Source organism: Acidimicrobiales bacterium (assembly GCA_035512495.1).
GTDB lineage: Bacteria > Actinomycetota > Acidimicrobiia > Acidimicrobiales > CADCSY01 > DATKDW01.
Window position 1 is genome coordinate 1 of the sequence record DATKDW010000054.1, and the last position, 51,525, is coordinate 51,525.

54 protein-coding genes and 1 tRNA gene are annotated in these 51,525 nt (G+C 72.4%); 34 read left to right on the plus strand and 21 right to left on the minus strand.

Annotation, left to right across the window (positions count from 1 at the left end; genetic code table 11):
* Positions 1-557: 557 nt before the first annotated feature.
* Positions 558-932 carry a PspC domain-containing protein gene (locus VMN58_07585; GenBank protein ID HUF33053.1) on the minus strand — a complete coding sequence of 125 codons (375 nt, stop codon included), beginning with the start codon at positions 930-932 and terminating at the stop codon, positions 558-560.
* The gene (locus tag VMN58_07590; protein HUF33054.1) at positions 929-1,378 is read right to left on the minus strand and encodes a PadR family transcriptional regulator; all 450 of its coding nucleotides are present in this window, start codon (positions 1,376-1,378) and stop codon (positions 929-931) included. The genes VMN58_07585 and VMN58_07590 overlap by 4 nt, the downstream gene beginning before the upstream one ends.
* A gap of 144 nt (positions 1,379-1,522) precedes the next feature.
* Between VMN58_07590 and VMN58_07595 the strand changes: the two genes are divergently transcribed.
* Together VMN58_07595 and VMN58_07600 are read left to right on the plus strand one after the other, a co-directional pair.
* Positions 1,523-1,825, plus strand: coding sequence for a hypothetical protein (locus VMN58_07595; GenBank protein HUF33055.1), 303 nt, complete (start codon positions 1,523-1,525; stop codon positions 1,823-1,825).
* Entirely contained in the window at positions 1,822-2,601 is a 780-nt protein-coding gene (locus tag VMN58_07600; GenBank protein ID HUF33056.1) for a class I SAM-dependent methyltransferase, read from the plus strand. The genes VMN58_07595 and VMN58_07600 overlap by 4 nt, the downstream gene beginning before the upstream one ends.
* 25 nt (positions 2,602-2,626) lie before the next feature.
* Here VMN58_07600 and VMN58_07605 read toward each other — a convergent pair whose 3' ends face one another.
* Positions 2,627-3,193 carry a hypothetical protein gene (locus tag VMN58_07605; GenBank protein HUF33057.1) on the minus strand — a complete coding sequence of 189 codons (567 nt, stop codon included), beginning with the start codon at positions 3,191-3,193 and terminating at the stop codon, positions 2,627-2,629.
* 211 nt (positions 3,194-3,404) lie between these two features.
* On the opposite strand from VMN58_07605, the gene VMN58_07610 reads away from it, so the two are divergent.
* On the plus strand, positions 3,405-4,274 hold the full coding sequence (locus VMN58_07610) for a hypothetical protein (GenBank protein HUF33058.1): 870 nt from the start codon (positions 3,405-3,407) through the stop codon (positions 4,272-4,274).
* Positions 4,275-4,396: 122 nt separating this feature from the next.
* A complete protein-coding gene (locus tag VMN58_07615; GenBank protein ID HUF33059.1) occupies positions 4,397-4,693 on the plus strand; it encodes a thiamine-binding protein in 297 nt (98 codons plus the stop codon).
* A 16-nt stretch (positions 4,694-4,709) separates the two neighbouring features.
* Here the strand turns inward: VMN58_07615 and VMN58_07620 are convergent, their stop codons facing one another.
* Positions 4,710-5,705: a D-2-hydroxyacid dehydrogenase gene (locus VMN58_07620; GenBank protein ID HUF33060.1), complete on the minus strand. Its 996-nt coding sequence runs from the start codon at positions 5,703-5,705 to the stop codon at positions 4,710-4,712.
* Positions 5,706-5,780: 75 nt separating this feature from the next.
* On the opposite strand from VMN58_07620, the gene VMN58_07625 reads away from it, so the two are divergent.
* Positions 5,781-5,856, plus strand: a tRNA-Glu gene (locus VMN58_07625).
* Positions 5,857-6,004: 148 nt separating this feature from the next.
* Here VMN58_07625 and kaiC read toward each other — a convergent pair.
* Entirely contained in the window at positions 6,005-7,486 is a 1,482-nt protein-coding gene (gene kaiC, locus VMN58_07630; protein ID HUF33061.1) for a circadian clock protein KaiC, read from the minus strand.
* Between the two features lie 46 nt (positions 7,487-7,532).
* Entirely contained in the window at positions 7,533-8,789 is a 1,257-nt protein-coding gene (locus VMN58_07635; protein HUF33062.1) for a diguanylate cyclase, read from the minus strand.
* A gap of 355 nt (positions 8,790-9,144) precedes the next feature.
* Between VMN58_07635 and VMN58_07640 the strand changes: the two genes are divergently transcribed.
* From VMN58_07640 to VMN58_07650, 3 genes are all read left to right on the plus strand, one after another.
* Positions 9,145-10,452, plus strand: coding sequence for a class I SAM-dependent rRNA methyltransferase (locus VMN58_07640; GenBank protein HUF33063.1), 1,308 nt, complete (start codon positions 9,145-9,147; stop codon positions 10,450-10,452).
* 294 nt (positions 10,453-10,746) lie between these two features.
* The gene (locus VMN58_07645) at positions 10,747-11,934 is read left to right on the plus strand and encodes a helix-turn-helix domain-containing protein (GenBank protein ID HUF33064.1); all 1,188 of its coding nucleotides are present in this window, start codon (positions 10,747-10,749) and stop codon (positions 11,932-11,934) included.
* 108 nt (positions 11,935-12,042) lie between these two features.
* The gene (locus VMN58_07650; GenBank protein HUF33065.1) at positions 12,043-13,413 is read left to right on the plus strand and encodes an HTTM domain-containing protein; all 1,371 of its coding nucleotides are present in this window, start codon (positions 12,043-12,045) and stop codon (positions 13,411-13,413) included.
* A 25-nt stretch (positions 13,414-13,438) separates the two neighbouring features.
* On the opposite strand, the gene VMN58_07655 is transcribed toward VMN58_07650, so the two are convergent.
* On the minus strand, positions 13,439-13,732 hold the full coding sequence (locus VMN58_07655) for a WhiB family transcriptional regulator (GenBank protein ID HUF33066.1): 294 nt from the start codon (positions 13,730-13,732) through the stop codon (positions 13,439-13,441).
* Positions 13,733-13,919: 187 nt separating this feature from the next.
* Here VMN58_07655 and VMN58_07660 point away from each other — a divergent pair, with 187 nt between their 5' ends.
* Positions 13,920-15,890, plus strand: a complete 1,971-nt coding sequence (locus VMN58_07660) for an ATP-dependent DNA helicase (GenBank protein HUF33067.1) — start codon at positions 13,920-13,922, stop codon at positions 15,888-15,890.
* 20 nt (positions 15,891-15,910) lie between these two features.
* Here the strand turns inward: VMN58_07660 and VMN58_07665 are convergent, their stop codons facing one another.
* Complete coding sequence (locus VMN58_07665; protein ID HUF33068.1) at positions 15,911-17,260, minus strand: PhoH family protein; 1,350 nt, start codon at positions 17,258-17,260, stop codon at positions 15,911-15,913.
* 215 nt (positions 17,261-17,475) lie between these two features.
* Between VMN58_07665 and VMN58_07670 the strand changes: the two genes are divergently transcribed.
* Complete coding sequence (locus VMN58_07670; GenBank protein ID HUF33069.1) at positions 17,476-18,111, plus strand: peroxiredoxin; 636 nt, start codon at positions 17,476-17,478, stop codon at positions 18,109-18,111.
* Here VMN58_07670 and VMN58_07675 read toward each other — a convergent pair.
* The gene (locus VMN58_07675; GenBank protein ID HUF33070.1) at positions 18,108-18,998 is read right to left on the minus strand and encodes a prolipoprotein diacylglyceryl transferase family protein; all 891 of its coding nucleotides are present in this window, start codon (positions 18,996-18,998) and stop codon (positions 18,108-18,110) included. The genes VMN58_07670 and VMN58_07675 overlap by 4 nt on opposite strands.
* Positions 18,999-19,090: 92 nt before the next feature.
* Between VMN58_07675 and VMN58_07680 the strand changes: the two genes are divergently transcribed.
* From VMN58_07680 to VMN58_07690, 3 genes are read left to right on the plus strand one after another with little or no spacing between them, the layout of a single operon-like run.
* Positions 19,091-19,540 carry a PH domain-containing protein gene (locus tag VMN58_07680; GenBank protein HUF33071.1) on the plus strand — a complete coding sequence of 150 codons (450 nt, stop codon included), beginning with the start codon at positions 19,091-19,093 and terminating at the stop codon, positions 19,538-19,540.
* Positions 19,524-21,035 carry a PH domain-containing protein gene (locus VMN58_07685; GenBank protein HUF33072.1) on the plus strand — a complete coding sequence of 504 codons (1,512 nt, stop codon included), beginning with the start codon at positions 19,524-19,526 and terminating at the stop codon, positions 21,033-21,035. Before VMN58_07680 ends, VMN58_07685 begins: the two co-directional genes overlap by 17 nt.
* A gap of 11 nt (positions 21,036-21,046) precedes the next feature.
* Positions 21,047-21,226 carry a hypothetical protein gene (locus VMN58_07690; GenBank protein HUF33073.1) on the plus strand — a complete coding sequence of 60 codons (180 nt, stop codon included), beginning with the start codon at positions 21,047-21,049 and terminating at the stop codon, positions 21,224-21,226.
* 32 nt (positions 21,227-21,258) lie between these two features.
* Here the strand turns inward: VMN58_07690 and VMN58_07695 are convergent, their stop codons facing one another.
* Positions 21,259-21,489: a hypothetical protein gene (locus VMN58_07695; GenBank protein ID HUF33074.1), complete on the minus strand. Its 231-nt coding sequence runs from the start codon at positions 21,487-21,489 to the stop codon at positions 21,259-21,261.
* Here VMN58_07695 and VMN58_07700 point away from each other — a divergent pair.
* Positions 21,473-22,138, plus strand: coding sequence for an HU family DNA-binding protein (locus VMN58_07700; protein HUF33075.1), 666 nt, complete (start codon positions 21,473-21,475; stop codon positions 22,136-22,138). The genes VMN58_07695 and VMN58_07700 overlap by 17 nt on opposite strands.
* A gap of 187 nt (positions 22,139-22,325) precedes the next feature.
* Here the strand turns inward: VMN58_07700 and VMN58_07705 are convergent, their stop codons facing one another.
* Positions 22,326-23,051: a PIG-L deacetylase family protein gene (locus tag VMN58_07705; GenBank protein ID HUF33076.1), complete on the minus strand. Its 726-nt coding sequence runs from the start codon at positions 23,049-23,051 to the stop codon at positions 22,326-22,328.
* Complete coding sequence (cofC, locus tag VMN58_07710) at positions 23,042-23,689, minus strand: 2-phospho-L-lactate guanylyltransferase (GenBank protein ID HUF33077.1); 648 nt, start codon at positions 23,687-23,689, stop codon at positions 23,042-23,044. Before cofC ends, VMN58_07705 begins: the two co-directional genes overlap by 10 nt.
* Positions 23,690-23,748: 59 nt before the next feature.
* On the opposite strand from cofC, the gene VMN58_07715 reads away from it, so the two are divergent.
* Genes VMN58_07715 through VMN58_07725 form a run of 3 tightly spaced genes read left to right on the plus strand, consistent with a single transcriptional unit; the run spans position 23,749 to position 28,168 of the window.
* Positions 23,749-24,756 (plus strand): NAD(P)H-dependent glycerol-3-phosphate dehydrogenase, encoded by a 1,008-nt coding sequence (locus VMN58_07715; GenBank protein HUF33078.1) that lies wholly within the window; start codon positions 23,749-23,751, stop codon positions 24,754-24,756.
* Between the two features lie 2 nt (positions 24,757-24,758).
* Positions 24,759-27,110 carry a hypothetical protein gene (locus VMN58_07720; GenBank protein HUF33079.1) on the plus strand — a complete coding sequence of 784 codons (2,352 nt, stop codon included), beginning with the start codon at positions 24,759-24,761 and terminating at the stop codon, positions 27,108-27,110.
* A 38-nt stretch (positions 27,111-27,148) separates the two neighbouring features.
* Entirely contained in the window at positions 27,149-28,168 is a 1,020-nt protein-coding gene (locus tag VMN58_07725) for a C69 family dipeptidase (protein ID HUF33080.1), read from the plus strand.
* 19 nt (positions 28,169-28,187) lie between these two features.
* Here the strand turns inward: VMN58_07725 and VMN58_07730 are convergent, their stop codons facing one another.
* The gene (locus tag VMN58_07730) at positions 28,188-29,678 is read right to left on the minus strand and encodes a wax ester/triacylglycerol synthase family O-acyltransferase (protein ID HUF33081.1); all 1,491 of its coding nucleotides are present in this window, start codon (positions 29,676-29,678) and stop codon (positions 28,188-28,190) included.
* 75 nt (positions 29,679-29,753) lie between these two features.
* Between VMN58_07730 and VMN58_07735 the strand changes: the two genes are divergently transcribed.
* Positions 29,754-30,047: a GYD domain-containing protein gene (locus VMN58_07735; GenBank protein HUF33082.1), complete on the plus strand. Its 294-nt coding sequence runs from the start codon at positions 29,754-29,756 to the stop codon at positions 30,045-30,047.
* A 43-nt stretch (positions 30,048-30,090) separates the two neighbouring features.
* Here the strand turns inward: VMN58_07735 and VMN58_07740 are convergent, their stop codons facing one another.
* Positions 30,091-30,294 (minus strand): hypothetical protein, encoded by a 204-nt coding sequence (locus VMN58_07740; protein HUF33083.1) that lies wholly within the window; start codon positions 30,292-30,294, stop codon positions 30,091-30,093.
* Positions 30,295-30,472: 178 nt separating this feature from the next.
* On the opposite strand from VMN58_07740, the gene VMN58_07745 reads away from it, so the two are divergent.
* Positions 30,473-31,168, plus strand: a complete 696-nt coding sequence (locus VMN58_07745; protein HUF33084.1) for a ribonuclease HII — start codon at positions 30,473-30,475, stop codon at positions 31,166-31,168.
* 132 nt (positions 31,169-31,300) lie between these two features.
* Here the strand turns inward: VMN58_07745 and VMN58_07750 are convergent, their stop codons facing one another.
* The 4 genes from VMN58_07750 to VMN58_07765 form a co-directional block, all read right to left on the minus strand.
* Positions 31,301-32,665, minus strand: coding sequence for an FAD-binding oxidoreductase (locus VMN58_07750; GenBank protein HUF33085.1), 1,365 nt, complete (start codon positions 32,663-32,665; stop codon positions 31,301-31,303).
* 77 nt (positions 32,666-32,742) lie between these two features.
* Positions 32,743-33,000 (minus strand): hypothetical protein, encoded by a 258-nt coding sequence (locus VMN58_07755; GenBank protein HUF33086.1) that lies wholly within the window; start codon positions 32,998-33,000, stop codon positions 32,743-32,745.
* A 30-nt stretch (positions 33,001-33,030) separates the two neighbouring features.
* The gene (locus tag VMN58_07760) at positions 33,031-34,116 is read right to left on the minus strand and encodes an alpha-hydroxy acid oxidase (GenBank protein ID HUF33087.1); all 1,086 of its coding nucleotides are present in this window, start codon (positions 34,114-34,116) and stop codon (positions 33,031-33,033) included.
* Positions 34,113-34,985 carry an arginine deiminase-related protein gene (locus VMN58_07765; protein HUF33088.1) on the minus strand — a complete coding sequence of 291 codons (873 nt, stop codon included), beginning with the start codon at positions 34,983-34,985 and terminating at the stop codon, positions 34,113-34,115. The genes VMN58_07760 and VMN58_07765 overlap by 4 nt, the downstream gene beginning before the upstream one ends.
* A 67-nt stretch (positions 34,986-35,052) precedes the next feature.
* Here VMN58_07765 and VMN58_07770 point away from each other — a divergent pair, with 67 nt between their 5' ends.
* The 9 genes from VMN58_07770 (at position 35,053) to VMN58_07810 (ending at position 45,244) form a co-directional block, all read left to right on the plus strand.
* Complete coding sequence (locus VMN58_07770) at positions 35,053-35,391, plus strand: hypothetical protein (protein HUF33089.1); 339 nt, start codon at positions 35,053-35,055, stop codon at positions 35,389-35,391.
* A gap of 69 nt (positions 35,392-35,460) precedes the next feature.
* On the plus strand, positions 35,461-36,705 hold the full coding sequence (locus VMN58_07775) for a Glu/Leu/Phe/Val dehydrogenase (GenBank protein ID HUF33090.1): 1,245 nt from the start codon (positions 35,461-35,463) through the stop codon (positions 36,703-36,705).
* Between the two features lie 10 nt (positions 36,706-36,715).
* Positions 36,716-39,388 (plus strand): GNAT family N-acetyltransferase, encoded by a 2,673-nt coding sequence (locus VMN58_07780; GenBank protein HUF33091.1) that lies wholly within the window; start codon positions 36,716-36,718, stop codon positions 39,386-39,388.
* A 64-nt stretch (positions 39,389-39,452) separates the two neighbouring features.
* A complete protein-coding gene (locus VMN58_07785; GenBank protein ID HUF33092.1) occupies positions 39,453-40,184 on the plus strand; it encodes a hypothetical protein in 732 nt (243 codons plus the stop codon).
* Between the two features lies 1 nt (position 40,185).
* On the plus strand, positions 40,186-41,586 hold the full coding sequence (locus VMN58_07790) for a hypothetical protein (GenBank protein HUF33093.1): 1,401 nt from the start codon (positions 40,186-40,188) through the stop codon (positions 41,584-41,586).
* A gap of 41 nt (positions 41,587-41,627) precedes the next feature.
* Positions 41,628-42,125 carry an NUDIX hydrolase gene (locus VMN58_07795; GenBank protein HUF33094.1) on the plus strand — a complete coding sequence of 166 codons (498 nt, stop codon included), beginning with the start codon at positions 41,628-41,630 and terminating at the stop codon, positions 42,123-42,125.
* Between the two features lie 28 nt (positions 42,126-42,153).
* Entirely contained in the window at positions 42,154-43,206 is a 1,053-nt protein-coding gene (gene rsgA, locus VMN58_07800) for a ribosome small subunit-dependent GTPase A (protein ID HUF33095.1), read from the plus strand.
* Positions 43,207-43,273: 67 nt separating this feature from the next.
* The gene (locus tag VMN58_07805; GenBank protein ID HUF33096.1) at positions 43,274-43,771 is read left to right on the plus strand and encodes a DUF4395 domain-containing protein; all 498 of its coding nucleotides are present in this window, start codon (positions 43,274-43,276) and stop codon (positions 43,769-43,771) included.
* 51 nt (positions 43,772-43,822) lie between these two features.
* Complete coding sequence (locus VMN58_07810; GenBank protein ID HUF33097.1) at positions 43,823-45,244, plus strand: NAD(P)-binding protein; 1,422 nt, start codon at positions 43,823-43,825, stop codon at positions 45,242-45,244.
* On the opposite strand, the gene VMN58_07815 is transcribed toward VMN58_07810, so the two are convergent.
* Both VMN58_07815 and VMN58_07820 read right to left on the minus strand, forming a co-directional pair.
* Positions 45,211-45,627 (minus strand): PIN domain nuclease, encoded by a 417-nt coding sequence (locus VMN58_07815; GenBank protein ID HUF33098.1) that lies wholly within the window; start codon positions 45,625-45,627, stop codon positions 45,211-45,213. The two genes, VMN58_07810 and VMN58_07815, sit on opposite strands and share 34 nt — an antisense overlap.
* The gene (locus VMN58_07820; protein HUF33099.1) at positions 45,618-45,824 is read right to left on the minus strand and encodes a type II toxin-antitoxin system VapB family antitoxin; all 207 of its coding nucleotides are present in this window, start codon (positions 45,822-45,824) and stop codon (positions 45,618-45,620) included. The genes VMN58_07815 and VMN58_07820 overlap by 10 nt, the downstream gene beginning before the upstream one ends.
* A gap of 134 nt (positions 45,825-45,958) precedes the next feature.
* On the opposite strand from VMN58_07820, the gene VMN58_07825 reads away from it, so the two are divergent.
* Complete coding sequence (locus VMN58_07825) at positions 45,959-46,843, plus strand: alpha/beta hydrolase (GenBank protein ID HUF33100.1); 885 nt, start codon at positions 45,959-45,961, stop codon at positions 46,841-46,843.
* The gene (locus tag VMN58_07830) at positions 46,840-47,484 is read left to right on the plus strand and encodes a hypothetical protein (GenBank protein HUF33101.1); all 645 of its coding nucleotides are present in this window, start codon (positions 46,840-46,842) and stop codon (positions 47,482-47,484) included. Before VMN58_07825 ends, VMN58_07830 begins: the two co-directional genes overlap by 4 nt.
* Positions 47,485-47,656: 172 nt before the next feature.
* On the opposite strand, the gene VMN58_07835 is transcribed toward VMN58_07830, so the two are convergent.
* Positions 47,657-48,115 carry a flavodoxin gene (locus VMN58_07835; protein HUF33102.1) on the minus strand — a complete coding sequence of 153 codons (459 nt, stop codon included), beginning with the start codon at positions 48,113-48,115 and terminating at the stop codon, positions 47,657-47,659.
* Positions 48,116-48,177: 62 nt separating this feature from the next.
* Between VMN58_07835 and VMN58_07840 the strand changes: the two genes are divergently transcribed.
* The 4 genes from VMN58_07840 to VMN58_07855 form a co-directional block, all read left to right on the plus strand.
* Positions 48,178-48,849, plus strand: coding sequence for an HAD family phosphatase (locus VMN58_07840; protein ID HUF33103.1), 672 nt, complete (start codon positions 48,178-48,180; stop codon positions 48,847-48,849).
* A 22-nt stretch (positions 48,850-48,871) separates the two neighbouring features.
* Entirely contained in the window at positions 48,872-49,510 is a 639-nt protein-coding gene (locus tag VMN58_07845) for a hypothetical protein (GenBank protein ID HUF33104.1), read from the plus strand.
* 69 nt (positions 49,511-49,579) lie between these two features.
* Positions 49,580-49,975 carry an Hsp20/alpha crystallin family protein gene (locus VMN58_07850; protein ID HUF33105.1) on the plus strand — a complete coding sequence of 132 codons (396 nt, stop codon included), beginning with the start codon at positions 49,580-49,582 and terminating at the stop codon, positions 49,973-49,975.
* Positions 49,976-50,023: 48 nt separating this feature from the next.
* Positions 50,024-51,525, plus strand: a 1,502-nt coding sequence (locus VMN58_07855) for a PHP domain-containing protein (protein HUF33106.1), incomplete at its 3' end; no start/stop codon positions are given.

The window sequence follows — 51,525 nt, forward strand, 5'->3', positions numbered from 1 at the left end:
ACCGTGACGCCCCCGCGAGCTTAGGGTGCCGCCATGCGAACCGAGGGACCGGCTGGCCCCGCACGTGAGCCCGTGTTTGATCGGCCGGTGTGGAGGGACTGGTTGCTTTGGTTCGGAGTCATCATGGCGGCGCTCTCCGCCTACGGGAGTGTCAGGGACCCCTACTTGGGTGAGGGGGCCGGCTTTGCTCAGGCCATCGACTTCTCGTGGCGGTTTGCCGTCACCTTCCTCATCGTTGGCTACCTGCCGGCTGCCTTCCGCCGAGGATCGAGAGAGCGGAAGGCAGCCGAGGGGCGGCGCGGTTGAGCGCCCCCCACCCGGTGCCGACCCCGAGGCGCCTCGTGGTCACACGGTGGTCACGGACTCACCCGGACAACCTCGGACGACACATCGTGGGGACGGGGGCGAGAGGCCGGAACCCCGGACGGTTACAGCGTTCTGCGGACCGGGCGACCTAGGGCGGACGGGCGCCGTCGGGGTTCGAGTCCTCCCCCCCCGAGCCACATCTTCGCCGTTAGCACCCGAGTCATGGGCGTCCTTGCGGTCCGACGGCTCGGCTACAGGATCAGCCAGACGAGGGGCCAGAGGAGCACGAGGAAGTACAGCACGGAGAGGAGCAGGAGGGGCGTGCGTTGCGCTGACGGCGCTGCCCTCCCGGGGGGCGCGCCTTCGGCTGGCATCAGTGCCCAGAGCGTGAGGTACGCGACGCCGACAACACCTGCGGAGACGAGGAGCCCGAGTGCCGCGAGCAGCCGGATGAAGCGGACGTCGGCCTCGAAGTGGTTGGCGATGCCTGCGCAGACACCCGCGACGGTCCCGTTGGCGGTGTCGCGCGCAGGCAGGCGGGGCGCTCGGGTTGCTCGCTCGTGCTGTTCTCGCAGCTCGGCCTCGCGGGCTGCTGCTTCATCAAAGGCCTCGTGAGAGCTGGTCATGAGCGGCTGGTCTCCTTTGTGGCTGCGTGCTCGAGGCGTCCCAGAGCAGTCGTGAGGACCCGTTCGATCGTGGTTCGCTGCACGTGGCCGGCGAGTGCGCGCACGGCTTCGGTGAAGCGGACGAGTGTGGCGTCCAGGTCCTGATCCTGGGTGCGCACGCCGGTACGGAGCTCGAGCCGGGCGAGTTGGTCCTGGCGGTCCTCGAGGGCTTCTTTGCCGAGCGGGGTGAGGTGGTAGACGGTGCGCCGCTCGTGCGCTTCCCCGGCGATGAGGCCGGCCTCTTCCAGGGCGGCGACCGCCGGGTACACCGTCCCCGTTGAGGGCTCATAGGCGTCACCGAAGAGGTCATCGAGCGCGCCGAGCATCTGGTAGGCGTGCATGGGCTGACGGGTCAACAACGCCATGATGACCAGCGGCAGCTCGCCGTGTCGGAAGAACCGGGTCATGCCCCCTCCTGCGAATCCACTGCGAACATACTGCGAAACTACTGCGAACGGCAAGCAAGGTCGGCACGAGAAGGTGCCGCTGCTGGGGATCGGTCCTGGCGTCGGAACGGCTTTGTGGGTCCCGGACCTGGCATCATGGCGGCGATGGTGGGACCTACCGAGGCGAGAGATGCGCGCAAGGCTGCGCGATGGGCTGTTGCGTTCCTCTTCGCAACGCCGTTCTTTCTGCTGGGGCTGTGGTGGTGCCTGGCGGTGGTGGTGCAGGTTGCCATAGTCGGCGGGCCGCGGGACGGGAGCCTTGCCCAGCTACTGATCCTGTCTGCATTCGCGATCCCGGGCCTCGTGATGTTGTCCATCTGGACGTTCGTCGGCGTGAAGGCGGTTCGCCTCGCCTGGCGGAAGCCAGATGAGCCTCATCAGGCGAGATTCGTTTCTCCTGCGGGGTGACGCCAGCGGACAAGCGGCTGTCGTTCAACGAAGTCCCGGACATCTACGACGAGATCCGTCCCTCGTATCCCGTCGCGTTGTTCGACGTCCTGTTCGAGAGGCTCCCGTCGTCGCCAACGATCGTGGAGGTCGGTCCCGGAACTGGCCAGGCAACCAAGGATCTTCTTGCTCGGGGAGCGTCGGTCCATGCCGTGGAGATCGGCCCAGAGACGGCTGCGAAGCTCCGACGAACGCTGCCCTCGACCCGGCTTCAGGTGAGCGTGGGCGACTTCGAGCAGATTGAGCTGCCGGCATCGAGCGCCGACGCGCTGTTCTCCGCCACGGCCTATCACTGGATCTCTTCGCCGGCGCAGACGGACCGCCCGGCCTTCCTGCTGCGACCTGGAGGAGTCGTTGCGATCGTCGATCTGATCCAGGTGACCTCTGCTGTGGACCAGGGCTTCTTCGACGCCGCCACGCCGATCTACGAACGATGCGGAGAGGGGCACCGTGGCCCACCTGCCCCGGGTCGCGACGCTGTGGATCCGCAAATGCGCAACGTCCTGGAAGATGACGGGCGCTTCCACCAGGTCGCTGTGCACCGTTGGGATTGGGATCAGACGTACACCGCAGCCGAGTACCGGAAGCTCATGCTCTCGTACTCGGGGACGCAGATGATGGCCCCATCACAGCGGCTGGGCCTGCTCGACGACATGGAAGCGTTGATCGACCAGGAGTTCGGCGGGCAGATCACCCGGCCCCTCGTCGCGACCCTCACGACCGCCGCGCTGTCCTGAACTGGCGGGCTGGGGCGGCGGACCTTCATCCTTCCGTCGAGGAGGGCATGTTGGGTGTGGTCGGACCGAGATCGGTCGTCGGCGGGCGGTCGATGGTCGGCGGTGCGGAGAAGCGAGGATTTACGGCTCCGAGAGCGACGAGCCCGCAAAGCACGCAAACAAGGAATGCGACGACAGCGTGCACGCCGACGGCCGGTGGATCCCAATGTCGGAGCCGTACCACCGTGGCCATGGCGACGGCGGAGACCGGTGGACCTGCCAACCAGAACCAGATCACGATGAATGTCGCACCTTCGTCCGGATCGAACGTGACCGCGGTGGCCAACAAACCCGCACCGATGGACACCAATGATCCAGCCACGCCGGTCAAGACCGACCAGCCCAAGTCCCTGACGGCCAGAGCACCGGATCCGCCCTCGACGGTCCTGCTCTCTCCTCGGGTGGACCTCAGCGTGCCGGAGCGCCGGCCGACCAGCTTGATCAGCACGAACGCAGCGAGAGCGAGGATCGCAAACCAGATGAGCACGGCGTCCATCGTCACATGCGGCAGGCTGTACCTGTGCCAGCCGGACTCGACGGACTCGTCTCGCACGCGCTCGCTGGCCACGGTACCGAGACGGGTGGCGCACCTACGAAGACACCGTGGGGCCGGCGTCCGCTGCCACCGTGGTCGTCGACAACAACGATTTCGGAGGTCCAGAGCTCCTGAAGATGGCCTGATCGCGGTCACCCTCTCGGGGGTGGTCGCGTAGCGTCTGGCGGATGGAGCTGTTGCCTGCCTCAGCTCCGACGACTGATCAGCAGTGGTCGTGATCCTTGGCGTGGACGTGCCCCCAGACCTCGTGGAGCTCTGGTGTGGCTGGCTCGCGCCCGACCCCCAACCCTTCATCGTCGGTACGGATGCGCGGTGGCAAGAGCTCGAGGGGGACAGCGGTGTCATCACCCCTGAGCTCCGAGACACGTTCCGGCTCTGGGCCGTGGCCCCTGGGTCGCAGCTGCTCTGGCTGTCGGATGAACGGTTCCATGGGCTCCCGAAGCCTGTTCGGGCCTCACTCGTACGGGAGCAGGTGACCCGACGAAGCGGCAACCCTCCAGGAGTCGGCGGTGTCCCGTCCGTCCGCGGGTGGCGTGACCTGCTCGACCCGACCGCGCTCCGGCGAGAAGCAGACGGCCACCGCTTCGTCTGGTGGCCCGGTCTCGTCGCGACGGACCCGATCGGGATCCTCGATCGCCTCCTGTCCGCCGATCGGCTCCCGAGCCGGCACGCAGAGGTCTCCAACTCGGTCTGGCGGCGCTGCGAAGACATCCTCCCGAACGCGCAGGCGGTGGCCGGCACATGGCCGCAGGGCAGCAGCTCGTGCTGCTTCAGCACCGTGATGACGGCTGCAGGTAGCGACGACAGTGGTGCATGCGACAGCGTCGAGCCCTTCGGGGAGTGGCTCGACTCCGCGTGCCGAAAGGGCGGCAATCTGAGTGATGCAGGCACGGTCCTCGTTTGGCGCGACCGAGACGGCCTGCCGGTACATGCCGCGGTCGCCATCGGCGAAGGCTGGGGTCTGGAGAAGCCATCCCAGGAATGGCACTCCCCACACGCCGTCGCAACGATCTCCGACATCATCCGCACGACTCGGCTCCCAGGACAACGGCTGGAGAAGCACACGATCCTCCCCTGATCTTCGTCAGCCGCCTGGAAGCGGCCCCGAGCCACGAGCTGGATGCGTTGACGCACGGCGTCGGCCTCTACGGTGACGCGCAACAGCAAGGGACATCATGGTGGCCGCGGAGAGGAGCCAACGTGATCACCGAGATCCATTGCCTGCCCCGGCCGACGGGCACCGACGAGGAGCGTTACGCCTACGTCCACGCTGCCATCGCGGTGATCGAAGCGTCGGGCCTCACCTTCGAGGTGGGCGCGCTCGGCACCACGGTCGAGGGCGAGCCCGACGAGGTGTGGCCCCTGCTGCGGCGGGTGCACGACGCGTGCCTGGCGGCTGGCGCCGACAGCGTCATCACGGTGATCAAGGTGGCGCAGTGGGCCGTCCCCGAGGGCGCGCCCTCGATCGCCAGCCTCACCGACCGGTACCGGGGCTGACGGTGGCCGACCCCCCTCAGTCGGGCAGGTCGCCCTCGGTGACCTCGTGGTGGAGGGGGCGTCCATCCCGGTAGCGGGCCAGGTTGTCGAGGAACAGCTCGGCCAACCGGGCATGTCGGCCGGTGCCGCCGGCCGCGTTGTGGGGGGTGAGGACGACCGAGGGATGGCCCCAGAGCGGGCTGTCGTCGGGGAGCGGCTCGGTGGCGGTGACGTCGAGCACCGCGACCTCCGGGACGCCCCGGTCGAGAGCCTCCAGCAGCGCCTCCTCGTCGACTAGCGAGCCACGCCCGACGTTGACGAGCACCGACGCCCTCTTCATGGCGTCGAGGAAGCCGGCGTCGACCATGCGCTCGGTGTCCGGGGTCGCGGGTGCGCTGAGGACGACCACGTCGGCACGGGGGAGTGCTGCGGTCACCGCGTCGGGCCCGACCATCTCGTCGACGGGCTCGTCGCCACTGGGGCGGCGGCGGACGCCGATGACCTGTGCGCCGAAGGCTCGGGCTCGTTCGGCCACCGCTCCACCGATGGCTCCCACCCCGATCACCAGCCAGGTGGTGCCGTGGACCTCCCGGAAGTCGTGGCGCCGCCACTCCCGCTCGGCCTGGGCGGCCCGCCAGCGATGGTCCTGCTGGTAGTGGGCGAGCACGGATCGCAGGACGTGCTCGGCGATGGGGATGTGGGTGACGTGGGCGTTGGTGAGCCGCACACCACGTCGCACCACCTCGGCGAAGACGGGTGCGTCGACCCCGGCAGCGGGTGACTGCAGCCAAGACATCGACTCGCACCGCCGCAGGAAGCCGAAGAACGGCCGCAGGGGTGCGCCCTCGTCGAAGAGGTCGGCGGTGGCCCACACCACCTCCGGTGCGGCGTCGTCCCACTCGACGCTGACCCCCTCGGGGCCTGCGACGATGCTGCCGTCGTCGAGCATCCGCAGCGGTCGGGCGTCGGGCGCGACCCGCGCCAGCCCGTCGCCGAAGCGTCGCCACGCCGTCTCGGTCAGGAGCACGTCCATGGGCCGACCCTACGGCGCCGGCCGAATCTGGGAGGTGGCGTGCCCTCTGGTATCGTCGTCGTTCGCCTAGCGCACGGCCCGTTCGTCTAGGGGCCTAGGACACCACCCTCTCAAGGTGGAGACACGGGTTCGAATCCCGTACGGGCTGCCACGAAGTGATCCCGAAGTACCGGGTGAGCTCTTCCCGAAATACCGAGAGCCCGGCCACCCGGCCGGGCTCTCTGCGTTCCGGTGCTGGTGCCTCGCGAGCGAGGGGCTGTTCATGCAGCTGTCGCCGGCCCGCGTCTTGACCGGACAGGTCAGGCGTCGGAGGTCGCGGTGTCGGCCGCGCCCGGTCCGCTCGGGTCTGCGATCAGCGGCTGGCCGGCAAGGATGCCCGTCGCGGCCGGGGGCGGGGCGCCCATCCTCAAGCCGTGATCGGTGATGGTGAACTCCAGAATGGCCTTGGAGTGGTCCGACCCGCGCAGCTTCAGGATGGAGATCCCGCGACGCAGCTCGCCGAACAGCTCCATGTAGCGCAGCAGGATGATCATGTCGAGCAGCGTCGAGGCCTCGACTCCGCTGGCGGAGGGCCCGCCCAGCAGCGAGGGCGTCGTCGTCGTCATCAGCGAGGTGATCCCTCTCGCCCTCAGGGCCGAGGTGAGGCCGAGCAAGAACTCGTGGAAGACCAGCTCGGAGGACGCCCGCTGGACGCCGGAGATGCTGTCGACCACGACCCGGGTGGGCTGGAACTCGTCGACGACTCGCAGGATCTGGATGAGGTGGGTGGGGGCTGGTGCCGACTCCGGGTACTGGCAGAGCAGGCGGATCCGGCCGTCGGCCTGCAGCGCGTCGAGGTCGTGGCCCCAACCTCGGGCGTTGCGGGTCAGCTGCTGGGCGCTCTCCTCGAAGTTGATCATGAGGCAGCGGCCGTCGTCGTCGGTGGCCGCGGCGGCGAACTCCATTGCCAGCAACGACTTCCCAGTACCCGTTGGGCCGGAGACCAGGATGACCGAGTCCTTCATGGCACCTCCATGGCACATGTCGTCGACATCGGGGTTGCCGAGGCTGATCCGGGTGTCCGAGCACGGATGCGTCAGCTCCAGCTCCGCGAGGGAGGCGATGACGACACCTTCACCCGGCCGGATCGCGTACGGGAACTCGCCGGTGAGGTGTGGAGTGCCCCTGAGCTTGAGCGCCTCCACGGTCCTGCGCCGGACCCCGTTCTCGAGGGTGTTCCGCAGGATGAGGACGTTGTCGGCCACGAACTCCTCGACATCGAGGCGCGCTGCATCGGCGTGGTCGCGCTCCGCGGTCACGACGGCGGTCACGTCCAGCTGCTCGAGGCTCCTCACGAGCCGATGGACCTCGGCTCGGACGCGGGGCTGGTTCCCCACCCGTGTCAGCAGGTTGGTGATCGAGTCCACCACCACGCGCTTGGCCCCGACCCGGTTCACGGCGTTGGCGATCCGCGTGATCAGCAAGCTGAAGTCCACGTCCTCGCTGATCACGAGCTCCCGGTCGTCGCTCGGTGAGAGGTCGAGGAACGCCCACGTGCCGGCGGCCTCCCAGCAGGCGATGTCCCAGCCGAGGCTGGCCATGAAGCGGCGGGTCTTCGCGGGCTGCTCGTCGAGCGTGACGAAGACGCCCGCCTCGGCGAAGTCGCGGATCCCGACGGCCAGGAACTGCGATGCCAGGACGGACTTGCCGGTGCCAGCGGCCCCCGTCAGCAGGGTGACCTCACCCTCCGGCAGGCCGCCGGCGCAGATGTTGTCCAGCCCGCGGATGCCGCTCGGCAGCATCGGCAGCGCACCCGGGAGAGGCTGCGGGGCGGCTGTCGCTGTCGGGTCAGACATCGGAGGTACCGGGCAGGCCGAGAGCCTCGGCGAGCTGACTGGTGGCGGACAGGTCGCCGATGACTCTCAGGACGGGCGGGGGCTGGGTCCGGATGAGCGTGGGTGTCACCAGGATGCGTGCGGCGTCGGCCTCGTCGAGGGCCTCGAGGACGTCAACGGAGGTGATGGCGTACGCGCCGGCGGGCAGGAGCTCCGCGCAGAAGCGGTCGAGGTTCGACTTGGCGGCCGCGGAGACCGCGGTGGTTCCCGACACGTACAGCGTGAACTGGTACTCCGCGGTCACAGCACTCCCTACCTTTCCAGCAGTCATCCGTAGCCGTGGCGATGGGTCAGCTGGGGTCCGTGACGGCTGGGCGAGCCGCTCCTTCTCCGCAACGGGCCGGGGGCGGCGCTTGTGCAGGTACATCTGCTCGTCGGCTGCATCCAGCAGGTGCTCGACAGTCGTGCCCGAACCGTCGGCGATGACGAAGCCGGTGCTCAGACCGATGGTGCAGGCCTCGCCGCTCACGAGGAACGGCTCGCGGAAGGAGGCCTCGATCCGAGCCGTGAGCTCCGTGGCGGCGGCGCGGTCGATCCCTTCGCAGAGCAGCACGAACTCGTCCCCGCCGACACGGGCGACCGAGTCTGCGGGGCGCAGCACCGAACGGAGGCGACGGCCCGCCTCGATGAGGACCAGGTCACCTGCGGCGTGGCCCCAACGGTCGTTGACAGCCTTGAAGTCGTCAAGGTCGGCCCCGAACAGGGCCACCGAGCCGGGCCGGCGAGCGAGTCGGTCGAGAGCCACGCGCAGGCGGTCCTCGAGCAGGAACCGGTTGGGAAGACCGGTCAGCTGGTCATGGGTGGCCAGGTCGACGAGAGCGACGTCAGCGTGATGCCGGTCGGTGACGTCCCGGAGCAGGGCGAGCAGGCAGGGCCGCCCCTCCCACTCGGTGTCGACGACCCGCAGCTCGGCATACGCCAAGTGCCCTCCGGGTCGGACCAGCTCCACCTCCGACACCGCCCCGGCCAGCACGGCGAAGCCGACCTCGGCGCCGATCAGCTCGGCTTGCGAGCGCCGCAGCATCCCGACGGCGGCGGTGTTGGCGAAGCGGACCACACCGTGCTCGTCCAAGACCAGCATGCCGTCGCTGCTGCGCTGCACGAGGGCGACGAAGGCTGCATCGCTGGCCGCCAGCCGGTTCCGGAGGGCGAGCACCTCGTCGCGCAGGTCGATGATGCTGTTCTCAGCGGCTGTCGTCGTCGGGCGCACGGTCGGCCAGCAGACAGAGAGCCTGGGTCATGTCGCTTCTCCAAGGCTCGATTGGATCAGATGTCAACCATGACACGGCTTGCTCGTTGCGTGAAGATCACGGGCGATGCTTGTGACCTCTGGCCCTGACCGAAAGGTCCAAACGTGCAGAGATCGCCCCGCACAGGGTGCCCGATTGCCGCCTGGGTGCCGGGCGGCAGTCGCGGCTATCTGGCGTTATACGGGTGATCGGTGCGGTCGGCGGCCTGTCAACGGTTGCAACCGATGTGATGCGCCATGATGGAGGCGCAGAGAAGTTGATGGCACCGCCGGGCCTGCGTCGTGCCGATGCCCGCGGCCGTAGCGTGGGTCCGTGATGAGCGAGGTCCTCCGCCGACTGGCCCCGCCGGCCGACCGTCGCGTGGCGGTGCGGGTCACCGACGACGCCAAGCGTCAGGTCCGTGGCGGCCACCCGTGGGTCTTCGAGGCATCGATCACCTCTGTCACCGGCGAGGGGCAGGCCGGGGACCTGGCGGTCGTCTTCGACGCCGAGCGACGCTTCCAGGCGATCGGGCTCTACGACCCCACCTCGCCCATTCGCGTGCGGGTGCTCCACCACGGGGCCCCCGAGCCCATCACCGAGGCGTGGTGGCGGCAGCGGTTCCAAGACGCCCTCGACCGTCGCGCGCCGCTGGCGGCGTCGGCCGAGACCACCGGCTACCGGTGCGTGCACGGTGAGAACGACGGGCTCCCCGGCCTGGTGGTCGACCGCTACGGCAGCACCCTCGTCGTCAAGCTGTACTCGGTGGCCTGGATCCCCCACCTGCCGATGGTGGTGCGGTTGCTCGATGAGCTGCTCGGGCCGGACCTGGTGGTCCTGCGCCTCAGCCGGGTGGTGCAGCGGCTTGGCGGCGACGACCTCGCCGACGGCACCGTGGTGCTCGGCGACCCGCCTGGTGGGCCGGTGGTGTTCCGGGAGAACGGCCTCGAGGTCGAGGCCGACGTGGTCGCCGGCCAGAAGACCGGGTACTTCCTCGACCAGCGGGACAACCGCCGCCTCGTGGGCGCGATGGCCGGTGGTGGGCGGGTGCTCGACGTCTTCGCCTGCACGGGGGGCTTCTCGCTCGCCGCCGCGGCCGGAGGCGCCCGCCACGTCGTCAGCGTGGACCTGAGCGCACCGGCCCTGGCGGTGGCGCGGCGCAACCTGGCCCGCAACCACGACCGCCCGACGGTGGCGGCCTGTCGCCACGAGACGGTCGTCGGTGACGCCTTCGAGGTGATGGCCGACCTGGCGGCCGACGGCGAGCGCTTCGACGTGGTGGTCGTCGACCCACCGTCGTTCGCCCAGAACCAGGCGAGCGTGCCCGGGGCGATGCGGGCCTACGCACGCCTCACCGACCTGGCGGTACGCCTGGTCGACGACAGTGGTCTCTTGGTGCAGGCCTCGTGTTCGAGCCGGGTTGTGGCCGACGACCTCTTCCCGGCCATCCACCGTGCCGCCGCCGGCGCCGGCCGGCGGCTGGACGAGATCCGGCGCACCGGGCACCCCCTCGATCACCCCGTCGGTTTCCGGCACGGCGCCTACCTCAAGGCGCTCTACGCCCGGGTCGAGCGTCTGACGGGGTCCGGGGCGGCCGGTGAGTCGACCGGGAGAAACCCATCGAAAGCGACGAAGAGCCCCTAGACGGTTGCCGGCATCCGTGCGTACGATCCAAGAGCGGTCAAGAGACGGCCGTCGGTGTGGGGGCAGAGGGGAGCCCGACGTGCTGAACGATCAGGAACGTGCGGACCTCCGGCAGGCGCTGGAGGAGATCGACGTCGAAGAAGAACAGCGGCGGGCGGCGGAGGCCAAGTGGCGGTCTGAGGCCCTACATCGCTCGCGACGGCGCGGCGCGAACCAGCGGAGCGGGCCTCTGCGCATGCGTTGACCGATTCGCCAGATCCTCAAGTCCGGGCCGGTTCCGGCCGATTGAGACCCATGGAGCTCGCCCCGGTGACCGACGTCGCCAGCACGCCGCCTGCCCGCATTGGCTGGCACCTCCAGCGTGCGCGAGAGGCAGTAGGGCTGTCGGTCGACGACGCCAGCGCCAGCACCGGCCTGACCGTGGCGACCATCACCGATCTCGAGCACGGCCGACGGCTGCTCTCGGTGGCCGATCACGACCGCCTGGCTACGGCCTACGGCGTCGAGGGCAGCGCCCTGATCCCACCCCGGACCCCCGTGGTGGTCGACGAGGCCGCCCGCGTGATCCGCCTGGGCGAGCGCGAAGCAGACCTCGGCGACGAGGCCGACGTCCTGGCCTCGTACCTCTCCCTGGTGTACGACGTGCGCGGCGCCCAGCCGGGCAAGCGTATCCCTCTCCGGGACGAGGACATCGACGCCCTTGCGGCCGTGGTCGGTGACGATCCCGACCAGATCGAGGACCGTCTCATCGAGCTGATGGGCTGCACCCGCGACGAGGCGCGGAGCCTTCGTGCCCTGCTCCTGCGACGCCGGGTGATCGGCTCGGCCGCCGCTCTGGTGCTCGGCGTGAGCGGAGTGGCCGCCTTGGCGGCGCAGCTCGGTTCCGGGAGCGATGCTCCCGCCCCGTCGGAGCCGGCCACATCGGCGGCCGCCCCGTCGCCTGCGGCGGCACCCCCCGCCGGCGAGCTCTCCCGCATCCAGGATGCTCCCGTCGCGGAGCTCGGTCCTTCTGCGCCTGAGCTCTCGGCGCCGGCGCCTCAGGCGCCTGGTCCAGCCTCAGCCCCCGCGGCGCCGGCGCCCGCGCCGGTCGCCTCGGTCGACGGCCCCGAGCCAACGGAGCTGGCGCCGCCCACGCAGATCGAGCGCGAGCTGCCCCCGCCCCGCTTCGAAGACGAGCCCCTCCCGCCGATCGACCTCGACCCGGACCTCGGTGATGGCACGGTGACCGGCCCGGGCCCGGAGACCGGGGTCGTCCCCATCGACGAAGTGACCGAGACGGACCCCGTGGACGAGGTTCCTGTGGACGAGGTTCCCGAGGATGAGGTCCCGGTGGACAAGGTTCCGCAGGACCTGGTTCCGCCGGACACAGTTCCGCAGGACCTGGTTCCGCCGGACACGGTTCCGCAGGGCAAGGGTCCGCCGGACACAGTTCCGCAGGGCAAGGGTCCCGAGGTCAAGGGTCCCGAGGTCAAGGGGGCCTGAGCGCGGCGCAGCCGCCGTCCGAGGACGGCGGCCGAGTCGTTGCTGCGGGCTGGGGGTCAGCCGTCGGTGTCGCCTCCGTCGGTGCCCGGCGGCTCCTACGATCGTTGCGTGCCCGTCGCGCCCGGCCGCCTCGCACCCCGCCTCCACGAGGCAGCGACCCGACCCGTCAGCTCGGCTTCGGTGGCGTTCCTGCGCATGGCGTTCGGCGTGGGGATGGTCGTCAACACCCTGCTCTACCTGCCTGTCCTGGTGCGGGACTACTACGTCGACACGTCGTTCCACTTCTCGTACGGCCCGCTCACGTTCGTCCAGCCGCTCCCCGGCGCCGGCATGTACCTCGTGTACGTCGCCATGGGCATCACCGGCGTGCTCATCGCCCTGGGCCGTTGGTACCGGTGGGCGGCCGCGGCGTTCTTCGTCCTCACCACCTACGTCTTCCTGATCGACTCGACGTTCTTCCAGAACCACGAGTACCTGATCTCGCTCCTCGCCCTGCTGCTGGCGGTGCTGCCCGGGATCGACGGGCGATGGTCGCTCGATGTCGAGCGGCACCCCGAGCGGCGACGGTCGACCGTGCCGGCGTGGGTGGTGTGGCTGCTCCGCTTCCAGGTGGGTGTGCCGTACTTCTTCGGTGGCATCGCCAAGCTGAACGGCGACTGGTTGCGGGGCGAACCGCTCCGGGCGTGGCTGGCGAGCCGCACCGACATCGGGTGGCTCAACGGGCTGCTGACCAACGACGGCGTGGTCTGGTTCATGGCCCACGGGTCCCTGGTGCTCGACCTGGTGGTGGTGTGGCTGCTCCTCCACCGGCGCACCAGGGTGCCGGCCTACGTCGTGGTGACCGGGTTCCACCTGCTCAACGTCTGGCTCTTCGGGCTGTTCATCTTCCCGTGGCTGATGATCGCGGCGACCACGATATTCTTCGACCCCTCCTGGCCGGAGCGCGCCCTCGCCCGCTGGCGGTCGCCCGCGGCGGAGGCGCCCCCCCGGCCAGAGCCGGCCGCCGGGGGCCGGGTTCGACGGCTGTCGCCGCTGCTGGTCGGCGCCCTCGGGCTCTGGGTCGCGCTCCAGGTGCTGCTTCCCCTGCGCCACCTGACCGTGGCGGGCTCACCGAGCTGGACGGAGGAGCACCACCGCTTCTCATGGCACATGAAGCTGCGTGACAAGCGAGGCGACGTCACCTACGTGGTGACCGCCGCCGACGGGCGCACGTGGCGCGTCGACCCGGCCGAGCAGCTGAGTCCCAAGCAGGCGTATCGCCTGTCGGGCCACCCGGAGCGCCTCGTGCACTTCGCCCGCCACCTCTCTGCCCAGCACGGCGGCGCCGAGGTTCGGGCTGAGACGTCGGTGTCGCTCAACGGGCGACGCCCGCAGCCGATCGTGGACCCGACGGTCGACCTGGCCTCGCAACCGGTGCTGTGGTGGGGCCCGGCGGACTGGATCCTGCCGCTCGAGGAGCCCCTGCGCCGGTCGGACTAGCGACGGAGAGGCGGCAGGAGGAGCGTCAGGCCTGCAGGGCGACGGCGCCGCGGCGGCCGTGTCGGCGGGCCTCGGTGCGCTGGTCGTCGTTCTCGCCGCCCCAGAAGCCTTGCTCGCGGTGCTCGCGGGCGTAGTCCCGACAGTCGGGGAGCACGTCGCAGGACATGCAGATGGCACGGGCGACGGCCTCGCGGGCCTCTCGCGCTTCTGCTTGCTCCCCATGGGGGGCGAAGAAGGTGTCGGTCTGGCCTTTGCAGGCAGCGGCGTTGAGCCAGTCCTGCTGGGTCCAACGGGGCTTGAGGAACACGACTTCTGCCATGGTTGCCACCTTCATGGTCCCCGCCCACCTCGCGGACCGGATCGTTTTGCTCGACGGATGTTCTCTGACCGTTCACAATCTTCGCCGACGGACCCCCATCTTCCTAACAAATCTTTCCGATGGGATACATCGCGATGAGAGATGGGCGCTCCAATCGACCGCGCTGGCGCGGCGGTAGGGTCCGGAGGTGGACGACCAGGCGGCACCGGACGTTCGCCGGGCCCTGGCCGCGGTCACCGCCGCCCTGCCGGCGGGCGAGGAGCGCCCGGGCCAGGTCGAGATGGCCGTCGCCGTCGCCGGGGCCATCGCCAGCGGCGAGCACCTGCTCGTCCAGGCGGGCACCGGCACCGGCAAGACGATCGCCTACCTGGTGCCCGCCATCCTGTCGGGTCGCACGGTGGTGGTCGCCACGGCCACCAAGGCGCTCCAGGAGCAGCTGATCGGGCGCGACCTCCCGCACCTGCGCTCGACCATCGGGGTGCCCTTCGAGGCCGCTCTCCTCAAGGGGCGATCCAACTACCTGTGCCGGGCGGCGCTCGCCGACGCCAGCGCTGCCGGCGCCCAGGGTGCGCTCGTCGACGACGGCGCCGTCGCACTCGACGCAGGCCGGCTCGCCGAGGTCGTGGCCTGGTCGGTCACCACTCCCACCGGCGACCGCTCCGACCTCCCGCTCGCCCTGAGCGATCCCGAGTGGGGTCGCCTCTCGGTCGGGGTGGGGGAGTGCCCCGGAGCCCACCGGTGCCCGCACGGGGACACCTGCTTCGCCGAGGGTGCGCGTGCGGCGGCGGCCGAGGCCGACGTGGTGGTGGTCAACACCCACCTCTACGGGATCCACGTGGCGACCGGTGGCGCCGTCCTGCCCGATCATGAGGTCGTGGTCGTCGACGAGGCCCACGCCCTCGAGGACATCGCCGCCGACACCCTCGGCGCCAGCGTCGGACCCGGCCGGCTCGACCACCTGGCGCGGGCGTGCCGCACGCTGTTCAGCGCCGACCACCCGGCCATCGCGGGGGTCGAGTCGGCCGGCCGTCACCTCGACGGGGTGCTCGGCGACCTCGCCGACCGGCGCGTCGACCCGCCCGCGCTGCCGGCGCTGGCCGACGCGCTGCTCGCCGGGGCCGAAGCCGCTGGCGCGGTCACCACCGCCGCCAGGGCGCTCGACGTGGGCGGCGACGCCGAGGTGCGCCGCGACCGTGTCGTCCAGCTCGCCACCAACCTGGCGGTCGACCTCCGCCTCGCCGGCGATCCGGGTGCCGATCGGGTGGCCTGGGTGGAGGGAGGCTCGTCGCCCCGCCTGCGGGTGGCGCCGGTGGACGTGGGCGGCGAGCTCGCGGGCCGGCTCTTCCCCCACGCCACTGCCGTGCTCACCAGCGCGACGCTCTCCGTCGGCGGGTCCTTCGACCCCGTCGCCGAGCGCCTCGGCCTCGACCGAGGGCCGGTCGACGACCAGGGCGACCCCACCGAGCCGCCCGGCTGGCGGGGCGTCGACGTCGGCAGCCCCTTCGACTACGAGCGACAGGCGCTGCTCTACTGCGCCGCCCACCTCCCAGACCCGAGGGCGTCCTCTTACGAGGCAGCCATGCTCGACGAGCTCGAGGGCCTCATCACCGCCGCCGGCGGACGGACGCTGGCCCTCTTCACCAGCCGGCGGGCGATGGACGCGGCGGCGGCCCACCTCGAGGCCACGCTCGACGTGGCCGTCCTGGTGCAGGACCGCCTGCCGCGTCCGGTCCTGCACGAGGCGTTCCTCGAGGACGAGACATCGGTGCTGGTGGCGACGATGGGGTTCTGGCAGGGCTTCGACGCCCCGGGCGCGACGTGCTCGCTGGTGACGATCGACCGACTGCCATTCGGCCGCCCCGACGACCCCCTCTCCGAAGCGCGGCGGGAGGCGGCCACCCGGGCCCGCAAGAACGCCTTCACCGCGGTCGACCTGCCGCGGGCTGCGGTCCTGCTTGCCCAGGGCGCGGGCCGGCTGGTGCGAACCGCCACCGACCGGGGCGTCGTGGCCGTCCTCGACCGCCGGCTGGCCAGCGCGAGCTACCGCTGGACGCTGGTGCGCAGCTTGCCGCCCATGCGGCGCACCAAGGACCCGGAGGTCGTGAGGGCCGAGCTGCGCGGCCTCGTCGACCGTGACGGGAGCCCGCCGGCTCCCTGAGGTGGTCGTGGCCAGGCGGGCTATGGCGCGGGACGGTCGAGGAGGTCGGTGACGAGCGCGGCGATGGCGCTGCGCTCCGAGCGCGTGAGCGTGACGTGGCCAAAGAGGGGGTTGCCCCGAAGGGCGTCGATGACCGACGCAACACCGTCGTGTCGGCCGACGCGCAGGTTGTCGCGCTGGGCGACGTCGTGGGTCAGCACCACCCGGCTGTTCTGGCCGAGGCGGGACAGGGCGGTGAGCAGCACCGGGCGCTCCAGGTTCTGGGCCTCGTCGATGACGACGAACGAGTCGGTGAGGCTGCGACCTCGGATGTGGGTGAGGGGAAGCACCTCCAGGAGGCCCCTGGCCATCACCTCCTCGATCACCGCTGGTCCGGCGATGGCCTCGAGGGCGTCGGTGACCGCTGCGGCCCACGGTGACATCTTCTCGGCCTCGCTGCCCGGCAGGTACCCCAGGCCCTGGCCGCCCACGGCGAAGAGCGGGCGGAAGACCAGCACCCGCTTGTGGGTCCGCTGCTCGAGCACCGCGTCGAGCCCGGCGGCGAGGGCGAGCACGCTCTTGCCGGTCCCGGCCGGCCCCCCGAGGCTGACGATGCCGACGTCCGGGTCGCACAGCAGGTCGATGGCGATGCGCTGCTCGGCGCTGCGGCCGTGCACGTCGAAGACGCTCCGGTCGCCTCGAACGAGGTGGACCCGGCCGTCGTCCCGGACCCGCCCCAGCGCCGACTGCGACCCGGCGGTGAGCGCCAGGCCCGTGTTGCAAGGAAGCGTCGCGGCCTCGGCGAGGTCGATGGTCCGCTCTGCGAAGAGCTCGTCGATGGTTGCGGCGTCGACGTCGAGGTCGACCAGGCCCGGCCAGCTGACGTCGCTCGCCAGCTCGTTGCGGTACTCGTCGGACGCCAGGCCGACGATGCTGGCCTTGAGCCGCAGCGGGAGGTCCTTGGTGACCACGACCACGTCGTGTCCCTCCGCCGCCAGGTTGCGGGCCACGGCGAGGATGCGGTGGTCGTTGTTGTCGGCCACCAGAGCCGGAGGCAGGCCGGAGAGGTCCTGGTGGTTCAGCTCGACGCGGAGGGTGCCCCCGTCGTCGTTGGCCGGCATGGCCTCGGTCAGCGAGCCGTGCTGCACCCGGAACCGCTCGAGGAGCCGCAGGGCCCGTCGCGCCGACCACCCGAGCTCGGGGTGGTCGCGCTTGGCCTCCAGCTCCGTGAGGACCACCAGGGGGAGCACCACGGTGTGCTCTTCGAACCGCTGGATGGCCTGCGGGTCGCTCAGGATCACCGAGGTGTCGATCACGTAGGTCCGGGTCGCAGTGGCGGTGCTCACCTCCCCGGCCACGTCGAGCGGAGACGGGACGAGCAGGTCAGCCACGAGACCCCCTGGGGTCCGGTCCGGCGGCCGGAGGGGTCGCCGATCGGTGCGCGGTGGGTGGGAACCGGACCACTGACGACCATCAAACCCCCATCGCCGGGTCGAGTGGGGGATGGGCAGCGCGGCCGGGAGGAATTCCCGACCAGTTCGGTCGTCATTCGCCCGGGGCGTGGGTAGCCTCGGCGCGGACCAGCCACGCCTCAAGGAGAGCCCACATGCCCGTACGCCTCGGCGACGTCGCCCCCGACTTCACTGCGGAGACCACCCAGGGAACGCTGTCGTTCCACGAGTGGAAGGGGGACAGCTGGGCCGTGCTGTTCTCCCACCCGAAGGACTTCACCCCGGTGTGCACCACCGAGCTCGGCGCGGTCGCCGGCCTCAAGCCGGAGTTCGACAAGCGGAACACCAAGGTGATCGGCCTCAGCGTCGATCCGGTGGACTCGCACCACAAGTGGGAAGGCGACATCGAGGACGTCACCGGCAACGCCGTCAACTTCCCCATGATCGCCGACCCCGACAGGGAGGTCGCCGACCTCTACGACATGATCCACCCGAACGCCGACGACACCATGACGGTGCGCTCGGTGTTCGTGGTCGGCCCCGACGACAAGGTGAAGCTGACCCTCACGTACCCCGCCAGCACCGGGCGCAACTTCCAGGAGATCCTGCGCGTGATCGACTCGCTGCAGCTCACCGCCGACTTCAGCGTGGCCACCCCCGCCGACTGGACCGATGGCGAGGATGTGATCATCGTCCCGGCCGTATCCGACGAGGATGCCAAGGAGCGGTTCCCGAAGGGCTTCGACGCCAAGAAGCCCTACCTGCGGGTCACGCCTCAGCCGAACCGCTAGGGCGAGGGGGCCGAGGGGGGAGGCGCGACCCCCGGCGTGCCCGAGGAGAGCGGTGCCTCCTCCGCGGCGACCGCCCGCGCCAGGCGGGGTCGGGCGACGACGAGCACCGCGACGCCGACCGGGAAGAGCGCCAGGCACATCCACTGGGCGCCGGTGAGCCCGAGCACCGTCTCGTCGTAGGCCCGGAAGAAGTCGGTCGTGAAGCGACTGAGCGAGTACCAGACGAGGAACGTGCCGAGGGCAGTGCCGGGCGAGGCCCGGCGTCGGTAGAGCAGCCACGCCAGCACCAGGCCCAGCAGGACCAAGCTGACGAGCTCGTAGAGCGAGGTGTTGTGCACCACCTGCCCGACCTCGAGCGGTGGCACGCCGTCCCGCAGGGGGTTGGCCCCCTCCCTCGTCTGGCCGCCGTCGTAGCGCGTGGCGAGGACGAACCCCGTGGGGCCTCCGAGGTGCTCGCCCACCGAGTAGCAGCCGATGCGCCCGATGGCAGCCCCGATGGTCAGCGCCAGGACGGATCCGTCGAGCATCCTCCACCGGGTCGTCCGAGCCCATCGGCGGAAGGCGGGCAGGCCCACGATCGCCGCGGTGATGAACCCGCCAGAGAACTGCAGGCCGCCCTCCCACACCGCGATGATGTCGATCGGACCGTCGATGCGGTCGAGGTGGGTGACCACCCACGTGAGGCGGGCGCCGATGACGCCGGCGATGACGAGCCTGGTGGCCAGGCTGATGGTCTGGTCGGCGGGGACCCCCCACCGCTCGCCCCAGCGGGCGGCGACCATGCTCCCGGCCACCACGCCGAGGGCGACCATGAGCCCGAAGGTCCGTAGTCCCAGCGGCCCGAGGGTGATCTCGGGGAAGGTCGTGTAGGGGATGGCGGCGATCACGGGGCCATGATGGCAGTCCCATGCCCTCCATCACCCCAGGCGGTGCTCGCGCCATGACGGGATCCGGTCCCCGACGCCTCCACCCACGCCAGGTGCACGTCTGGATGGTGGCCCAGGCCACCACCGCTGTCGTGGGCCTTGCCCTCGTCGGGGTCGGTGAGGCCGTCCTGGCCGGCGCCACCGAGGTCGAGCTGCCGTGGCCCCCCGGGCTGGTGACCGCGGTCGTCGCCGTCGTGGCCGTCGCGGTGGTGTGGTGGTTCCCACGGCGCGCCTACGAGCGCTGGACCTACGAGCTGGCGGCTGAGACCCTCGAGCTGCGGCGGGGGGTCGTGGTGGCCCGCTACACCGCCATCCCGTACTTCCGCGTCCAGCACATCGACGTGAGCAGAGGCCCGGTCGAGCGTCTCCTGGGCCTGTCGGAGCTTGTCGTCCGCACCGCTGCGGCCACCACCGACGCACGGATCCCGGGGGTGGCGGCTGCCGAGGCGGAGGCACTGCGCGATGTGATCCTCGACCGCACCGGTCGTGGCGACGCTGTCTGAGGCGGGGACGGCGGCGACGGGCGTCCGGCCGTCTCGGCTGCACCCCGTCAGCCCCGCCTTCGCCGTGGTGTCGAGCCTTCGCCAGCTGGTGGCCCTGGTGGTGGTGTCGGTGAGCATCGGGGGGCCGCGCCTGCTGGTGGGGATCCTCGTGCTGCAGCTCGCCTTCCAGTCGGCGGGGTGGTGGCGGCGCACGTACTCCTTCGACGGCGAGGTCCTGCGTGTCGACGAGGGGCTCCTGGCGCGCAACCAGGAGCTCATCCCGGCGCGGCGGGTGCAACAGGTGACGATGGTGCGCAAGCTCCGTCACCGACTGGTTGGTGTCGCCGAGCTCCGGATCGAGACCGCCGGCGGGGGTGACGGAGGCACGGTCCTCGAGGTGCTGAGCCTCGAGACCGCCAGCCGTCTCCGGACCGAGGTGCTGGCCGCCAAGGCTCGGGCGCAGGGGGCCGGCGCGCCGCCCTCGCCCCTCGGCGGCGCCGAGGAGGGCGCAGAGGCTGCGACCTGGGTCCCCCGGCCCTTGCCGCTGGTGACCCTGGGCTACCGCCGCTTGGCCCTGGCCGGCCTCACCGGGGCCGAGCTGCTCGTCGTCTTCGCGTTCATCGCTTCGCTGCTGCAGCTGGCCGACGACCTTCCCGGCAACCTCCTCCAGCGCCTTCGACCGCTCGAGGCCGGGCTCTCGGCCGGCGAGGTGGCGCTGGCGGTGGTGCTGTTCCTCGGGATCTGGCTGGGCTCCGCGGTTGCCGCCGCCATCCTGCGCGATGCCGGGTACGCGCTGGCCCTCGTCGGCGACGAGCTGCACCTCCAGCGCGGCCTCCTCGACCGCAAGGAGGGGGTGCTCCCGCTCGGGAGGATCCAGGCCGTGCGCATCACGGCCTCACCCCTCCGGCGGGCGTTCGGACTCGTGTCGGTCCGCTTCCAGAGCGCCGGGCGGGGCACGGACCGGGAGGAGAGCCGGATCGACGTGCCCATCCTTCCCGCAGCCGAGCTCGACCGCCTCCTCGCGCTGGTGCTGCCGGGCGCGGCGCCGCTGCCGCCCCTGAAGGCCGCTCCGACGGTGGCGCTGCGCCGGGCGCTGGTGCGGCGCCTCCTGCCGGTCGCCGCGGTCGCCGTGCCCCTCGTCGTGGTGCGTGGCGCGGCCGGGCTCGGTGTCGCCCTCGTGGTCGCGTGGTTCGCCGGCGCCTGGGGTGTCGCCGCCTATCGCGGCCTGGGTCACGCCGTGGACGACGGCTTCCTCGTCACCCGCACGGGCGCACTGCTCCGCCGCACGGTCGTGGTCCCGACGGTGCGCGCCCAGAGCGGGCGCGTGGTGCGGTCGCCCTTCCAGCGGTCCCTCGGGCTGGCGACGCTGCACGTCGACCTGGCCGGGCCGGGGCGCTCACCCCGAGTCGTCGACAGCTCGGAAGGCGTCGTCGAGGCGGTGCTCGAACGGGTGGTGGGCGATGTGGTGGGCGTGCCGGTCACCGCCGACGCCAGCCGGGATGCCCTCCGACGGTAGGGTCAGCCGCCGTGCCGACGCTCTGGATGTTCGCCGCCCTCGTTGCCCAGGCGACGACGACCACGACCGAGGAGGTCGCTCGCATCGTCGGCGACCCGCTTCCAGGTTGGGTGGTCATCGCCGCCGGCGCCGCCCTCCTCGTGGCGATCCTCGCCGCCGGCATCGTCACCGGTCGTCGATCACGCTCCTGAGACGCCCTCCGAGGAGCGCGTCGCGAGCGTCCTCAGACCGGGTCGAGGCGCACGCGGGGCTGGCCACCGTCGACGGTGAGGGTGGCCGGGGCGGCGAGCAGGTCGAGCTCGTCATGGCCGGGGAATCGGCCGCGGAGGGCGACGACGTCACCCTTGTGCGGTCCGCTGGTGATGGTGAGCTCCACCCGCAGCACGCCGTCGGGAGCGTCCTCCGCGGCTGACGCGTCCACCACCATGGCCTCGTAGGTGCCGTCCTCGATCATCCCGAAAGCCTTGCAGCACTATGGCGAGGGCGCGCACCGGCAGTCGAAACCCTTGTGCCGCAAGGGGAAATGCTTGACCTGGCCCGTGCACTCGGTTCTGATGTGGACGTCTGCGAGTCCGCAGGCCCCACGTACCACGGAGGTCGCGTTGAACAAGTCCGAGCTCGTCGACAGCGTCGCAGGCGACGCAGGTGTCGAGAAGAAGCAGGCCGAGAGTGTGCTCAACGCGTTCTTCCAGCGCGTCGCGTCGGAGGCCAAGGGCGGTCGCAAGGTCGCCTGGCCTGGCTTTGGGTCGTTCTCCAGCACCAAGCGCGCCGCCCGCACTGGGCGCAACCCGCAGACCGGTGCCCCGGTGAAGATCAAGGCCTCCACGGCCATGAAGTTCACCTCCAGCAGCACGCTGAAGGATGCCCTCAACAACCGCGGCGCCAAGAAGGCCACTGCCAAGAAGTCCGCAGCGAAGAAGTCGACTGCCAAGAAGGCCACGGCGAAGAAGGCCACTGCCAAGAAGGCCACGGCGAAGAGGTCGACCGCCAAGAAGGCGACCGCGAAGCGGTCTCCGGCCAAGAAGGCCAAAGCCAAGAAGTCGACGGCGAAGAGGTCGACCGCCAAGAAGGCCACAGCCAAGAAGGCGACGAAGCGGCGCTGAGCGCCGCCGGACCACCTGTCCCCAAAACGTGAGCGGGGCTGAGGCACGCCCCCCCGACGCGCCTCAGCCCGCAACCGTTTTCCCTGCTTGAGCGCCTAATGGCGCCCCGCCGGGGACCCCTTCATGTTCGCCTCCGGCCGCTGCCGTGTCAACGGTCACACGGCGTGCGCCGGTCCGACTCGGGTCACTACAGGTCGTCGATGCGCTTGAAGACCTCGGCGCGGCCGACCCCGGCGAGGGCGCCGAGCTCGGCCAGGCGGTCGTCGACGCGGGCCCGGAAGCGCGCCACCTGCCCCGCGTCGTCGGGATCGTCGATGTGGTGGGTGGTGTGGAACTGGCTGCGGTGCTCGAGCAGCGCAGCCACCTTGTCGTCGACGTGGTCGGTGACGTCCTCGGCGTGGTCGGCCTCGTCGGCCTCCCAGAGCAGGAGCGTCGACGGCCGGTGGTGCGCCAGCTGCTGCTCCGGGAAGAAGTGCGGGTCGCGCGCTGCCACCACCCCCTCGACGGCCAGCAGACCGGCGTTGCGGTGGTCGGGGTGGAGCCGGTACCGCTTCCAGGGATCGTGGCCGAGCACCACGTCGGGGCGGAGCCTGCGGATCCAGTAGGCGACCTCCCACCGTTGGCGCAAGCCCGCCTCGAGCTCGCCGTCGGGCCATCCGAGGAAGACGACCTCGCCGGTCGCGCCGAGGGCTGTGGCCGCCGCCCGCTGCTCGGCCTGGCGCTCGACCACGAGGCGGGCGGTGTCAGCCGTGGGGTCCCAGGAGCCCTTGGAGCCGTCGGTGCAGACGAGGTGACTGACGGTGCAGCCGGCCTGGGCCCACTTGGCGACGGTGGCGCCGCAGCCGAACTCGACGTCGTCGGGGTGGGCGGCGATGGCGAGGGCTCGCTCGGGGACGGCCAGGTTCAGGTGCACGGTGAGACGGTCGGGTCGATGGCCGATGGCCAGGTGACATCGACGAAGGAGGGCAGCTCGAGGTCGGCGGGGAGGTCGACGTCCCACATCAGCTCGGGCGCTCGTACCACCGCGGTGCGCAGGCGCAGCCGGGCGGCCTCGGCTCGATGGCGCCCGAACGAGCCGGCGCCGTAGCTGAAGGTGAACCCGGCTCCCGGTGGCACCACGGCGACGTTGGTGCCGCCGTCGTGGCGATCGGGGACGAGGATCACCTCGCCGTCGAGCGACGCCAGGCGGGCCAGGCTGCCGGGCCTCGCCAGGGGGAGGTCGGCGTGGGCCACCACGACCCGGGACCAGCCAGCGGCGGCCAGCACGGCGGCGCCGGCGGTGACGGCGCCGTTGAGTCCGAGCCCTGGGGTCCAGGCGATCTGAGCGCCGTGGGAAGCGGCCCAGTCGGCCACCTCCTCGTCGTCGCAGACCACGGTGACGGGCAACGGCTCCGCGGCGGCCAGGACCGTGGCGGCCATCCGACGGGCGAGGTCGCCGCGCTCGGCGGCATCGAGGCCGGGTGCCAGTCGGAGCTTGGCCTCCGCGAAGGCCTTGATCGGCACCAGCGCGGCGGGCGGTGCGGCGCCGGGGCCGGTCGTCGATGCTCCCATCGGGCCATCGTAGGACCGGGCCGCCGAGCCGACGGTCACCGGTCCTCTACGGTTTCGGCATGGCCATGCGCGTCGCAGTGATCGGTGCCGGATCGTGGGGGACGACGGTGGCGACGCTGGCGGCGCGCAACACCCCCACCGTGCTGTGGGCCCGACGCGAGGAGCTGGCGGCCGAGATCGACCGCGACCACGTCAACAGCGCCTACCTCCCCGGCGTCGAGCTGCCGCCGCGGCTGGAGGCGACCTCGTCGGTCGCCCAGGCCATCGCCGACGCCGACGTGGTCGTCATGGCGGTGCCCTCCCACGGCTTCCGCGACGTGCTCACCGACGTGGCCGTCCAGGTGCGGCCGTGGGTGCCGGTCATCAGCCTCTCGAAGGGCTTCGAGCAGGGGACGCGCCTGCGCATGACCGAGATCGTCAACGAGCTCATGCCCGGCCACCCCGCCGGCGTGCTCACCGGCCCGAACCTGGCCAAGGAGGTCGTCGCCGGTCAGCCGGCGGGGGCGGTGCTGGCGATGGCTGACGAACGCATCGCCGAGGCCCTGCAGCCGCTCTTCGGCACCGACTCGTTCCGGATCTACACCAACCCCGACATCGTCGGGTGCGAGGTGGCGGGCGCGCTCAAGAACGTCATGGCGATCGCTGCCGGGATGATCGACGGGATGGGCTTCGGCGACAACACGCGGGCAACCCTCATGACCCGTGGCCTGGCCGAGCTCACCCGGCTCGGCGTCGCCCTCGGCGGGGAGCCCCTCACCTTCTCCGGCCTCGCTGGCATGGGCGACCTCGTGGCCACCTGCTCCAGCACCCAGAGCCGCAACCACCACGTGGGTGAGCAGCTCGGCCTCGGCCGCAGCGTGGAGCAGATCATCGACGAGATGAACATGGTGGCCGAGGGCGTCAAGAGCTCGAAGGTGGTCTGCGAGCTCGCCGAGGAGCTCGGTGTGGAGATGCCGATCGCCGAACAGGTGGAAGCCGTGTGCCACCGGGGGCGGAGCGCCGCTGAGGCGCTCACCCTCCTCATGCAGCGCCAGTCGGGCGCTGAGATGCACGGCCTCGACGGCTGACCATGAGCGTGCGCTCCTGGCTGGTGGGCCGCGCCACAGAACGGCCGCGGTCCAGCGGTGACACCTCCCTGCGCCTCCCGATGGAGACGGTCGCTCGTGGGCTCCGCACGAGCGCGGCGGCGCGCGTGGGGGAGGGATGGGTCTGGCCGCACTGGCTCGAGCGCCAGCTCGATCCCACCTCACCGGCCTTCGTGCCGCGTGGGGACCTCCCGTTCCTGACCAACGTCACCGCCCGAGGCTGGACGACGGTCGGCAACGTCGCCTCGCCGTGGGAGGGGGTCGTCGACCCCCGAGGGCTGGTGACGCCGTTGGACGACGGCTGGTCGCTCGACTGGTGGATCGGCGCCGATGACCGCTGGCACCTGCCGTCCCGTGAGGTGGCGGTGCGCCAGCGACTCGTCGACGACGCGCCGGTGGTGGAGACGGCGATGCGCGTGCCTGGTGGCGATGCCGTGCAGCGGGTGTTCGCCATGCAGGCCTCGTCCAGGGAGGGCGGTGCCGAGCTGGTCGTGGTGGAGATCGAGAACCAGAGCCGCGTGCCGTTCGCGGTGGCCCTCGTCGTGCGGCCCTTCAACCCGCTGGGTGTGGCCGTGGTCGAGCGGATCGGGCTCCACGAGGGAACCTCCGTGTCCATTGACGGACGGCTGGCCATGGTCTTGCCGCGGGTGCCCAATCGCATGGCCGGCTCCACCCTCGCCGAGGGCGATGTGGCCGGGACGGTCTTGTCGGGTGCGGCAGGAACCTCGTTCCCGCCCGACTTGCGCTGCGAGTCCGCCATGGCCTCCGCTGCGTTCGTCTACCCCCTCGCCCACACCGCCACGTTGCGCGTGGTCCTGCCGCTTGCGCCGGTCGACCGCACCCGCCGTCGCGGGCTCGGCCGCCGGCGGGTGCCCGATGCCCGGCGCCTCCCGGCTCGCATCCCATCGGCGACCGACGTGGCTGCCGGGTGGCGGGCCCAGTCCGGCCGTGGCATGCGCCTCGAGGTCCCCGACGAGCGCCTGATGTCATGCGTGGAGGCCAACCGCCGGTTCCTGCTGCTGTTCCACGACGGCGACGAGGCCGCGACCGGCCCGGCCCTCTCCCGCCGGTCCGCGTTCCGCGGCGACGCGCACCTGCTCGGCGCCCTCGACCGCTACGGCTACCGCGAGGAGGCCGCCGAGGTGCTGGCCGCCTACCCGGACCGACAGCACGGGGACGGTCACTTCGGCGCGGGGACGACGGGGTGGGACGCCACCGGCGCGGCCATCCATGCCCTCGCCGAGCACTGGCGGCTCCACCGCCAGGACCCCGCCTTGCAGGGGATCGCCCCAGGCGTCGCCCGTGGCGCGGAGTGGATCGAGCGAGCGCGGCGGCCGAGGCGGGGGAGCGACCCGGCGCTCCGCGGCCTCCTGCCGGCGGGGAGCTCCGCCGACCGCCTCGGTCCACCCGAGGTGTCCTACCGGGACGACCTGTGGTCGTTACGGGGGCTCCTCGACGCCGCCGAGCTCCTCGCCGCCGCCGGAGAGGTCGGGGCCGCGGAGGACGCCATGGCGGCGGCCGGGGGTCTGCGGGCCGACCTCGACGCCTCCCTCGCACTCGTCGCCGAACGACTGGGCACGCAGGCGGTGCCTGCCGGACCCACGCGTCGGATCGACGCGGGTGCCGTCGCCTCGCTGGCTGCCGTCTGGCCCTTGCGGCTGATGGCCGCCGACGACCCCCGCATGCACGCCACCGCCGACGTCGTCCGCGACCGGTTCCTCCAGGGGCCGGCGTGCACCCGTGACGCCGGTGACGGTGGGCTGAGTCCCCAGCTCACGCTGCAGCTGGCCTTCGCCGAGCTCGAGGCCGGCGACCGGCGGGCGCTCGACCGCCTCGCCTGGGTGCTCGACGCCGCCACGCCCACCTGGACCTGGCCCGAGGTGGTGCACCCCCGCATGCCGGGTGGGTGCGCGGGCGATGGTCACCACCGAGGGTCCGCGGCCGACCTCCTCACCTTCGTGCGCAACCTCTTGGTCCGCGAGACCTTCGACGGGGGGCTGGCGCTGTGCTCGATGGTCCCCGACACCTGGCTCGGTGGCGGGATCGAGGTCCACGATGCCCCCACCCACCACGGCCTGGTGTCGTTCGCGGTTCGCTGGCACGGCGAGCGACCGGCCCTCCTGTGGGAGCTCGTCCCCCAGCCCGGCGTCGGCGAGGTGCGCATCACCGTCCCCGGCCTCGACCCCACGTGGTCCACCACGGAGCGCGCCGGCGACGCGCTCCTCGCCCCAGTGCACCCCTCGGATCCTGTGGTGGTGGAGGAGACGCCGGCAGCTCACCCCCGGACCGACGTGGCCGCCACCCCCGTCAACCTCTCGAAGCGCACCCGCGACTGAACGCCTGCGGCAGTGGCGGTGTCACTAGCCTGAGCAGCGTGTGCGACTGCCTGGTGGCGCTGAGGCCGGCCACCCGAGCGGGGGCGACGATCTTCGCCAAGAACAGCGACCGGCCACCGGCGGAGGCCCAGCCGCTCGAGCAGCACTCGCCGAGGCGCGACGACGGGCCGCTGCAGTGCACCCACATCGCGGTGGACCCCGCCCCGGGGGAGACCATCGGGTTCGTGGGCTCGCGGCCCTGGTGGTGCTGGGGCGTGGAGCACGGGGTCAACGACGCCGGGGTGGCCATCGGCAACGAGGCGATCTACACCACGCTCGACCCGAGGACGGTGCCACCCGCGCTCATCGGCATGGACCTCGTCCGCCTCGGTCTCGAGCGGGCGGCGACGGCGGCGACCGCGGTGGAGGTCATGGTCGACCTGCTGGAACGCCACGGGCAGGGCGGGACCGGCCACCACGGCGCCGAGCGGCCCTACTGGTCGTCGTTCCTGGTGGCCGACGGCGCCGACGCCTGGGTGTTGGAGACGTCCGGGCGCACCTGGGCAACCGAGCGGGTGGCAAGGTCGCGGGCGGTGTCGAACCGAACGACGATCCCGTCGTTCGACGCCGAGCACCGCCACCCCCGCCAGCCGGTGGCGACGCTGGTCGACCCGCGCCTCGACGCCAGCCGGGCGGTGCTGGCGGCGGAACCGGTGCGCGTGGACGACGTGGTTGCCCACCTCCGGAGCCACGTTGGCGAGGAGGGCTTCACCGTCTGCATGCACGCCGGCGACGTCGAGGCCACCACCGCGTCGATGGTGGTGGAGCTGGCCGGGACCCACCCCCTCGCCCGCTGGCTCCTCGGGTCGCCTTGCACCTCGGTCTACGTGCCCGTCCACGTGGGCCGGGCGCTCGGCGAGCCGCCGGCGTGGGAGCGCTTCGTCGCCTTGCAGGCCGAGCACCGTCCTGCCCTCTCCCGTCTCGAGGCGGCGCTCGTCGCCGACGTGGTCGACGAGGACGCATGGGGCCCGGAGGCGTGGCGCCGGGTCGACGACGTGCTCGCTGCGTGCGGGGTGTGAGCGCGTCGAGGTCGCGACGTCAGGCGTCAGCCGCGGCGACCCCGGCCTGCGCCGTCGCGAGCAGGCCGGCGAGCTCGTCGAGGACGAGGTCGGCAAGCAGGTCGAGGTCGGGCAGCAGCTCGCGGCAACCCACGAAGGCGAAGTCGAGCCGGTCGAGGTAGCTCTGCACGGTGATGTTGAGGCCCTGGCCCTCGCCGATGGTCGACACCGGGTAGTAGTGCTCGAGCTCGGCGCCGGCCAGGTAGAGCGGCGAGCGCGGGCCGGGGACGTTGGAGATCACCAGGTTGAACGGTGGGTTGAGCCGGTCGCCGATCTTGAGCCTTGTGGCCAGGCGCATGGCTCTCGTGGCCAGGGCGGGTGGGGAGAACTGCGTGTAGTCGGTCATCACGTCGGCGGGCATCAACAGGAAGCGGTCCTTGGCCGCCTCCATGGCGTGGTGCACCTTCCAGACCCTCGCCACCGGGTCGTCGACGTCGGTGGGGATGGAGGAGAAGATGGCCGAGACCCGGTTGGTCCAGCGCTCCTCCTCTTCGCCGGTGCGGATCGAAACCGGGATCATCGCCACCAGGGGATCTGCGGGCAGGGCGTCGTGAGCCTGGAGGTAACGGCGCAGGCCGCCGGCGCACACCGCCATGATGACGTCGTTCACCGTGGCCCCCAGTGCGTTCTTGATCGCCTTGACGTCGTCGAGCGACGCGTTGCGCAGCTCGAGGCGGCGGTGGGGGGTGATGGACCGGTTGAACGGCGTGGCCGGCGCCCGGCCGGTCCGTGGCGGTGTGGCGGTGTCGGGCTCCTCCTCCGATGCGGGACGGCGCAGGAGCGGGTTGGGCACGCTGGACGCGAGGTCGACCAGACCCGTGAGCCCCCGGTTGCGGGTCAGCTCGCCCAGGGCCCGCAGGCTGCGGAGCTGGAGCCGGACGAGCTTGCGGGGCTTGCCGGCCATGTCGACGAGCGCCCGGCCGAGCACGGTCGCGGGTGAGGGCACGGGCTCGGGGCGACGGTCGTCGTCCGGGATGCCCTCGTCGGGGGTGTCGGGCGCGGGGTCGAAGAGGATCGTCATCAGCTCGGCGCCCGAGGCACCGTCGACGGTGGCGTGGTGGATCTTGGTGAGGACGGCGAAGCGGTCACCCTCGAGCCCCTCGATGACGTGGGTCTCCCACAGCGGGTGGGCGCGGTCCAGCGGACGGCCGATGATCCGGCCGACGAGGGCCGCCAGCGCCCGGTCGTCGCCGGGCGCCGGGAGGGCGTTCGAGCGCAGGTGGTAGTCGAGGTCGAAGTCGGGGTCCTCGATCCAGTACGGGTGGTCGAGCTGGAAGGGCACCTCGACGACCCGTCGGCGCAACGGCTCGAGCAGCGGGATCCGGCGCTCGAGCTGGCGGCGGAACGCCTCGTAGGGCGACCAGTCGGGATCGTCGGGCCGCCGGAACACCGACAGGCCGTTGACGTGACCGAACGTCGTGCCGGTCTCCATGTACAGGAACGTGGCGTCGAGGCCGGTGAGCTGCTTCATGTCTGGACCATCCTTCGTTGGCGCACCTCGACCCTACGGCCGACCCCGGCCCGATCACCCGGTTACCGTCTGGTTATGCCCCGCTACATCATGCTCTCCAACCTCGGACCCAACGGCGCCGCCACCCTCCAGGAGCACCCCGAGCGGGTGAAGGCGGTCAACAGCGAGGTCGAGGCCATGGGGGTGCAGGTCATCGACCAGTACGCCCTGCTCGGCCAGTACGACTTCCTGAGCATCCTCGACGCCCCCGACGAGGTGACCATGGCCAAGGTGGCCACCACGCTCGCCGCCCGGGGGACCCTCAAGGCCATGACCCTGACCGCCATCCCGGTCGACGAGTACATCGCCCGGATGAACACCGAGGGCTAGCGGGCCTAGCAGTCGCTCCCGCCGGCCCGTGGGCGGGCTGTCTCTAGACCCACCAGAGGTCGTTGCGCTGACGGGCACGGCGGACCTCGTCGTCGGGGAAGGCGACGGGCAGCTCCATGCCGTCGGAGAGCCGGCGCACGTGGTAGCCCTCGAAGGAGGAGCTCACGACCTCGAAGCCCTCTGCCCACGAGCGGTCGAATCCGGTCCGGACCTCGACCTTCGTGCCGGCTGCGAGCCTCGTCGCCACGTCAGCACCACCCTCGGTCGTCGATGCCTGCATCATCGCACTCCGCTCCTGGTCTGCTGCGGTCGGCCGGTCCGGATCTGAAGAGCGCGGCGCGCGTCGGCGCCGGGGGGCCGGAATGTACCTTTTCACGCCATCGTGTGCACACCCGATCGTCGCCGGCCGGGACTAGCCTCCGGCGGTGGTCGCCTCCGCCCCCGTCCTGCGTCGAGCGTTGAAGGCATCGTCGCCCACGCTGGCGGTGGAGCGGGCGCTGTGGGCCGACGGTCACCGGGTGGTCGTGGGCATCGACGAGGTGGGCCGCGGCTCGTGGGCAGGCCCACTCACCGTCGGTGCCGCCGTCTTGCCGCAGGACCGCCGGGTCTACAAGGTGCGCGACTCGAAGGCCCTCACCGAGGCGGAGCGCGAGGCCCTCTTCGACCGGATCGCCCACTGGTGCTCGGCATGGGCCGTCGGCCACGCCACTCAGGAGGAGTGCGACGCCCTGGGCATGTCGACTGCCCAGCGCCTCGCCGCCGCCCGAGCCGTGGAGGGGCTCGGGGTGGCGCCCGACCAGGTCCTGATCGACGGGAGCTGGGACTTCGTCGGGGGCGGCAACACGCAGCGCCTGGTGAAGGGCGACGCCCGCTGCCTCTCGATCGCGGCCGCCTCGATCCTGGCAAAGGTCACCCGTGATCGCATCATGCGGGCCGAGGCCGAGCACTTCCCTGGCTACGACTTCGAGCGCAACAAGGGCTACCCCTGCCCCCACCACAAGGTCGCCCTCGCCGGCATGGGGCCGACCTCGATCCACCGTCGCTCGTGGGTCTTCATGGACCACCTGCCCTGGACCGGCCTCCACCGCCCGGTGCCGCCGGGCGCCCCGACCCTGTTCTGAGGGCGCGGGGCGGTGGCTGTCAGGTGAAGATGAGGTGAGGTCGGCGATGTTGACGTGCCGCCCCACCACGATGCTGCTCCGGACCCGAGGTGCGGGGTCGCGCCATCCGCGACCCCACCCCTCGAGAGTCCGCTACGAGGACGGGTCGATGTTCTGGTTGAGGCGGAAGACGTTGTTCGGGTCGTACTGCCGCTTGACCTCGACGAGGCGGTCCCAGTTGGGGCCGTAGGCGGCCCGCACCCGCTCCGACTCGTCCGCGTCCATGTAGTTGACGTAGGTGCGGTCAGCCGTGAACGGCGCCAGCGCAGCGAAGAGCTCGCGCACCCACGCAATGTTGGCGTCGTCCTCAGCGGGGTCGAGCCACTCGCCGGCGATGACCAGGTTGTAGCCGGCCTGCCGGTGGGGGAAGGCCGTGGCCGTCGGCGGCACCCGCACCGCCTCGCCGTGGAAGTACTCGATCACCATGCCGCTCATCGCCGACGGTGTCCGGGCGAAGGCATCGACGAGGATCCCGACCGTCTCGTCGGTGAGCTCGCTGAGGAAGGCGCTCTTCCAGTAGTTGCGGGCGCCCTTCGGGAAGCCCTCGTCGAGCAGGGTGTTCACCACCGGGTAGGGCATGGGCTGCACGAGGTCGATCGCAGGCGGTCCGAAGCTCCGCAGGGGCGCGAGGTCGCGCTCGGCCTGGTCGAGGGGGCCGCAGTGGCACAGCGGGATCCCGACGATCTTGTCGCCCGAGCCGTCTGGGGCGTGCACGAGCCCCGCGAACGCCGTGACCTCGTCGGGCGCCCCCTCAACGAACTCGCGGTAGTACCGCAGCACCTCGGTGGCCGACGCCAGCGGGTGGGCGACGATCCCGCCCAGCACCGTGGTGAGCGGGTGGGCGGCGAACTCGAGGGAGGCGGCCACGCCGAAGTTGCCGCCACCTCCGCGCAGGGCCCAGAACAGGTCGGGGTGCTCGTCCTCGCTCACCGTGAGGACCTCGCCCTCCGCGCTCACCAGCTCAACGGCGAGCAGGTTGTCGATGGACAGCCCGTGCTTGCCCATGAGCCAGCCGATCCCGCCGCCGAGGGTGAGGCCCGCCACGCCGGTGGTGGAGATGACGCCGCCGGTGGTGGCCAGCCCGTGCACGGCCGCGGCGCGGTTGTACTCGCCCCAGGTGGTGCCGCCCTGTGCCCGCACGGTCCGCCGCTTCGGGTCGACGTAGATGCCCCGCATCGGCGCCAGGTCGATCATCACGCCGCCGTCGGTGCAGGCGCGCCCCGCCACGTTGTGCCCTCCGCCCCGGACCGCGATCTCCGCGTCGGCCTGCCGGGCCAGCCGGACGGCGTCGGCGACGTCGGCTGTGGTGCGGCACCGGGCGATGAGCGCCGGCCGCTTGTCGATCACCCCGTTGTGAACCTGCCGAGCGTCGTCGTAGCCGGTGTCCCCCGCCTGGAGCAGCTCACCCGAGAACGATGAGCGGACCTCGTTGAGCGCCTCTCCCTCGATGACAGTCACGGTTCGTACCCCCCATGTCGTTGTGTGCGGGTCTCAGGGTACGGATGTCGGCCGGTCTTGACCAGGGGGTCTTTCTCTCAGGCGGTGGGCCCGCAGCGCGGGCAGCGCGTGAACACCGCGCAGGCGGTCTCGGCGAGGTGGTCCGCGCCGGTGCACGCCGAGCCCCTCAAGCAGTCGCCGCCGTCGTCGCCGTGGCGGACGAAGACACCCCAGCAGTACGGCCGGGGCCGGGCGGGGGTCGCGAGGCGCATGAGGGCCTCCCGCGCCTCCTCCTCCGCGGCGAGCAGGGCGCGGTCGGCGAGGGGGTCTTCGAAGCGCAGATCGAAGAGTGACATGACCGCTCTCTACCCACTGGGTGCGGAGCGCTACCGGACGTGTGCCCGGGTCACGTCGGCCACCGTCGGCGTGCCGAGCAGGGCCATGGCGATCACCAGCTCGGTCCGCAGGATCTCGAGGGCCGAGACCACTCCGTCCTCGCCCCCGAGGGCGAGGGCATAGAGCCACGGGCGCCCGGCGAAGACAGCCCGGGCGCCGAGGGCCAGGGCGGTGAGCACGTCGGTGCCCCGCCGTACCCCGCCGTCGAGGTACACCTCGGCCCGTCCGGCGACGGCGGAGACGATCTCCTCGAGCACGTCGATACCTGCGGGCGTGTGGTCGAGCTGGCGGCCCCCGTGGTTGGAGACCCAGACCGCGTCGACCCCCAGCTCGCAGGAAATCGCCGCGTCCTCGCCGGTGAGGATGCCCTTGAGCACCATGGGCAGCGACGTGGCCCGGCGCAGCCACTCGAGGTCATCCCACGTCAGCTGGGAGGAGTGGAGCCCGTCGGTGACGGTCTCGACGTCGCCGGCGACGGCGTAGGAGGCGAAGTTCCCGTAGCCCGTCGCCAGCGGTTGGGTGAAGCCGCTGCGGATCTCGCGCTCCCGCTGCCCGAACACAGGCAGGTCGACGGTGACGACGAGGGCGGTGCACCCGCTCGCCTCCGCTCGGGCTATCAGGTCGAGGGTGATGGCCCGGTCGCGGTGCTCGTAGAGCTGGAACCAGCGCAGCCCGCCGGCGGGCTCCAGATCCTCGACGGGGCGGGTGGCGAGGCTCGACGCGCAGAGCACCACGCCGGCCCGGGCCGCCGCCCGTGCCGTGGCCACCTCGGCCTCGGGTGAGGCGAGGCCGTGGAGGGCGGTTGGCGCGATGCCCACCGGCATCGACACCGCCTGGCCGAGGAGGGTGGTCGCGGGGTCGATGCGCGCCACGTCGACCAGCACCCGGGGCCGCAGGCGGTGCCGCGACCAGGCGTCGACGTTGTCGCGCAGGGTGACCTCGTCGCCGGCCCCACCGGCGTAGTAGGCGAACGCCTGCGGTTCGAGGACGGCCTCGGCCAGCGCCTCGAGGTCGCCGAGGCCGACCACACCCGGGAGGCCCACCATCGGGGCCGACTGGTTGCTGTGATCGCTCACGCCGGGGGTACCGTCGGCGCCGTGTCGTACGCCCTCGCCGGCGATAGGGTCACGTCGAGGGCGAGGGTCAGGCACCGGACGCCACCACCGGACTTCTCGAACTCGCCCACGTCGGCGACCGCCACCTCGAAGCCCCAGGCCTCGAGCTGGCGCCCGACCCGCGGTGGGCAGGCGGTCATCACCACGTTGCGGCCCACCACGACGGAGTTGGCGGTGAAGGCGTCGGCCTCCTCAGGGGTCAGCACCAGGGGCTCGGGGACCAGCGCCTCCACCGCCCGTCGACCGGCTTCGTCCCACACGTGGGGCGCGACCAGGGCGCGACGGGCGTCGAGGGGGCAGAAGGTCAGGTCGAGGTGGAAGTAGCGCTCGTCGGTCAGTTCCACCAGGCACAGCGGGGCCCCCGTCCGTTGGGCCACCACCTCGTGGGCGGTGGCGTCGGTGCGCCACCGGTGGCCGCCAACCAGCGTGTCGCCGAAGGGCAGGGCGTCGCCCGCGCCCTCGTGGGTCGTGTCGGGAGGGAGGTCCTCCACCCGCCAGCCCCGGTCGGCGAACCAGGCTGCGTTGTGGGCGGTCTCGCCCTGACGCTCGGGGTACCGGAAGCGTGCGGGGAAGAACCGGTCGCCGTCGACGAGTCCGGCGTTGGCGGTGAAGACCAGGTCGGGCAGTCCCTCCTCCGGTGGCAGGACCTCCACCTCGGCGCCGGCATCGGCGAGCAGTGAGATCAGCGCCTCCCACTGCGTCGCCGCCAGGTCGGCGTCGACGGGTGTGTCCCGGGCCATCCAGGGGTTGATGGCGTAAGCCACCTCGAAGTGGACCGGCGGGCACATCAGGTAGCGCCGTCCCCAGGGGTTCACCTCGACGTCCACCATCCGCCCGGGACGGTACCCGACCGTGCGTTCGCCCGACCTCGCCGCCACCGGTAGCCTCGGCGCCGCCATGGGACAGTCGATCACCGTCGTCGAGAAGCCGACCCGCGACGCGTGGGTCGTGCGCTTCGAGACCAACCGAACCCTCACCGGCATGGGCCACGAGCGCTACCGGGTCGGCGACGAGATCGCCGGCGAACGGCCGCCCGACGAGCTCGCCCGCCAGCTCTTCGCCCGAGGCGGCATCGACGCCGTGCACATGTTCTCCAACGTGATCACCGTCGACCTGGCCAAGGGGGCCGACACGCGGGGCATCGTCGACACCATCACCGACCTCTTCACCCACTACCGCCCGGGGGTGCTGCCCCCGACCGACGAGGAGCTCACGGGGGCGGCGCCGCCCGCCTGAGCGCGCTGCCGGCTCGTCGGTGACACGACTGTCCGACGCCGAGGGCCTGTCGTGAGGTAGACCGACACCATGTCGGTTGAGGCCTGGGACGCGATGCTCGAGCGCATCGACGACGCCGTGGCGCTCGCCGAGCTCCCGGCCCACATCCACCGGATCCTGCGCCTGCCCCGGCGGATCCTCGAGGTCGCCATCCCCGTCCGCATGGACGCGGGGAACGTCGAGGTGTTCACCGGGTGGCGCGTGCACCACAACACCGTCCGCGGCCCCGCGAAGGGCGGCATCCGCTTCCACCCCGATGTCGACGTCCACGAGGTCACTGCCCTCGCCGCGGGGATGACGCTCAAGACGGCCGTGCTCAACCTGCCCTTCGGTGGCAGCAAGGGCGGCGTGCGGTGCGACCCGACCCGCCTCTCCCTCGGTGAGCTCGAACGCCTCACACGGCGATACGCGTGGGAGATCATGCCCCTGCTCGGCCCCGACCTCGACGTCCCCGCCCCAGACGTCAACACCGACGGCCGGGTGATGGGCTGGCTGATGGACACCATCTCCACGGCGCGCAACGAGGAGAGCGGGACATCGGTGACGGGCAAGCCGCTGTCGATCGGCGGGACCCACGGCCACCAGGGTGCGACGGCCGCGGGGGTGGTGGTCTGCGTGCGGGCCGCGTTCCAGGCCCTCGAGCTGCCACTGGCGGGCAGTCGCGTCGTCGTCCAGGGCTTCGGGAAGGTCGGAGGGCCGCTGGTCTTCCTGCTGCACTCGGCGGGCATGCGGGTGGTGGCGGTGAGTGACGTGGGGGGCGCGGTCTACAACGCCGGCGGTCTCGACGCCTTCGCCCTCGCCGATCACGCCGCCGCCACTGGCAGCGTGGCCGGGTTCCACGGGGGGGAAGCCATCGCCGGTGACGCCCTGTGGTCGGTGCCGTGTGAGCTGGCGGTGCCGGCGGCGCTGGCGGGGGTGATCGACGCCGACGTGGCCCGCCGGCTCCAGGCGGCGATCGTTGTGGAGGCGGCCAACGGACCCACGACGCTGGAGGCGAGCCCGATCCTGCGGGAACGGGGGGTCGTGGTGGTGCCCGACATCCTCGCCAACGCCGGTGGGGTCACCGCCTCGTACTTCGAGTGGGCCCAGAACCGCCAGGGCTACGCATGGGACGAGCAGGTGGTGGCCGAGCGGCTGCGCCACCGCATGGACGAGGCCTTCCGGACGGTCTGGGTGCGCGCTGACGTGCTCGACGTCTCGCTGCGCCGCGCCGCGCTCGTCGTGGCCGTGGAGCGGGTGGCGGAGGCGATCGAGGCGCGGGGGCTCTTCCCGTAGCCTCGACCACATGGCTCTGACCGGTGCGCGCTTCCCCGCCCACTGGGAGGCCGACGTGGTCGCCGCCGATGGCGGCACGGTCCACCTGCGCCCCATCACCGCCGGCGACGCAGACGCCCTCGTCGCCCTCCACAACCGCCTCTCCGACCGGACCATCCACTTCCGGTTCTTCTCGCCCCGCCCACGCCTGTCGGCGCGCGACATCGAGCGCTTCACGGTGGTGGACCACGACGACCGCGTCGCCCTCGTCGCCCAGCTCGGCGACGACATGATCGCGGTGGCCCGCTACGACAGGATCCCCGGGAGCGACGACGCCGAGGTCGCCTTCGTGGTGGAGGACCTCCACCAGGGCCGGGGGCTGGGCACGATCATGCTCGAGCACCTCGCTGCCGCTGCCCGCGAGCGCGGCATCAGTCGTTTCGTCGCCGAGACGCTGCCCGACAACCGTCGGATGATCGGCGTCTTCCGCGATGCCGGCTGGGAGGCCACCTCCCGGCTCGAGGACGGCATCGTCAGGGTCGAGTTCCCCATCGACCCGACCCCCGGCGCGCTCGCCGCCCAGCAGGAGCGCGAGCAGCGCTCCGAGGCCCGGTCGATGCGCCGCCTGCTCGCACCCCGCTCGATCGCGGTGATCGGAGCCAGCCGCACGCCGGGCACGATCGGCCACGAGCTGTTCCGCAGCCTCCTCGACGGCGGGTTCGCCGGTCCCGTCTACCCCGTCCACCGCCACGCCGCCCACGTGGGCAGCGTGCGGGCCTACGCCAGCGTGGTCGACGTCCCCGACGACGTCGACCTGGCGGTGGTGGTCGTCCCGGCCGCCTCGGTGCGGCGCGTGGTGGAGGAGTGCGCCGAGAAGCGGGTGCGGGGCGTGGTGGTCGTCTCGGCCGGCTTCGGCGAGCTCGGCGACGACGACGGTGTCGAGGCTGAGCGCGGCCTCGTCACCTTCGCCCGCCGCCACGGCATGCGGGTGATCGGTCCGAGCAGCATGGGTGTCGTCAACACCGACCCGGAGGTGTCGATGCACGCCACCATCGCCGGCGCCGGGACCCTCGAGGGCAGGGTGGGGTTCCTGTCGCAGTCGGGCGCCCTCGGCATCGCCATCCTGGAGTGGGCGTCGGGGCTCGGCCTCGGCGTCTCCACCTTCGTGTCGGTGGGCAACAAGGCCGACGTCAGCGGCAACGACCTCCTCCAGTACTGGGAGGACGACGACCACACCGACGTCGTGCTGCTCTATCTGGAGTCGTTCGGCAACCCTCGCAAGTTCGCCCGGGTGGCCCGGCGCGTCTCCCGGGTCAAGCCCATCGTGGCGGTCAAGGGCGGGCGCCGTCCGGGCCGCGCCGCCACCTCGTCGCTCACCGCGGCCGCCGCGAGTGCCGACGTCGCCGTCGACGCGCTGTTCCGCCAGACCGGTGTGGTGCGGGTCGACACCCTCGAGCAGCTCTTCGACGTCGCATCGGTGCTGGCCCGCCAGCCGCTGCCCGCCGGCCGGCGCGTGGCCCTGCTCACCTCAAGTGGCGGTCCCGGGCTCCTCGCCGCCGATGCCTGCGAGGGGGCCGGGCTCCAGCTGGCATCACTCGCCGCCGCCACGCGTGGCGCCCTCTCCGCTGCGGTGCCGGGGGCGACCAACCTGCGGAACCCCGTCGACATGGCCTCCTGGGCGTCGGCCGACGACTACGGCCGGGCCCTCGAGCTGGTCCTCGCCGACGACGACGTCGACGTCGCCATCGTGGTGTTCACCCCACCACTCCGTGTCGCGGCCGACGATGTCGCGGCGGCCGTCGCCGCTGCCGGTCGCGCCTCCGGCAAGCCGGTGGTGGCCAACTTCCTCGCCGTGCGCGGGGACGTCCCCGCGCCGCCGTCGATCCCCGTCTTCCGCTCACCCGAGGCCGCCGCCCTCGCCCTGGCGCGGGCCGCCGACTACGCCGACTGGCGCCGTCGCCCCGAGGGGCGGGTCCCCGACCTCACCGGTGTCGACGTCGCCGCCGCCCGGCTCCTCGTGGAGGCCGCCCTGAACGAGCAGCCCGACGGGACCTGGCTCTCCGAGGAAGCCAGCGCCCACCTGCTGGCTCACGTCGGCCTCCCGGTGCTGTCCACCACCACGGTCGTCTCCCGGGACGAGGCGATGGCAGCGGCCGCGGCCCTCGACGGGCCCGTGGTGGTGATCCCTGCCGCAGTCGCCGAGCAGCTCGACGTCGCGACCGCGTCGGAGGTGCCGCTGCCAGGCCCTGACGCGGCGGGGGAGGCCTTCGACCGCCTCGTAGCAGCGTCGGGCGAGCCCTTCGCCGCCGTGGTGCGGCCGGCGGTCGCGCGCGAGACCGACCTCGTCCTGGGGGTGGTGCAGGACCCCACCTTCGGCCCGCTCGTGATGCTCGGCTCGGGGTCGTCGACGGTGACCAGCCGCGCCTTTCGGGTCACGCCCCTCACCGACGTCGACGTCACCGAGCTGGTCGACGCCTCCGCTGCCTCGGTGGTCGAGTCGACCGCGGGCTCGCCGATCACGAGGGCGGTGGTCGAGGACCTCTTGCTGCGCGTGGGGCGACTCGTCGACGAGGTGCCCGAGCTTTCGGAGATGGACCTCGTCCCGGTCCTCGCCACGGGCTCCGGCGCCCTGGCCGTGCACGGCCGGCTCCGGCTCTCACCGTGGTCGCCCCGCCCGGAGCTGGCCCTACGCCGCATGCGCTGATGGTCGAAATTGATGGCAGGTCTCCTCCCGGCTGAAGCGAACAGGTGTTCGATAGACTGAGGTGGTGGTGCTGGCCCCTTCCTCCGAGCGAACCGATGCCCTCGATGCCCTCCGCCGGGCCGGCGCGGTGGTGCGTCCCACCGTCCTGGCCCGCCAGCAGGCCCTGCCGGTGGCCCCGGCCCTTGCCTCGCTGCTGCCCGAGGGCCTGCGGCGGGGCGGCACCGTGGCCGTCGGCCCCGGTGCCGGGACCGTCTCGCTGGCGGTGGCGCTGGCCGTGGAGGCCTCGGTCGCGGGGTCGTGGGTGGGTGCGGTGGGCGTCCGGGGGCTGGGCTTGGCGGCGGCGGCCGAGCTCGGGCTGTGCCTCGAGCGCACCGTCGTGGTCGACCCCCCGCCCGCCTCGTGGGCCGAGGTCGTCGCCGCCCTGCTCGATGCCGTCGACATCGTCTGGGCCCGACCCCCGGGTCGTGCCCGGCCGGGCGACGCCCGGCGCCTGACGGCCCGCGCCCGGGAGCGAGGGGCGGTGCTGGTGCACCTCGGCGGGAGCCGGGGGGCGTGGCCTCAGCCGGCCGATGTCTGGCTGCGGGTGGCGTCGTCGGTGTGGGAGGGCCCGGCCGGTGGCGGCGCCGGCCGGCTGACGGCCCGCCGGGTGGAGGTGGTGGCGGGAGGTCGGGGGGCCGCGGCGCGAGAGCGCCGGGCGGCGCTCTGGCTCCCCGGCCACGACGGGCGGCTGGCCACCGCCACGGGGCAGGGGTCGGCCGGTGCCGGTCTGTCCGCCCGCTGGTCGGTGGCGGGCTGAGGTGGCCGGGGAGGCGGTGCGGACCCTCGTGGTGTGGTGCCCCGACTGGCCGGTGGTGGCGGCCGCCCTCGAGGCGGTGACCCCGCGCGTCGAGGTGGTCCGGCCCGGCACCCTGGCCTTCCCCACCCGGGGACCGGCCCGCCTCGCCGGTGGTGACGAGGGTCTGGTCGCACGGGTGGCGACGGTGGCCCGGGCTGCCCTGCCCCCCGCCACGGCGGTGACCGTGGGCGTGGCCGATGGGCTCTTCGCCGCCACCCTTGCCGCCCGGCGGGGGCTGGTCGTGGTCCCCGGGGGAAGCGCGGACTTCCTGGCGTCGTGGCCGGTGGGTGCGCTCGACCACGCCCCCGACGACCTCGACGGCGCCGTGGCCGGGCTGGTCCCGTTGCTGCGCCGCCTGGGCCTGCGGCGCCTGGGCGACGTGGCCGCGGTGCCGGCCGCCGACCTGGTCGGGCGCTTCGGGTTGGCCGGCGGTCGCCTGGCCCGCCTGACCCGGGGCTTCGACGAGCGGCCGCCGCTGCTGCGGGAGGTCCCACCCGAGCTGACCGTCGAGGCCACCCTCGAGCCGCCGGCGGAGCGGGTGGAGACGGCGGCGTTCGTCGCCCGCACGCTGGCCGCCGAGCTCGACGATCGCCTGTCCCGGCGGGGTCTGGCGTGTGCCCGGGTGAGCATCGAGGCCGAGACCGAGCACGGCGAGTCGCTCGCCCGACTGTGGCGCCACGCCGGTGGCCTCGGTCCCGCCGCCCTGGTCGACCGCGTCCGCTGGCAGCTCGACGGCTGGCTCAACCGCTCGTGGGCGGGGCGCCCCACCGGGGGCATCGCCGTGTTGCGCCTCGTCCCCGACCAGCTTGTCGCCGCCGACGGCCGCCAGCTCGGCTTCTGGGGAGGTGCGCGCGAGGCCGACGAGCGCGCCGCCCGCGGCGTGGCCCGCCTCCAGGGGATGCTCGGCCCCGATGCCGTCCTCGTGCCCGAGCGTCGCGGCGGGCGTGGCCCGGGGGAGCAGGTGGGCCTGGTGCCCGCCCACACCGTCCGCCTGGGAGCGGAGGTGGCGGTGGCTCCCTCCGCTCGCCCAGCTGCCGGCCCGTGGCCGGGGCGAGTGCCGACCCCCTCGCCGGCCGCCGTCCCCGAGGAGGCGCCCCGGGCCGAGCTCGTCGACGCCTCCGGCGCGCCCGTCGGGGTCGGTGCCCGGGCGGAGGTGAGCGCGGCGCCTGCCCGACTCTCGGTCGACGGCGGAGCCTGGGCCGAGGTGGTGGCGTGGGCCGGGCCGTGGCCGTGCGAGGAGCGGTGGTGGGACTCCGACGGTGCCCGCCGCCGGGCCCGGCTCCAGGTGGTCACCGCGGCCGGCGACGCCCACCTCCTCGTCCGGGAGTCGGGCACCTGGACCGTGGAGGGCACCTACGACTGACGAGGTGCCGTTCGCACTGCGTCCTGGCATGCTCCACGGGCATGGCGCCCGAACCCACCTCGCGACGACGGCGCTCGGGCGACGGCTTCGTCACCCTGCCCGACGGGACCCGGCGCTGGGGCCGCTTCGGCGCCGCCGGCATCCTCGTCCGCCACCACCCGGCCGGTGACGAGCCTGCCTACTTCGTGGCGCTGCGCTCCAACCACTGCCACCAGGGCGGGACGTGGGCCATCCCCGGTGGCGCCCTCGACGAGGGTGAGTCGCCGGAGGAGGGCGCGCTGCGGGAGTTCGCCGAGGAGGTGGGCCCGCTCGTCGACCACGACGTCGTCGAGGTCCACGAGGACGACCACGGCGGCTGGTCGTACTGGACCGTGGTGGTCGACGTGAGGACGCGCTTCGACCCGGGCCAGGCCGCGCTCAACTGGGAGACGGCCGCCGTCCGTTGGGTGGTGGCCGCCGACCTGGCGGCGCTGCCGCTGCTGGGCGCGTTCCGCGCCACCCTCGAGCGCCTGGGACTCCTCAACGGCGCTCGCGAATGAGACTCGTGCCCGCCCCTGAGGCCGGCCGGTGGCATCCGGTACCGTGGCGCGCCATGCCGCCGACACCGTCGTCCTCGTCGCTGCCCCGGGAGCGGAGCTGAGCACCACCGGGCTCGAGCCCTGGGGTTGGGACGAGCGTTGGGCAGCTCGGTGGGCGGAGGCGGCCCCCGCCGGTGCCGTGCCCGGACGGGTCGTGCGCCACGACCGCATCGCCGTCATGGTGGCCCAGGCCGGCGGGGTCCGGTCGCTGCCGTTCCGGACGCCGGCACCGCCCACGGTGGGGGACTGGGTGGCGGTGACCGACGGTGTGGTCGAGGCCGTCCTGCCACGGACTTCATTCCTGCGCCGCCGGGACCCCACCACCGACGACGAGCAGGCCCTGGCGGCCAACGTTGACGTGGTCGGCATCGTCTGCGGGCTCGACCGACCCGTCACGGAGGGAAGGGTCCAGCGCTTCGTCGCCATCACCCACGACGCCGGCGCCGAGCCGCTCGTCGTGCTGACCAAGGTCGACCTGGTGGCCGACCCGGGCCCCGAGCTCGAGCTGGTGCGCCGAGCCGTGCCAGGGGTAGAGGCGATCACCGCCTCGGCCACCCGTGGCGACGGGCTCGAGGCGCTGCGGGCAGCGGCGCTCGACCGGACCCTCGTCCTCCTCGGCGAGTCCGGGGCGGGCAAGTCGACCCTGCTCAACGCCCTTGCGGGCACTGAGGTGGCGGCCACCGGCGAGGTGCGGGCGGGTGACGCCAAGGGCCGCCACACCACGACGTCCCGCCAGCTGCACCGCCTGCCGTCGGGCGGTGTGCTGATCGACTCGCCCGGCATCCGAGAGGTCGGCCTCTTCGTCGACCTCGAGGCGCTCGCCGCCAGCTTCGACGACGTCGCCACCCTCGGCGAGGGGTGCCGCTTCCGCGATTGCGCGCACGGCAACGAGCCCGGCTGTGCGGTCACCTCGGCGGTGGAGGCGGGCAGCCTGGCCCGGCAGCGCTACGAGGCATGGCTCACCATGCGCGCCGAGGTGGCCGCCGCCGCCGTCCGCGCCGAGGAGCAAGCCCGCCGCCCCAGCCGGCGCCGAGGACGCTGAGCGCCAGGGAGCTGGGAGGGACGGTCACCCGGTAGGCGAAACCCGACCTATCAGGTAGGCTTTCGTCATGGCCGATCTCTTCCGCTTCCCCAACCCCGTCAACGAGGTCGCTGCCCGGCTCGTCGCCGGAGCCGTGGTCGTGTTGTCGTCGGCGTACCTGCTCACCGGCAACCGGGTCGTGCTCGCCGTGCTGGCCTACGGCTTCCTGGCCCGGGTCCTGACCGGCCCCTCGCTGAGCCCTCTCGGCCAGGTGGTCACCCGTGTCGTGGTGCCCCGGCTCCCGCTGGAGGCCCGTCCCGTGCCGGGACCCCCGAAGCGCTTCGCCCAGGGGATCGGCGCCACCCTCTCGGTGGCCGCCCTCGTGCTCCACCTCGGCGCCGGCGCCCTCGGGGCCGCCCAGGTGCTGGTGGCGATGATCGTCGTCGCAGCCACGCTCGAGTCGGTGATCGGGTTCTGCCTGGGCTGCAAGATCTTCGCCCTCCTGATGCGCACCGGCGTGATCCCCGAGGAGACGTGCGCGGCCTGCAACGACATCTGGTCGCGGCCCACGACCTCGGTGGCCTGAGCGAAGCCGAGACGGTAGACGGACCCCCTCCGCTGCAGCGAGACTGAGGGCGTGGCCGGGCTCGAGACGGACTATCTCGTCGTGGGCGCGGGTGCGATGGGCATGGCGTTCACCGACGCCCTGATCGACCACGCCGATGCGCACGTGACGCTCGTCGACAGGCGTCACGCCCCCGGTGGGCACTGGCAGGATGCCTATCCGTTCGTCCAGCTCCATCAGGCGTCGCTGTTCTACGGCGTTGCATCCACCGTGCTCGGCACGGGCGCCGTGCAGCAGGACGGGCCGGAGGCCGGGCTTCAGGAACGAGCGCGTCGATCGGAGATCGTCGCGTACTTCGACGACATCTTGTACCGGCGTTTCATCGGCTCCGGCCAGGCGACGTTCCTCGGCGGAAGCGACCACCACACCGACGGCAGCTCCCACTTCGTGACGTCTGCGGTGTCGGGTCGCACCGTGCAGGTCGACGTGCGTCGCCGTGTCGTCGACGCCACCTACTTGTCGCCGACCATCCCTGCCACGACACCACCGCCGTTCGCGGTCAGCGACGGCGCCCAGGTGGTCGCGGTGAACCAGCTTGCGAGCCTCGTCGACGCGCCGAGCAGCTACGTGATCGTTGGATCCGGGAAGACCGCCACCGACGCGATCGTGTGGCTGCTCCAAAACGGTGTCGACCCGGATCGGATCATGTGGGTCCGACCCCGCGAGCCCTGGATGCTCAACCGTGCAGTCGTCCAGCCGGATCCGGTCGTGGCGTTGGGGTTGGCGGCGGACACGTTGGCGTCAGCCGCCGCCGCCGAGTCACTCGATGACCTGTTCGAGCGCCTCGAGGCTGCGGGAGTGATGCTGCGCATCGACCCGACCGCCGTTCCCACCATGGCGAAGACGCCAACGCTGGGTGCCTGGGAGCTCGATCTGCTCCGTGCGGTCGAGAACGTCGTGCGGCTGGGCCACATCGACCGGATCACGGGCGGGGAGATCGTGCTCGAGGATGGGTCAGTCCGGCTGCCGCGCGGTTCGCTCGTGGTGCACTGTGCAGCCGCGGGGCTTCAGTACCCGCCGCTCGTCCCGATCTGGGCGCCAGACATGGTTCGTCTGCAGACCATCCGCGTCGGGTTCCCGTGCTTCAACGCCGCACTGGCTGGATACGTCGAGGCGACACGCGACCACGACCAGGAGCGCAACCGTCTGTGCCCGCCCAACACGCTGCCCGACGACCCAGCGTCCTGGGCGCGGATGCAGGTGCGTGGAACCGTCGCCGCCCGAACCTTCGGCGCAGAGCCGGACATCGCCGCATGGGCCGACGGATGCGTGCTCAACCCGGCTCGCATCGAACCGGGTCAGCGCAACGCTCCCTTGGTGCGCGCCGCTGCCGCACGTCTTGCGGATCATGCTGAACAGGGGCTCGTTCGGATGGCTCAGCTTGCCGGCGAGCCGGTTGCTCACACCGAGCCCTTGGGGACGACCCACTCGTGAGCGGCACCACCGATCGCGGCGAGCCGCTCGAAGTCGGCGTCATAGTGGAGCACGACGAGGTTCGCCCGTAGCGCAGCCGCGGAGATGATCAGATCTGGGATCGGAACGCGGTGCTGTCCACGTCGAGCCAGCGCGTGCTGGAGATCGACCGCCGCGCTCATCACCTCCGGCGTGATGGGCGCCGAGTCGAAGCTCGTGCGCTCCTCGAGGACGGATTCGTAGTCGTCGAGGTTCCTGCTGCTGTAGAGGACTTCGAGATCCACGATCGCGCAGCTCGCGACCTCGCCGTCTTCGATCAGTGGACGCAGGCGCGCCTCTACGGCCGGTAGCGGGAGGCGAGCGAGTGCGCTCTTGTCGGCGAGGTAGCGAGCCCTCAGCGCCACGCGCCTGCCATGACCTCGGGATCGTCGAGGTCGAGGTTGCGCATGGTGCTCAATCGATCGGCGTGGCGGCGACGGCGCGCCGCGAGCACCACCTCCTCGAGAGACCGGTTCACTGCTTCCTTCATCGTCGACGCGCCGAGGATCTCGGTCGCCTCCGCGAGGAGCTCATCGTCGATGTCGACCAGGCGCTTGCTCATGGAGTCGAGTATATCCAAGTGGCCGCTATGGAGATATACGTCCCAAAGCGCTGGCCTGACGGGCGGAGATCCGCTGCAGGGGCCAGGCGGAACCCACGGGCGGTCGCTGGTCGCCGGTGCGAGACTGCCGCCCCGTGGACCTGCGCGAGCCCGACCGGGCCGGCTTCGTCGAGCTGAACCGCACCCGGCTGCGACTCTGGGAGTGGGGCGAGGAGGCTGCCCCACCGGTCATCTGCGCCCACGGGGCCTTCGACCACGGCCGCATGTTCGACGGCCTGGCACCCCGCCTCGCCGACCTGGGGCTGCGGGTCGTCGCCCCCGACCTGCGCGGCCACGGCGACAGCGGCCGACTGTCGTCAGGCCACGTCTGGACGGCGTCGGCCCTCGACCTGGCGCTGCTTGCCCGTCACCTCGGGCCACCGGTGGGTCTGGTGGGGCACTCCTTCGGCGGGGGACAGGCCCTCCACGTGGCCGGGGTCTGGCCCGAGCTGGTGCGGTGGGTGGTCAACCTCGACGGTCTGGGCCCGCCCCCGGCCGCCTTCGAGGAGGTCGACCTCGTGGCGTCGGCCCAGCGTGGCCTCGCCGCCGCCGAGAAGGTGCGCAGCCGTCCACCGCGCGTCTACGCCACGCTCGAGGAGATGGTCGAGCGGCGCCGAGGCGTCAACGTCCGGCTGCCACCGGCGTGGGTCGAGCACCTGGTGCACCACGGCGCCGCACCGGTGGAGGGCGGCTGGGTCTGGAAGGCCGACCCCATGTTCAACATCGGCCTGCCCGGCGACTTCGACCTCGACCAGCTCAACGCCGAGCACGAGATGGTGGCCTGCCCCGTGCTCGTCCTCACCGGCGCCGAGCACGACACCTGGAGCGAGATGAGCGACGACGAGCTCGCTCAGCGCCTCGCCCACCTCGTCGACGCCCGTCACGTGGTCGTCGAGGGCGCCGGCCACTACGTGCACGTGGAGCAACCCGACGCTGTGGCCACCGCCGTGGCAGCGTTCCTCGCCGAGGTCGGCCGGTGAGCGGCGTGGTCGTGCTCCACGAGCCGGGCGACCTCGCCGGCGGCGCTCAGTGGGTCGATGCCTTCGAGCGGGCAGGCGTGCCCGGGCCGGTGCGGGCCCCCGACCTCCCCGGCCACGGCTCAGCACCGGCGCCCACCGGCGGCTGCTACGAGCTGCTCGACGGGGCCATGGCGGCCGCGGTCGTCGGTGCCGGCGACGCGCCGGCGCTGGTGGTGGGGGTGGGTGCGAGTGGGTGGTCGGCCGAGGTGCTGGCCCTCGGTGGTCGGGCGGCGGCCCTGGTGCTCGTCGACGGGCTCGGCGGCCCGTGGCTCGACGCCCGCCAGCGCCTCGATGCCGGCCGACGGTGGCTCCGCGACATCGCCGACGACCCCGCCGCCGTGGCCACGCCACCGCCCGGCGCGCCTGACCCCCGTGCCGGCCACGGGGTGGTCGACCACGGCAGCCGCCGCTTGGCCGAGCGAGCGGCCGCTGTCATGGCGGTGCCGGTGCTGCTGCTCGAGACGCCTGGATCGGGCCTCGCCCGCGCCGACGTCGACGACCTCGCCACCTGCTTCGCCACCGGCGCCGAGGTGGCGCACCTCCCCGACCGGTCGCCGGCGTCGGTGGCGGCCGCGGTGGCGGCATGGGCGGTGCGAGCCTGACCCCGCCCCCCGGGGTTCTCGGCACGTTCCGGTCCGCCCTAGCTCGCTGAGCGTGCCGAGAACGGAGTGGCGCTCGGGCCGGGTCCGCCAGGCCAGGGCCAATCGTGCTTCTCGGCACGTTCCGGTCCGCCCTGGCTCGCTGAGCGTGCCGAGAACGTCCTGAGCGCGCCGGTTACTCGTCCAGGGTGAGGCCGGCGGCGACGGTGGCGCCGAGCTCCCAGCACGCGTCGAGGTCGTCACGGGTGGGGCGGCCGGTGACCGCCAGGGGTGCTCGTGCCCGCTTCCACTGCAGGCCGGTGGCGATCTGCTCCACGGCCCGGATGGCGCCGTCGGCGTCGTTGTCGCCGTGCACGTAGAGGGCGTAGGGGCGGCCGACGGTTGCGTCGAGGCACGGGTAGTAGATCGTGTCGAAGAAGTGCTTGAGCGCCCCCGACATGTACCCGATGTTCGCCGGCGTGCCGAGCACGTAGGCGTCGGCTTCCAGCACGTCGACGGCGGTGGTCGCCAGGGCGGCCCGCGCCACGACCTCGACACCCTCGATGGCGTCGTCACCGGCACCCGACCGCACCGCCTCGAACATGGCGTGGGTGGCGGGGGAGGGGGTGTGGTGGACGATCAGCAGGCGGGGCACGCCCCCCGAGGGTGGACGAGGTGGGGCGTGGAGGCAAGGACCGGCCCACGTAGCATCCGGCCATGGGCGGCGGATCGGACATCGAGGCGGTCATCTTCGACTACGGCGGCGTGCTGGCCACCTCCCAGTGGGACGTGCTCGCCCAGGTAGAGACGAACCGTGGCTACCCCTCAGGCACCTTCGGCCTCGTCTTCGGCGCCGCCCTCGACCCCGAGCGGCCCGACCTGCCGTCGTGGTACCTGCTCGAGACCGGCGAGCTGCGGTGGTCGGAGTTCGTCCGTCGCTCCATCGAGCAGGCCGCCGGGCAGGTGGACGGCCGCACCCTCGACGGGGCCGACTTCGAGCCGCTGGAGGAGCTGATGCCCCTCGGCGCCCAGTGGGCGGTGATCCACCGCGTTCGGCAGCTGCGCGCCCGCGGCCTCGCCACCGCCATCTGCACCAACAACGTGGCCGAGTTCGGGCCGTACTGGCGCTCGACGGTGCCGCTCGAGCTGTTCGACGTGGTGGTCGACTCGTGCGAGGAGGGGGTCCGCAAGCCCGACCCGGCGATCTACCTCCGCACCGCCGAGCGGCTGGCGTGCCCGCCGGCGGCGTGCGCCTTCCTCGACGACTCGGCCGCCAACGTGGCCGGGGCCGAGTCGGTGGGGATGACCGGTGTGCTCGTCGGCCCCGACGCCGAGGCCGCCATGGACGAGCTCGACGCCCTCCTGTCGGCGTCGCTGCGACGGGGGTGACGGCGGTCAGTACGATCGAGGCGTGGTCTTCCTCGTGCTCGGCGTCGTGGTGCTGCTCGTCGTGGGCGTGGCGCTGTCCCGGCTCGGCTCGGGGCGGGGCCTGACGGTGCGGGTGTCGGTCGACGACCTCGCCATCGGCCGCCTCCCGTCGGTGTGCGTGAAGTCCGGCCGGACCTCCGACGTGCTCGTCCCCGTCGAGTCGAGCGAGAGCGCCTTCCAGCCCTGGTGGCTGTTGCTGCTCCTCCTCGGTCCGCTCGGCGTGATGGCCATGGTGGTGCTGTGGGCGACCAGCGACCGCCCGAGCCGGGTGGGCGGCCATGTGCCCGTGTCGGCGGCCGTCCTCCAGGGGTGCGATGCCGCCACTCGGGCAAGCCGCCGGTTCCTCACCGCCGGCCTGGTGGCCATGGTGGCGGGGATCGGGGTGCTGGCGGCGCCGGGCATGGCGGTGGTGCCGCCCGACGCGCTCCGCGTCGCCGTCGCCGGGGCCGTGGTGGGCGGCCTCGTGGCCAGCGCCGTCGCCGCGTCGGTCGCTCGCCGCCGCTGGGTCGACCTGCGCCTCGACGGCTCGGGTCGGTGGGTGATGATCGGCGACGTGCACCCAAGCTTCGCTGCTGCGGTGCGCGAGCAGTACGCCACCGAGAACCTCTCCGAGCGGGGCTGAGGGAGGAGGCATCCTGCCCTGCCTCGGCAGGCCCTGGTTCGGAGGGGGAGGCGGGAGTACGGTCGGCTCATGGCGAACGAACAGTCCGCACATCGGCACGTGGTGGAGGCGACCGAGGCGGCGGAGACGACCATGCGGCCCCAGCGGGTGCCCGTGAACATCTACGAGGCCTCCGGCGCCCTCGTCGTCGTCGCTCCGCTCCCGGCGGTCACCGCCGACGACGTCACCATCGAGCTGCGTCCGGGGGTCCTGCGCTTCTGGTCCCACCTCCGCAGCGCGGCGCCCCGCGAGCACCTGGTGCGGGAGTGGGACTACGGCGGCTACGAGCGCGAGATCGAGCTGCCCGAGGGCTACGGGAGTGGTGTCGAGGCGACCCTGGCCAACGGCCAGCTCGCCATCCGGGTGCTCCGCGGGCCCGCCACCGGCGAGCTGGTGATCCACCCCACCCACCCCACCGCGACGTAGGGTCCTCGCCACTGGCGCGACCGAACAGGTGTTCGATACGGTGCCGCCATGGGCTGGCGGAACCCTCCGATCCCCTGGAGCGAGCTCGAGCAACGGCTGAGCGACGGCCGACCTCGGGTGACGCCGACGGGGGCCGACGGGGGAGACAGCCCTGCCTGGTCGGCTCGCCGCCAGGCCTACGAGGCGCCGCCCGACCTGGCCGTCCCCCGGCCGGGCGGCGGCGCCCCGGTGGCCTACGCCGAGCTGCACTGCCACTCCAACTTCAGCTTCCTCGACGGCGCCTCCCACCCCGAGGAGCTGGCCGAGGAGGCGGCCCGCCTCGGCCTCGAGGCCCTGGCCGTCACCGACCACGACGGCCTCTACGGCATCGTCCGCTTCGCCGAGGCGGCCCGGGCCGTGGGCCTGCCCACCGTGTTCGGTGCCGAGCTGACCCTGGGCCTCGACCGGGCGCCGACGGGCGAGGCAGACCCCCCGGGTGACCACCTGGTGGTGCTGGCCCGTGACCCCGAGGGCTACGCCCGTCTGGCCCGGGCCGTGGCCACCGCCCACCTGGCGGGGGGCCAGAAGGGCCGCCCCCGCACCGACCTGGCCGCGCTGGCCGAGGTGGCCGGCGCCGGGGGGCGCAGCGGGCACTGGCAGGTCCTCACGGGCTGCCGCAAGGGGGCGATGGCGCGGGCGCTGTGCGAGCGGGGGCCGGCCGCGGCGGACCGCGAGCTGGGCCGGCTGGTGGAGGCCTTCGGGCGAGACCACGTGGCGGTCGAGCTGTGGGATCACGGCGACCCGCTCGACTCCGCCCGCAACGACGCCCTGGTGCAGGTGGCGTCCCGGGCCGGGGTCGACCTGGTGGCCACCAACAACGTCCACTACGCCACCCCCGCCCGCCGGCCGCTGGCCACCGCCCTGGCGGCAGTGCGGTCGCGCCGCAGCCTCGATGAGGTCGAGGGGTGGCTGCCCGCCGCGGGTGGGGCGTGCCTGCGGTCGGGGGCCGAGCAGGCCCGCCGCTTCGCCCGGTACCCCGGGGTGGTGGCCCGCGCCGCCGAGATCGGTCTCGACTGCGCCTTCGACCTGGCCCTGGTGGCGCCCCGCCTGCCCGACTTCCCCGTGCCGCCCGGCCACGACGAGATGAGCTGGCTGCGCGAGCTCACCTGGCGGGGAGCGGCGACGCGCTACGGGCCCCGAGGGGCCGAGCGGGTGCCGGGCGCCTACGCCCAGCTCGACCACGAGCTCGACATCATCGATCGCCTGGGCTTCCCCGGCTACTTCCTGATCGTCTGGGACATCGTCCAGCTCTGCAACCGGCGGGGCATCTTCTGCCAGGGGCGGGGGTCGGCGGCCAACTCGGCGGTCTGCTACGCCCTCGGCGTCACCAATGCCGACGCCGTCGAGCTGGGGCTGCTGTTCGAGCGCTTCCTCTCGCCCGAGCGCGACGGTCCGCCCGACATCGACGTCGACATCGAGTCCGACCGCCGGGAGGAGGCCATCCAGTACGTCTACGAGCGCTACGGGCGGGAGAACGCCGCCCAGGTGGCCAACGTCATCACCTACCGGGC

What these genes read in the sequence shown, in the direction of transcription:
- VMN58_07585 (HUF33053.1), bottom strand. Translation starts at nt 932, where the DNA reads ATGACCAGCTCTCACGAGGCCTTTGATGAAGCAGCAGCCCGCGAGGCC.
- VMN58_07590 (HUF33054.1), bottom strand. Translation starts at nt 1,378, where the DNA reads ATGACCCGGTTCTTCCGACACGGCGAGCTGCCGCTGGTCATCATGGCG.
- VMN58_07595 (HUF33055.1), top strand. Translation starts at nt 1,523, where the DNA reads ATGGTGGGACCTACCGAGGCGAGAGATGCGCGCAAGGCTGCGCGATGG.
- VMN58_07620 (HUF33060.1), bottom strand. Translation starts at nt 5,705, where the DNA reads ATGGACGTGCTCCTGACCGAGACGGCGTGGCGACGCTTCGGCGACGGG.
- kaiC (HUF33061.1), bottom strand. Translation starts at nt 7,486, where the DNA reads ATGCTGCCGAGCGGCATCCGCGGGCTGGACAACATCTGCGCCGGCGGC.
- VMN58_07640 (HUF33063.1), top strand. Translation starts at nt 9,145, where the DNA reads ATGAGCGAGGTCCTCCGCCGACTGGCCCCGCCGGCCGACCGTCGCGTG.
- VMN58_07645 (HUF33064.1), top strand. Translation starts at nt 10,747, where the DNA reads ATGGAGCTCGCCCCGGTGACCGACGTCGCCAGCACGCCGCCTGCCCGC.
- VMN58_07655 (HUF33066.1), bottom strand. Translation starts at nt 13,732, where the DNA reads ATGGCAGAAGTCGTGTTCCTCAAGCCCCGTTGGACCCAGCAGGACTGG.
- VMN58_07670 (HUF33069.1), top strand. Translation starts at nt 17,476, where the DNA reads ATGCCCGTACGCCTCGGCGACGTCGCCCCCGACTTCACTGCGGAGACC.
- VMN58_07695 (HUF33074.1), bottom strand. Translation starts at nt 21,489, where the DNA reads ATGATCGAGGACGGCACCTACGAGGCCATGGTGGTGGACGCGTCAGCC.
- cofC (HUF33077.1), bottom strand. Translation starts at nt 23,689, where the DNA reads ATGGGAGCATCGACGACCGGCCCCGGCGCCGCACCGCCCGCCGCGCTG.
- VMN58_07715 (HUF33078.1), top strand. Translation starts at nt 23,749, where the DNA reads ATGGCCATGCGCGTCGCAGTGATCGGTGCCGGATCGTGGGGGACGACG.
- VMN58_07720 (HUF33079.1), top strand. Translation starts at nt 24,759, where the DNA reads ATGAGCGTGCGCTCCTGGCTGGTGGGCCGCGCCACAGAACGGCCGCGG.
- VMN58_07730 (HUF33081.1), bottom strand. Translation starts at nt 29,678, where the DNA reads ATGAAGCAGCTCACCGGCCTCGACGCCACGTTCCTGTACATGGAGACC.
- VMN58_07735 (HUF33082.1), top strand. Translation starts at nt 29,754, where the DNA reads ATGCCCCGCTACATCATGCTCTCCAACCTCGGACCCAACGGCGCCGCC.
- VMN58_07755 (HUF33086.1), bottom strand. Translation starts at nt 33,000, where the DNA reads ATGTCACTCTTCGATCTGCGCTTCGAAGACCCCCTCGCCGACCGCGCC.
- VMN58_07765 (HUF33088.1), bottom strand. Translation starts at nt 34,985, where the DNA reads ATGGTGGACGTCGAGGTGAACCCCTGGGGACGGCGCTACCTGATGTGC.
- VMN58_07770 (HUF33089.1), top strand. Translation starts at nt 35,053, where the DNA reads ATGGGACAGTCGATCACCGTCGTCGAGAAGCCGACCCGCGACGCGTGG.
- VMN58_07775 (HUF33090.1), top strand. Translation starts at nt 35,461, where the DNA reads ATGTCGGTTGAGGCCTGGGACGCGATGCTCGAGCGCATCGACGACGCC.
- VMN58_07780 (HUF33091.1), top strand. Translation starts at nt 36,716, where the DNA reads ATGGCTCTGACCGGTGCGCGCTTCCCCGCCCACTGGGAGGCCGACGTG.
- VMN58_07795 (HUF33094.1), top strand. Translation starts at nt 41,628, where the DNA reads ATGGCGCCCGAACCCACCTCGCGACGACGGCGCTCGGGCGACGGCTTC.
- VMN58_07805 (HUF33096.1), top strand. Translation starts at nt 43,274, where the DNA reads ATGGCCGATCTCTTCCGCTTCCCCAACCCCGTCAACGAGGTCGCTGCC.
- VMN58_07820 (HUF33099.1), bottom strand. Translation starts at nt 45,824, where the DNA reads ATGAGCAAGCGCCTGGTCGACATCGACGATGAGCTCCTCGCGGAGGCG.
- VMN58_07840 (HUF33103.1), top strand. Translation starts at nt 48,178, where the DNA reads ATGGGCGGCGGATCGGACATCGAGGCGGTCATCTTCGACTACGGCGGC.
- VMN58_07850 (HUF33105.1), top strand. Translation starts at nt 49,580, where the DNA reads ATGGCGAACGAACAGTCCGCACATCGGCACGTGGTGGAGGCGACCGAG.